Annotated in this window: 46 protein-coding genes and 1 other RNA gene; 23 read left to right on the forward strand and 24 right to left on the reverse strand. The window is 65.0% G+C overall.

Annotation, left to right across the window (positions count from 1 at the left end; genetic code table 11):
• Nucleotides 1–169 precede the first annotated feature (169 nt).
• Genes FJ386_02780 through FJ386_02790 form a run of 3 tightly spaced genes read left to right on the forward strand, consistent with a single transcriptional unit; the run spans nt 170 to nt 3,907 of the window.
• The gene (locus FJ386_02780) at nt 170–1,492 is read left to right on the forward strand and encodes an efflux RND transporter periplasmic adaptor subunit (GenBank protein ID MBM3875628.1); all 1,323 of its coding nucleotides are present in this window, start codon (nt 170–172) and stop codon (nt 1,490–1,492) included.
• Entirely contained in the window at nt 1,489–2,847 is a 1,359-nt protein-coding gene (locus FJ386_02785) for a TolC family protein (protein MBM3875629.1), read from the forward strand. Before FJ386_02780 ends, FJ386_02785 begins: the two co-directional genes overlap by 4 nt.
• Nucleotides 2,848–2,884: 37 nt before the next feature.
• A complete protein-coding gene (locus FJ386_02790; GenBank protein ID MBM3875630.1) occupies nt 2,885–3,907 on the forward strand; it encodes a radical SAM/Cys-rich domain protein in 1,023 nt (340 codons plus the stop codon).
• Here the strand turns inward: FJ386_02790 and FJ386_02795 are convergent.
• Together FJ386_02795 and FJ386_02800 are read right to left on the reverse strand one after the other, a co-directional pair.
• Nucleotides 3,870–4,376, reverse strand: a complete 507-nt coding sequence (locus FJ386_02795) for a hypothetical protein (protein MBM3875631.1) — start codon at nt 4,374–4,376, stop codon at nt 3,870–3,872. The genes FJ386_02790 and FJ386_02795 overlap by 38 nt on opposite strands.
• 25 nt (nt 4,377–4,401) lie before the next feature.
• Nucleotides 4,402–4,776, reverse strand: a complete 375-nt coding sequence (locus FJ386_02800; GenBank protein MBM3875632.1) for a sulfurtransferase — start codon at nt 4,774–4,776, stop codon at nt 4,402–4,404.
• 123 nt (nt 4,777–4,899) lie between these two features.
• Between FJ386_02800 and FJ386_02805 the strand changes: the two genes are divergently transcribed.
• The 3 genes from FJ386_02805 (at nt 4,900) to lipA (ending at nt 6,504) form a co-directional block, all read left to right on the forward strand.
• On the forward strand, nt 4,900–5,262 hold the full coding sequence (locus FJ386_02805; GenBank protein ID MBM3875633.1) for a cupin domain-containing protein: 363 nt from the start codon (nt 4,900–4,902) through the stop codon (nt 5,260–5,262).
• Nucleotides 5,259–5,510, forward strand: coding sequence for a glutaredoxin family protein (locus tag FJ386_02810; GenBank protein ID MBM3875634.1), 252 nt, complete (start codon nt 5,259–5,261; stop codon nt 5,508–5,510). The genes FJ386_02805 and FJ386_02810 overlap by 4 nt, the downstream gene beginning before the upstream one ends.
• Nucleotides 5,511–5,610: 100 nt before the next feature.
• Nucleotides 5,611–6,504 carry a lipoyl synthase gene (lipA, locus tag FJ386_02815; GenBank protein MBM3875635.1) on the forward strand — a complete coding sequence of 298 codons (894 nt, stop codon included), beginning with the start codon at nt 5,611–5,613 and terminating at the stop codon, nt 6,502–6,504.
• A gap of 1 nt (nt 6,505) precedes the next feature.
• On the opposite strand, the gene FJ386_02820 is transcribed toward lipA, so the two are convergent.
• The 7 genes from FJ386_02820 to FJ386_02850 form a co-directional block, all read right to left on the reverse strand.
• The gene (locus FJ386_02820) at nt 6,506–7,162 is read right to left on the reverse strand and encodes a hypothetical protein (protein MBM3875636.1); all 657 of its coding nucleotides are present in this window, start codon (nt 7,160–7,162) and stop codon (nt 6,506–6,508) included.
• Between the two features lie 87 nt (nt 7,163–7,249).
• The gene (locus FJ386_02825; protein MBM3875637.1) at nt 7,250–7,801 is read right to left on the reverse strand and encodes an NAD(P)H-dependent oxidoreductase; all 552 of its coding nucleotides are present in this window, start codon (nt 7,799–7,801) and stop codon (nt 7,250–7,252) included.
• 123 nt (nt 7,802–7,924) lie between these two features.
• Entirely contained in the window at nt 7,925–10,189 is a 2,265-nt protein-coding gene (locus FJ386_02830; protein ID MBM3875638.1) for a hypothetical protein, read from the reverse strand.
• 106 nt (nt 10,190–10,295) lie between these two features.
• The gene (locus FJ386_02835; protein ID MBM3875639.1) at nt 10,296–11,222 is read right to left on the reverse strand and encodes a transglutaminase domain-containing protein; all 927 of its coding nucleotides are present in this window, start codon (nt 11,220–11,222) and stop codon (nt 10,296–10,298) included.
• Nucleotides 11,223–11,282: 60 nt separating this feature from the next.
• Nucleotides 11,283–12,782 (reverse strand): sulfatase, encoded by a 1,500-nt coding sequence (locus FJ386_02840; protein MBM3875640.1) that lies wholly within the window; start codon nt 12,780–12,782, stop codon nt 11,283–11,285.
• A gap of 68 nt (nt 12,783–12,850) precedes the next feature.
• Nucleotides 12,851–13,834, reverse strand: a complete 984-nt coding sequence (locus FJ386_02845; protein MBM3875641.1) for a M23 family metallopeptidase — start codon at nt 13,832–13,834, stop codon at nt 12,851–12,853.
• A 62-nt stretch (nt 13,835–13,896) separates the two neighbouring features.
• Entirely contained in the window at nt 13,897–14,406 is a 510-nt protein-coding gene (locus tag FJ386_02850) for a hypothetical protein (GenBank protein MBM3875642.1), read from the reverse strand.
• A gap of 1,452 nt (nt 14,407–15,858) precedes the next feature.
• On the opposite strand from FJ386_02850, the gene rnpB reads away from it, so the two are divergent.
• The 4 genes from rnpB to FJ386_02870 all read left to right on the forward strand — a co-directional run bounded on the left by rnpB (nt 15,859) and on the right by FJ386_02870 (nt 21,852).
• Nucleotides 15,859–16,266, forward strand: an RNA gene (gene rnpB / locus FJ386_02855) — RNase P RNA component class A.
• A gap of 91 nt (nt 16,267–16,357) precedes the next feature.
• Nucleotides 16,358–17,848, forward strand: a complete 1,491-nt coding sequence (locus FJ386_02860; GenBank protein MBM3875643.1) for a DUF1080 domain-containing protein — start codon at nt 16,358–16,360, stop codon at nt 17,846–17,848.
• Nucleotides 17,849–18,033: 185 nt separating this feature from the next.
• Nucleotides 18,034–19,773 carry a CocE/NonD family hydrolase gene (locus FJ386_02865; protein ID MBM3875644.1) on the forward strand — a complete coding sequence of 580 codons (1,740 nt, stop codon included), beginning with the start codon at nt 18,034–18,036 and terminating at the stop codon, nt 19,771–19,773.
• A 564-nt stretch (nt 19,774–20,337) separates the two neighbouring features.
• A complete protein-coding gene (locus FJ386_02870; GenBank protein MBM3875645.1) occupies nt 20,338–21,852 on the forward strand; it encodes a TolC family protein in 1,515 nt (504 codons plus the stop codon).
• Between the two features lie 19 nt (nt 21,853–21,871).
• On the opposite strand, the gene FJ386_02875 is transcribed toward FJ386_02870, so the two are convergent.
• The 3 genes from FJ386_02875 to FJ386_02885 form a co-directional block, all read right to left on the reverse strand.
• Nucleotides 21,872–22,330, reverse strand: coding sequence for a PaaI family thioesterase (locus tag FJ386_02875; protein ID MBM3875646.1), 459 nt, complete (start codon nt 22,328–22,330; stop codon nt 21,872–21,874).
• A gap of 99 nt (nt 22,331–22,429) precedes the next feature.
• Nucleotides 22,430–23,341, reverse strand: a complete 912-nt coding sequence (locus FJ386_02880) for a hypothetical protein (GenBank protein MBM3875647.1) — start codon at nt 23,339–23,341, stop codon at nt 22,430–22,432.
• Nucleotides 23,342–23,410: 69 nt separating this feature from the next.
• On the reverse strand, nt 23,411–24,370 hold the full coding sequence (locus FJ386_02885) for a DUF1559 domain-containing protein (GenBank protein MBM3875648.1): 960 nt from the start codon (nt 24,368–24,370) through the stop codon (nt 23,411–23,413).
• A gap of 926 nt (nt 24,371–25,296) precedes the next feature.
• On the opposite strand from FJ386_02885, the gene FJ386_02890 reads away from it, so the two are divergent.
• Nucleotides 25,297–28,800, forward strand: coding sequence for a pyruvate carboxylase (locus tag FJ386_02890; GenBank protein ID MBM3875649.1), 3,504 nt, complete (start codon nt 25,297–25,299; stop codon nt 28,798–28,800).
• 110 nt (nt 28,801–28,910) lie between these two features.
• Here FJ386_02890 and FJ386_02895 read toward each other — a convergent pair whose 3' ends face one another.
• Both FJ386_02895 and FJ386_02900 read right to left on the reverse strand, forming a co-directional pair.
• Nucleotides 28,911–29,213, reverse strand: a complete 303-nt coding sequence (locus tag FJ386_02895; GenBank protein ID MBM3875650.1) for an HPr family phosphocarrier protein — start codon at nt 29,211–29,213, stop codon at nt 28,911–28,913.
• A 61-nt stretch (nt 29,214–29,274) separates the two neighbouring features.
• The gene (locus FJ386_02900; GenBank protein MBM3875651.1) at nt 29,275–30,210 is read right to left on the reverse strand and encodes a glycerophosphodiester phosphodiesterase; all 936 of its coding nucleotides are present in this window, start codon (nt 30,208–30,210) and stop codon (nt 29,275–29,277) included.
• A gap of 142 nt (nt 30,211–30,352) precedes the next feature.
• Between FJ386_02900 and xylA the strand changes: the two genes are divergently transcribed.
• Complete coding sequence (gene xylA, locus FJ386_02905; GenBank protein MBM3875652.1) at nt 30,353–31,660, forward strand: xylose isomerase; 1,308 nt, start codon at nt 30,353–30,355, stop codon at nt 31,658–31,660.
• A gap of 91 nt (nt 31,661–31,751) precedes the next feature.
• On the forward strand, nt 31,752–33,122 hold the full coding sequence (locus FJ386_02910; GenBank protein MBM3875653.1) for a cytochrome c: 1,371 nt from the start codon (nt 31,752–31,754) through the stop codon (nt 33,120–33,122).
• On the opposite strand, the gene FJ386_02915 is transcribed toward FJ386_02910, so the two are convergent.
• Both FJ386_02915 and FJ386_02920 read right to left on the reverse strand, forming a co-directional pair.
• Nucleotides 33,119–34,549 (reverse strand): adenosylhomocysteinase, encoded by a 1,431-nt coding sequence (locus FJ386_02915; protein MBM3875654.1) that lies wholly within the window; start codon nt 34,547–34,549, stop codon nt 33,119–33,121. The genes FJ386_02910 and FJ386_02915 overlap by 4 nt on opposite strands.
• 96 nt (nt 34,550–34,645) lie before the next feature.
• Nucleotides 34,646–35,830 (reverse strand): methionine adenosyltransferase, encoded by a 1,185-nt coding sequence (locus FJ386_02920; GenBank protein MBM3875655.1) that lies wholly within the window; start codon nt 35,828–35,830, stop codon nt 34,646–34,648.
• Nucleotides 35,831–35,964: 134 nt separating this feature from the next.
• Between FJ386_02920 and FJ386_02925 the strand changes: the two genes are divergently transcribed.
• On the forward strand, nt 35,965–36,312 hold the full coding sequence (locus FJ386_02925; GenBank protein MBM3875656.1) for a hypothetical protein: 348 nt from the start codon (nt 35,965–35,967) through the stop codon (nt 36,310–36,312).
• Between the two features lie 6 nt (nt 36,313–36,318).
• Here the strand turns inward: FJ386_02925 and FJ386_02930 are convergent, their stop codons facing one another.
• Nucleotides 36,319–38,988 carry a glucosidase gene (locus tag FJ386_02930; protein MBM3875657.1) on the reverse strand — a complete coding sequence of 890 codons (2,670 nt, stop codon included), beginning with the start codon at nt 38,986–38,988 and terminating at the stop codon, nt 36,319–36,321.
• Nucleotides 38,989–39,072: 84 nt separating this feature from the next.
• On the opposite strand from FJ386_02930, the gene FJ386_02935 reads away from it, so the two are divergent.
• Nucleotides 39,073–39,558: a YajQ family cyclic di-GMP-binding protein gene (locus FJ386_02935; protein MBM3875658.1), complete on the forward strand. Its 486-nt coding sequence runs from the start codon at nt 39,073–39,075 to the stop codon at nt 39,556–39,558.
• 51 nt (nt 39,559–39,609) lie between these two features.
• On the forward strand, nt 39,610–43,980 hold the full coding sequence (locus tag FJ386_02940; protein ID MBM3875659.1) for an amylo-alpha-1,6-glucosidase: 4,371 nt from the start codon (nt 39,610–39,612) through the stop codon (nt 43,978–43,980).
• On the opposite strand, the gene dacB is transcribed toward FJ386_02940, so the two are convergent.
• Entirely contained in the window at nt 43,961–45,625 is a 1,665-nt protein-coding gene (gene dacB, locus FJ386_02945; GenBank protein MBM3875660.1) for a D-alanyl-D-alanine carboxypeptidase/D-alanyl-D-alanine-endopeptidase, read from the reverse strand. The two genes, FJ386_02940 and dacB, sit on opposite strands and share 20 nt — an antisense overlap.
• On the opposite strand from dacB, the gene FJ386_02950 reads away from it, so the two are divergent.
• A complete protein-coding gene (locus tag FJ386_02950) occupies nt 45,600–46,097 on the forward strand; it encodes a tetratricopeptide repeat protein (protein ID MBM3875661.1) in 498 nt (165 codons plus the stop codon). The genes dacB and FJ386_02950 overlap by 26 nt on opposite strands.
• On the opposite strand, the gene FJ386_02955 is transcribed toward FJ386_02950, so the two are convergent.
• Together FJ386_02955 and lpdA are read right to left on the reverse strand one after the other, a co-directional pair.
• A complete protein-coding gene (locus FJ386_02955; protein ID MBM3875662.1) occupies nt 46,071–47,303 on the reverse strand; it encodes an RsmB/NOP family class I SAM-dependent RNA methyltransferase in 1,233 nt (410 codons plus the stop codon). The genes FJ386_02950 and FJ386_02955 overlap by 27 nt on opposite strands.
• 36 nt (nt 47,304–47,339) lie before the next feature.
• Nucleotides 47,340–48,761: a dihydrolipoyl dehydrogenase gene (gene lpdA, locus FJ386_02960; protein ID MBM3875663.1), complete on the reverse strand. Its 1,422-nt coding sequence runs from the start codon at nt 48,759–48,761 to the stop codon at nt 47,340–47,342.
• Here lpdA and FJ386_02965 point away from each other — a divergent pair.
• The 3 genes from FJ386_02965 (at nt 48,698) to FJ386_02975 (ending at nt 50,578) form a co-directional block, all read left to right on the forward strand.
• The gene (locus tag FJ386_02965) at nt 48,698–49,534 is read left to right on the forward strand and encodes a lipoate--protein ligase family protein (GenBank protein ID MBM3875664.1); all 837 of its coding nucleotides are present in this window, start codon (nt 48,698–48,700) and stop codon (nt 49,532–49,534) included. The genes lpdA and FJ386_02965 overlap by 64 nt on opposite strands.
• 120 nt (nt 49,535–49,654) lie before the next feature.
• Nucleotides 49,655–49,996: an ApaG domain gene (locus FJ386_02970; GenBank protein MBM3875665.1), complete on the forward strand. Its 342-nt coding sequence runs from the start codon at nt 49,655–49,657 to the stop codon at nt 49,994–49,996.
• A 51-nt stretch (nt 49,997–50,047) separates the two neighbouring features.
• Complete coding sequence (locus FJ386_02975) at nt 50,048–50,578, forward strand: hypothetical protein (protein MBM3875666.1); 531 nt, start codon at nt 50,048–50,050, stop codon at nt 50,576–50,578.
• Between the two features lie 24 nt (nt 50,579–50,602).
• Here the strand turns inward: FJ386_02975 and FJ386_02980 are convergent, their stop codons facing one another.
• Nucleotides 50,603–51,634: a sugar phosphate isomerase/epimerase gene (locus tag FJ386_02980; protein MBM3875667.1), complete on the reverse strand. Its 1,032-nt coding sequence runs from the start codon at nt 51,632–51,634 to the stop codon at nt 50,603–50,605.
• A gap of 169 nt (nt 51,635–51,803) precedes the next feature.
• Here FJ386_02980 and FJ386_02985 point away from each other — a divergent pair, with 169 nt between their 5' ends.
• The 3 genes from FJ386_02985 (at nt 51,804) to FJ386_02995 (ending at nt 53,900) form a co-directional block, all read left to right on the forward strand.
• Nucleotides 51,804–52,196: a hypothetical protein gene (locus tag FJ386_02985; protein MBM3875668.1), complete on the forward strand. Its 393-nt coding sequence runs from the start codon at nt 51,804–51,806 to the stop codon at nt 52,194–52,196.
• Between the two features lie 430 nt (nt 52,197–52,626).
• Complete coding sequence (locus tag FJ386_02990) at nt 52,627–52,902, forward strand: hypothetical protein (protein ID MBM3875669.1); 276 nt, start codon at nt 52,627–52,629, stop codon at nt 52,900–52,902.
• A 17-nt stretch (nt 52,903–52,919) separates the two neighbouring features.
• On the forward strand, nt 52,920–53,900 hold the full coding sequence (locus FJ386_02995) for a prepilin-type N-terminal cleavage/methylation domain-containing protein (GenBank protein ID MBM3875670.1): 981 nt from the start codon (nt 52,920–52,922) through the stop codon (nt 53,898–53,900).
• A 66-nt stretch (nt 53,901–53,966) separates the two neighbouring features.
• Here FJ386_02995 and FJ386_03000 read toward each other — a convergent pair whose 3' ends face one another.
• The 3 genes from FJ386_03000 to FJ386_03010 all read right to left on the reverse strand — a co-directional run bounded on the left by FJ386_03000 (nt 53,967) and on the right by FJ386_03010 (nt 57,589).
• Nucleotides 53,967–54,848, reverse strand: coding sequence for an HAD family hydrolase (locus FJ386_03000; protein ID MBM3875671.1), 882 nt, complete (start codon nt 54,846–54,848; stop codon nt 53,967–53,969).
• 306 nt (nt 54,849–55,154) lie between these two features.
• Nucleotides 55,155–56,300 carry a deoxyguanosinetriphosphate triphosphohydrolase gene (locus tag FJ386_03005; GenBank protein ID MBM3875672.1) on the reverse strand — a complete coding sequence of 382 codons (1,146 nt, stop codon included), beginning with the start codon at nt 56,298–56,300 and terminating at the stop codon, nt 55,155–55,157.
• Between the two features lie 53 nt (nt 56,301–56,353).
• Nucleotides 56,354–57,589 carry a 4-hydroxy-3-methylbut-2-enyl diphosphate reductase gene (locus FJ386_03010; protein ID MBM3875673.1) on the reverse strand — a complete coding sequence of 412 codons (1,236 nt, stop codon included), beginning with the start codon at nt 57,587–57,589 and terminating at the stop codon, nt 56,354–56,356.
• Between the last annotated feature and the right edge of the window lie 82 nt (nt 57,590–57,671).

The raw sequence follows: 57,671 nt of genomic DNA on the forward strand, positions 1-57,671 counted from the left end.
CACTCGGCCGCGCCGTCATCGGCGGGCTCGCCGCCGCGACGCTCGCGACACTCTTTGCGCTGCCGTCCGTCTTCGCCGTGGTGATGACCGGCAAGCACACCCGCTCCGCCAGCCTCGACCCGGATGATGCAGGCAGTCCACAATTCTCGCAGCCGAACCCATAAAACCTATGCGACTCATACGACCAGTTTTGGGACTCGCGTTTGCCGCGGCCGCGGCGGCTTCCGCCCACGCGCAATACGCTCCCGCCGGTGGCGGCACGCCCTCCTCATCAGCGCTTCGGGTGGTCACGCCGACGCGCGGTGACGTGCATCGCTTCGTCACACAGCCCGGCACGGTGCGGCCGTCCCAGCAGGCGACGCTTTACGCGAAGGTTCCCGGCTACTTGAAGTCCATCGCCGTGGACAAGGGCGATTCCGTCAAGACAGGCTCGCCACTCGCCGAGATTGAGATGCCCGAGCTCGTCGCCGACCTCGCGAAGGCTCGCGCAGATTTGGCGAAGGCCGAGGCGGACGCGGCGAAGGCCCGTGCCGATGCCGCGAAGACGGCCGCCGACGTCGGCAAGGCAAACGCCGAACTCACGCGCATGCGGGCCGACATCCCGCGCGCGAAGGCCGAGCTTGACCTTGCCGCGCTTGATCAGCGGCGCACGGAGGACGCCAACAAGAAAGCGCCCGACCTCGTCGTGCCGCAGCAGGTGGATACAGCAAAGGCGCGCCACGATCAGGCTATCGCCAGCCATGCCGCGGCGCAGGCGGCTGCCGCCGCGGCGCAAGCCACGGTGAGCGCCGCGCAAGCTTTGCAAAACGCCGCCGTGCTCGCGGCTGATGCGCAAGTCGCTGCGGTCGCGGCGGCGAAGGCAAACATGGCGCGCTACGAAACGATGCTTGGCTTCACGCGCATCACCGCGCCATTCGAGGGCATCGTGACTGCGCGACTCGTGGACCCGGGCGCATTCATTCCCGCTGCGACCGGGGGCAGTCCCGCGCAAACCGCCGCGTTGCTTGTGCTGATGGATTTCCGGACGGTGCGCGTGCAAGTGATGCTGCCGGAGACCGAGGCGCCGCTTGCGTCGCCAGGCCAGCCGGTGCGTGTGAGCGTGGAAGGACTGCCGGGGCGCACGTTCGAGGGCACGGTGACGCGCCACAGCTACGCGCTCGACGAGGCGACTCGCACGATGCTTGTCGAAGCCGAGCTGCCGAACCCGAAGCTCGAGTTGCGGCCGGGGATGTATGCCATTGTGCGCGTGGGCGTGCAGAAGCACGCGAACGTGATGCTCGTCCCGAGCGACGCGCTGGTGATGGAGCGCGCAACCTCGTTCGTATTTCTCAACGAGGGCGGCAAGGCGCGCAAGACGCCGGTGAAGATTGGTTTCAATGACGGCGTGAATGTCGAGATCGTCTCGGGGCTTGCGGAGTCGGCGAAGGTGATCACCGCAGGGAAGACGGTGTTGGTGGATGGACAACCGGTCAACACGGGGGCCGGGAAGTGAAGTGTTCAGGTTTCAGAGACCGGCATTCCGTGGCGGTTGCGCTGTGGATCGGCGCGGGGGTCGTGGTCGCGGGCGCTCAGCAGTCGAACCACGCGGCCGCACCGCATCCCATCGACCTGCCGACCGTGCTCCGGCTTGCTGGCGCGCAGAACATTGACGTGCAGATCGCGCGCGAAAAGCTGGCCGAGGCGCGCGCGAACCGGGACATCGCGCAAGACCAGTTCCTGCCGTGGCTGAACGCGGGTTTCGGCTACCGCAGGCACGACGGACGGTTGCAGGACGTGACGGGCAATGTCTTCAACGCCAGCAAGCAGGCTTACACATTCGGCGGCACGCTCACGGCACAAGTGGACATTGGCGACGCCTACTACAAGTCGCTCGCCGCAAAGCAACTTGTGAATGCCGCGGACCACGCGCTGGCCGCGCAACGGCAGGACAGCATCGCGCTCGCAGCGGCGGGCTATTTCGACCTTGTGCGCGCGCAGGCCGGTGCGGGCGTCGCGCGTGAGGCGCTGGGCATCGCGGAGGATTATGCGGGGCAACTCGGGCGCGCCGTTGACGCTGGCATCGCGTTCAAGGGCGATGCGCTTCGGGCGCAAGTGCAGGCCGGCCGAAACGTGCTCGCGCTGCGCTCGGCCGAGGAACAACGACAACTCGCAGCCGCGCGGCTTGCGCAGACGCTTCGGCTCGAACCAGTCACGCCGCTGGTCGCCCGCGATGCCGACCTCGCACCGATGTCGCTGATCGCGACAAATGCCGCGCTCGACACCCTCGTGGCGCAGGCGCTCGCGCAGCGCCCCGAACTCAAGCAAACCAAGTCGCTCACGCGCGCCGCGAAGGACGCGCACGAGGGCGCGGTGAAGGGCCCGCTCGTCCCGACACTCGGGGCACACGTGTTCCTCGGCGGGCTCGGCGGCGGGCGGAACGGCTCACTGGGACAGTTCGGCGGCTCGGAAGATTTCTTCGTCGGCCTGAGCTGGCGCATTGGACCCGGCGGGCTTTTTGACGAAGCGCGCCGCAAAGCCGCGTCGTCGCGCGTGAACTCGGCGCTGCTCGGCGAGGAGAAAGTCCGCGACGACGTGGTGCGGCAGGTCGTCGAGGCAAACTCGAGGTTTCACTCGTTGCGGGACCAGCTTGCCGTGGCGCGTGGAGCCTTGCAGGCCGCGGAGGAAACGCTGCGACTCACGCGCGCCCGGAAGGAATTCGCCGTCGGCGCCGTGCTGGAGATGATCGAAGCGGAGCGCGACCTCACGCGCACGCGGCAGGACCTCATCGGCATCGCTGCGGAGTTCAACAAGGCGCAATACGCCGTGCAGCGGGCCATCGGCGGGCTCGGCGCGGACGAGAAGAAGTAGCCGCAGACCGGCGCTCGTGTATCGTGGTCGCCGATCCATGAACCGCTTCGACCAGCAGCTTGGCAGGCACGGCCTCGCCTTGCGCCGGGCGGCACTGCACACGCTCCAAGTCAACCTCGGCCGCAAGTGCAACCAGGCTTGCCGCCATTGCCACGTGGACGCGGCGCCGTGGCGCACGGAGATGATGGACGAGGGGACGGCGCGGCGCATTGGCGAGTGGATTCGCGATCATCGGCCGGCGGTTGTGGACATCACGGGCGGCGCGCCGGAGCTGAGCGAGCACTTTCGCTACTGCGTTGAGACGGCGCGGGCGGCGGGCGCGCGCGTGATCGACCGGTGCAATCTCACGATCATTGAGGAGCCGGGGTTCGGCTGGCTGCCGGACTATCTCGCCGCGCAAGCAGTCGGAGTGATTGCGTCACTGCCGTGCTATCTGGCCGAGAATGTCAGCAAACAGCGAGGGAATGGGGTCTTCGAGAAGAGCATCAGCGCGTTGCGAAAGCTCAACGCCGCGGGCTACGGGACGCGGCTGACGCTAAACCTCGTTTACAACCCGCTCGGCCCCACGCTGCCGCCGCCGCAGGCGGCACTGGAGGCGGATTACAAGGACGCGCTGCTGCGCGATCACGGCGTCGTGTTCAATCACCTCTTCACGATGACGAACCAGCCCATCGCGCGCTTCGCGGATGACTTGCGGAAGCAGGACCGATGGGACGAATACCTCGAACTGCTCGCAAACAGCTTCAACCCGGCGACCGTGGACGGATTGATGTGCCGGAACACCTTGAGCGTCGGCTGGCGCGGGGAACTTTACGATTGCGACTTCAATCAAATGCTCGAGATGCAGCTCCGCAATCCCGCGCCGGAGTCGGGACTGTTCCTGTGGGACGTGATCCCCGCTCAACTCGACGGCGCGGCGATCCAGACGGGCTCGCACTGTCTCGCTTGCACCGCAGGCTGCGGAAGCAGCTGCACCGGCGCGCTGGAAACGACTGATGCCGCTGCAGGGAGCAAAATCCGTGCTACTTCGCAACCGGAGGCGCGGGCTTCGGCAGCTTGATCTCGAAGCGGAGTTGCTTCACCGGTTGGCGCCTGGAGCCTTGCGCCGGCTGATATGCGAGCGTGCCCGGAAGGGTCGCAGGGAGGAGGACATTGGGGCTGAGGAGCAGTGGAATCTGGATGGAGAAGTTGTCCTCGTAATACAATGCAGTGACCGGTTGGGCGATTCCCGGGACCTGAACCTGCCTTGACACCCCGGTCGAAAAGTTCGCCGGCAAAATGCGGATGGCAGCGGGCGCGTTGAGCGCAATCTGTGTTGCGATGTCCTGCCGGATCACGGGCCGGTTGTTGGGCACGGACCAGCCCTTCTCCACTTTGAAGTTCAACACCGCGACGCAGTTGCTGCCGGGCCGCACGTCACCTACGAAGACCACGCTCTCGAGCGCAACCGGTTCGCCCGGTTTCTTGCCCTGAGCGAGCGCCGCGTGAGAAAGCGAGAGAATCAGCGCAAGTTGGAGGAGGCGTTTCATGGATTCCTGAGGGACAGACGAGCGCTTACGTACCGCCCTTCAACGGCCATCCCGCGGCGGCGAGCGCCTTGTAGCCGCCGATGAGGGACGAGACATTCCGGTAGCCCATGTTTTGTGCGGCATCGCACGCGAGCGCAGAGCGGAAGCCGCCGCCGCAATACATGATGATCTCGGTCGCGCAGTCCGGGAATCGCCGCTCAAGATCGCGTTCGAGAACGCCCTTGCCCAGGTATTGCGCGCCGGCGGCGTGGGCGGCAGTCCACTCGCTTTCCTCGCGCACGTCGAGCAGCACTGCAGCGGGATTGTGGTCGAGGATGGAGCGAGCGTCGTCGAGGGTGATCTCGCGGATGCGGGACTTTGCGTCATCCACGAGGCGCAGGAAGGCGGGCGAGTGGTCCATGCGGGCAGTGTATCAACGCCGGCGCCCGCGACAAGGCGGGAGACTCGAGTCCGGCGATCGTCCCGGTTTTTCGGAAAGGATTCAGCTTGAGGGCGAGCGCGGGCGTTGGATACTTCGTCCGCGATGGATGTGACGCCACTCGACGCGGTGCCTGCCTTCACGACGAAGGACGGCTCCGAGATTCGCGAACTGCTCGCCCACCGCAATTCCGCCATTCGCAACCAGTCGCTGGCCGAGGCGCGTGTGCCGGTGGGCGGCAGCACGCTGGAGCACTACCACCCGAAGGCGGAGGAGATCTACTTCATCACACACGGCACGGGCCGGATGCGTATCGAGAGTGAACAGCGCGACGTGCGCGCGGGCGACGCCATCGCCATCCCGCCGGGCCGGAAGCACAAGCTTTGGAACCTCGGCGCAGAGACGCTTCGCCTGCTCTGCTGCTGCGCGCCGGGATACGAGCACAGTGATACGATCATCACGGAATGATACCTACCTCCATCCGACTCTTCATCAAACCCTACTGAGGCTGGTGCACCCGGGCCATGGATTGGCTCGACCAGCGCGGGGTCAGCTACGATGTGATCGATGTCATCGCGGATGGCAGGGCCTACGATGAGATGGTCCGGCTTTCGGGCCAATCGCTCGCGCCCGTCATCGAGGTGGATGGCAAGGTGCTGGGTGACTTCGGCCCTCCCGAGTTGGCGGCGTGGTGGAAGAAGGAAGGCTTCGAGTGACCGCCTTCTCATCACATCTTGATCTTCATTGCCCGGCCGGATTGGAGAGGGCAGGGGAAGGATCAGGGCCAAGGTTGCGATCAGGACTGCGACGAAGAGAATGACAGCGACTCTTGAATCCCCGCCACCGGCAAGACAGCGGTTGCCGGGTTGGTTGCGCCTGCCTTTGCCGACGAGCGATTCGTTCGGGCGCACGCGCCATCTGCTCGCCGAATTGCGACTGCACACGGTCTGCGAGAGTGCGAAGTGTCCAAACCACTGGGAGTGCTGGAGTCGGGGCACGGCCACGTTCATGATCGCCGGCGACCGCTGCACGCGGGCGTGTGGGTTTTGCGCGGTCACGACAGCGAAGCCCCTTGCTCTCGAAGCCGACGAACCGGCGCGCGTGGCCGAGGCTACGAGTCGGATGGGCTTGAAGCACGTTGTCATCACGGCGGTCGCACGCGACGACCTCGCCGACGGCGGCGCGGATCACTTTGCAAAGACGATTGGCGCCGTTCGCCAGGCGTGTCCCGGCATTGTGGTTGAGGTGCTCACTCCGGATTTCAATGACTGCGACGCCGCCATCGACGCGGTGCTTGCCGCTGCGCCGGACATCTTCAACCACAATCTCGAGACGGTGCGGCGGCTCACACCCGCGGTGCGGCACCGTGCGACCTACGAGCGCTCATTGCGTGTCCTCGCGAAGGTCAAAGCTCGCCAATCGCGTGGGGTCACCAAATCCGGGCTGATGCTCGGACTCGGGGAGACAGTTGAGGAAGTTCGGGTCGCGATGAAAGACCTGCGTGAAGCGGGTTGCGACCTGCTCACGCTCGGCCAGTATTTGCAGCCGACGGTGAAGCACCTGCCCGTCGTGGAGTTTGTCCCGCCGGAGAAGTTCGATGAGCTGCGAGCAGTGGCCGTCTCGATGGGCTTTGTTCACGTGGCGAGCGGGCCGCTGGTGCGCAGCTCGTATCACGCGGACCATTTCCGCCCCGCGGCGAAGGAGCGGTGAGTCACCACCGCGAGCCGGGGAGCATCTTGCCGCCAGATTTTGCTCCGCCTCGGTGCTGGACCTTCCACCAACTGAACGAGCCGTAAGCCACGAACAGAAAGAAGAGCAGCCCCAGCACGGCGGCAACCCATTTCATCACGCGGGCTTGCCGCAGGATTTTGTCGTTTTCCTCCTTGGATGCCGCGCGGAAGAGCGCCATTTCCTGGCCGGGGGTCATCGTGGCCACAAGCTCATCCTTGAGCTTGAGCGTGCTCCACGGAAGGTCGGCTGCGCCGAACGCGGCGGAGAATCGCTTGCGGCCTTCGTCATCCGGGGCGTCGAACCCAACGCCCCGCCAGAACTGGGTTTTCTCGAGTGTCCAGAGGCGGGTAAGCCCCCGGTTGCGGGCGACGGTGTGCACCCGTTCCCACAGCATCGGCCGGAGTTCATCCGCCTGGCCGAAGTCCAGAAAAGTCTCGCTGTGCAGGCAGCCTTGGGTGCCGTTGACGCTGAGGCCGATGGAGCCCACGAGTTTCCCGGTGCCATCAAATGCGGCTTGAAACTCGGTGACCCGTTTCTCCAAGTCGGTCTCGGGCAACTGCTCTGCGCGCCACAACGCGCGGAGTGGCGGAATGTCGTCAATGGTCGCGCGTCGCGCGGTGAATGCCGGCGGATTCACAAGCAAAAGAGTAGCAAGCAGGGCAGGGAAGTTGAATCGGAAATCCGGGATGAGCCGGCCGAAGAAAACGAGTCGGGCTCAAGGCAATCACCGGAGTGGCACGCCCTTCACGCGCTCGACGAACTCAACGAATCCTGCGGCCTGCCTTTGCAGGCGGCCTGCGAGTTCGGGGTCTCTCAACGCGCCGTGGTCGTCGAGCAGCGAGCCGATTCCCGGCAGGAAGACTCGCTCAGGGAAAGTGATGGCGTTGCGATATCCGAAGATTTGCTGCAACTGCTCGACGGGTCTCAGGGCGCCGAACATGCCGGCGGAGACTCCCGTGAAACAGACCGGCCGGCGCTCGAAACTCTCAGGGAACTTGAGCATGTCGATGAAGTATTTGAGCACGCCAGGAAAGGAGCCGTTGTATTCGGGCGTCACGACGTGCAGGCCGGCGGATCGAAGAACCGCGTCCGCGAACGGTGCGAAGCTGTCGGGTTTCACAGCGTAGGAGGATGCGGCGAAAATCTCGGGCGGGAGTTGCGCAAGGTCGAGGACGTGACAGGGAGCGCGCAGCGCAGCGTAGCTCGATTCGAGGTGACGCACGATGTGGCGCGTGTTGCTGCCGGGGCGGTTGGTTCCGGAGAGGAGTAGGATCATGGGGAAAGTCAGTGTGTGGGCTTCAGTGTTCCGTGGTCGGTGCCGGTTCCTGCCTTGAGTGGGTCCATCCGGTTGCTGGACGATTGTGATGCTTCATACAGGAACCTGACCGCTGGGTGCTGCCTACCTAGCCGCGGGCATCGCCGCGATCCAATCGCGGATGAGTTTGACGGCGGCATCGTCGACGATGGACGAAGCGAGCGGCGGCATGCGGCCGGGGCCGAGTGTCGAGATTCGATGAAGCAGCACGGATTGCCCCGGGCTTCCGGGCGAAATGATCCGCGCATCCGGGATCGAAAACTTGTCGTGCAAAGGTTCGACGCCGACGGCACGGACGGCATCAGGCTTGGTGTTGATGTGGAGGCTGATGGCGGCGTTGCCGCCGCCGGCGTCCACATGGCAATGAGCGCAGTTTGAATGCAGGTAGGACCGGGCGCGGGCCTCGAGCGGTTGCGTTGCGTCGTGGGGGTCAGCAAGCCTCGCATACTTGTCTGGCGATTTTGGCAGTTTCTCGGTGAACTTTTCCGGTGGCACGGGTTCGCCGTCCCCTGGTTTGCGTTGGGGTTGGCGAATCTTGAAAAGTCCGATGTGTTCCATCGCGCGGAGTTGATTGTCGCGTGTCCCGTCGTAATCGTGCTGGCGGTTCATCTGGTGGGTGTTCAACCCGAGGACGAATTGCGCGGCGCGCGAGTGGCAAACCATGCACTCGGCGCGGCTCGGAAGGTGCCACGACTGACGACGAATGCCTCCCGGCGCGGCGGGGTCGCGAATCGTGTAGGTGCGGTCCGCGCCCGACGCGGCGACGAGGTCTGCGTCGGTTTGGGCGGCATTCCACGCATAGGTGTATCCGACCCACTCGTTTTGCTGGAAAACGAGGAGCCGCGTCTCGATGCGCCGGCGCGATGCGGGATTGCCCGTTTCGACTTCGAGCGAAAATGTCTTCACAAGGACGGCAGCCTCGGGGAATTTCCACGCGCCATTCTCGGTAAACTCGATGTGCTCCAAACCCGGAAGTGCGATGAACCGGTCCTTGTGCGTGTCGTCGGACCAGAGCGGAGAGTTGACGGAGTATGGGATCAGCGCGGGTTGGGGCGTGTGAGAGGGGACATCCGCGAAGAGCCCGGTGTCGCCCAGTTTGCGCGGGAACACCGTCCTCGTCCTGGGCGGCGGATTGGGCTCCAGTTCGTAGAGCGCCCCGCCGTAATCCGCATACAGGATTTCGCCCCGGTGGCCTTGTGCGAAGGCGAGCGGCTGGTGTGGCGTGTCAGCGATTTCACGATGCCACGTGATCTTGCCGCCTGAGTATCGGGCCGCCCAAATCTTGCCGGTTCCATAATCGCCGTAAATGTAGGCGCCCCGGAGATCTTTGAAGCGGTCGCCGGTGTAAACGGTGCCGCCCGTGATGCTGCGTGCCTCGGAGTGCGGGTGTTCGATGGAGGGCTTGCTGATGGGCACGGGCCCACGTGCGCGGAGCGGGTGGAAGGGATGCGAGCCTTCCATCACGCTCCAGCCGTAATTCGCGCCGCGCTTCACCACGTAGACCATTTCCCACAAGTCCTGCCCGATGTCGCCGACCCACAGGTCGCCCGTCTTCCGATCGAACGAGAGCCGCCACGGGTTGCGGAAGCCGAACGCCCAAAGCTCGGGGCGCGCGAGCGGGATGTGTAGGAAAGGGTTGTCCTGCGGCACCGAGTAGCCACGGCCGGCGTCGGGCTTGTCCACATTGATGCGCAACACGCCCGACGCGATGTCGCGAAGGTCCTGGCCCGTGTCGAGGCCGTCCGAATCGCTCGTGCCATCGCCCGCCGAGATGTAAAGCATGCCGTCGGGGCCAAAGTCCATCTCGCCACCGTTGTGCCCGTTGGAGAGCCACTCGATGATGACCGTCTCGCTCGCGGGGTCGCAACGCGCCGGCGAACCGGAAACCGTGTATCGAAGAATGCGGTCATGCTTTGCTTTGGCCGAGCGAGGGCCGTTCGCGAAGACGTAGACGAAGCGGTTCGTCGCGAAGCCCGGATGGAACCGCAAGGAATACGTTTCATGATCGGCAATCTCGTGGAAGAGATTCGTGCCCGGCCCGGTGGCGTTACTGCCGAAGGCGAGTGTGCGGCCATTCTGTTCAACGACGAGCAAGCGGTTTGAGGCTGGTTCCGCCGTCACATAAACCGGGTGGTTGAACGAGAGACTCGGGAAGGCGCGCTTCGCCCGGAAAGGCAGCGGCGGCTCCGGGGAGCCGATGACTCGCGAGGTGGTGAGCGGGATGCGGCGTGTCAGTCCGAACGGACGCTCGGACGTGTCCGCGGGGAGAGCCGCGCTGGACATCGCGAGCCACGAGAGCAGCAGGGCAATTCGCCCGCGGCGCGCGATGGCTCGCTCACTTCGTGACATGCGCCGACGCTACAACGCCGGATGCGATGCCGACAATGCTGTTCAGGGAATGGAATCGACGGGTTGAGAAGGCGAGGGCTGCCCGGTTCTCAAAATCAGTGGTCGTTCACGACTGCGTGAGCTTGACGGCAATCGAACGCTGGCCGGGGTCTTCGAACTGGGGCTTGGGCGGGGTTCCACGACGACGATCGAGCATGCGTTGACTGAAGAGCGCGGCGGTTGCAGCCGCCAGGACGGCCGATGCGCCGAGGAAGAAATTCAGCGTAAAACCAGGAAAGTCACCCTTCATCCTCAGCGCGGACCATTCGAAGAGGAGGATGTAGCCCGTCAGCGCGAGCACGGCAACGAGGCAAAAGGCGCCCTTGTGGCGGCAGGGGTGAAACATCAAGCCGGCGGCAACGAAGATAATGATGAGCGACCGCAGGGCCGGAAATGCGCTGAGTTGGGCGACCATGTCCATCCATGTCGAGAAACCTGGAAGCGAAACCACGACCTTGTTGCCTTCGCGGCGGAGGTTCTTCTCGCGGTGCGGGCCCATGAGTTCGTCCTCGCCGACGCTGACCCAGACGTGGTTGACGTTGGCAACCAGCATGGCGTTGGTGAAGCCGCGCGAGCGCAGGATGCTCGCGGCGAGGACAGCGCGCCCGTCGCAGTCTTCGCGCTTGCGCTCCCAAACGTCCGCGGCGGTCGGCCAGTAATCGGCGTTCAGCCAGTTATACCAGTCGTATTGATACTTGATGTTCTTGTAAACGAACCGCTCGACGGCTTGGAGTTCCTGTTTCGGCGTCGCATTCGTCGGCAGCAGCTTGTTGATCTCGGCGTTGATCTCCACCAGCGCCGGGAGATTCGTCGTAATGAGCGCGTCGTGATTCTTGAAGTTGCCGATGTGCCGGAGGAACAGCACGGGATTCGGGAACAGGACGAATCCGAGGACGAGGATGAAAAGGAGGGCCTTGATGACGAACCGCGCGGGGAAGGAGGAATCCGCGAGCGTGTTCCACAACGAGTGACGGGCGTCGCGGCGGGGTTTCATCGTGGGCCTGTTCGTCCGCAGGCAGCATGAGCGGAGCCATCGCACGCGGTGGAATCGCGGCTATTCATAATTGTATTTCACGATCCACGGGTCACTGGTGCGCCGCTGGAAAGCTTCAAGCCTTGCACTCAATTCAGCCTGCACTTTCGCCAGTTTGGGATCGCCGGCCAGATTTCGCGACTCGGTGGGATCTGCTTTGAGGTCATACAACTCGTAGCGTTGACGGTGGAGGAAGTCCGCGGTGCGGCGCGGGCCGAACATTGAGTCGCTGCGCTTGAGCACGCCCTGCCATGTCGCGGACGCGTAGATATCGGATGCGAACGGGAACGGGAGCTGGTGCGCGAGGTTCAGAATGAGCTTGTAGTCGCGCGTCCGCACGACGCGCATCGGGTAATACATGGTGATCTCGTGGAAAGTGTGCGATGCGTAGACTTCATCCCAGCCGGCTGGGTTCGCTTGCGAGAGCGCGGGCAGAAACGATCGCCCGTGGAATCTGTAGATTGAGTCCTCGGCTTGCTTCTTCTTCGCGGCCGCCTTCGGGGCGCCGGTCTTGGGCGCGCCGCCACTGAATTCGGGTTCGCCCTGAACCAGCCGGCCCTTCACTTCTTTCACACCGGCGATGTCGAGGATGGTCGGCGTGAGGTCCACCCACGAGACCATCGCGTTGCAAACCTTTCCGCGCGGGTGGTCGGGGCTCCGGACGATGAGCGGCAGGCGGGAGCCCGGGTCGTAAAGCGTGGTCTTCGAACCGGGGAAAGCCATGCCATTGTCGCCGGTGAAGATGACGACGGTGTTGTCGAGTTGGCCAGCGTCCTTCAACAAGGCCAGCAAGCGCCCGAGCCCCTGGTCGAGGCGCGAGATCGCCTGGTAGTATTGCGCGATCTCTGCTCGCGTCTCGGCGTTGTCAGGGAGATACGGCGGGACCGTGACTTCCGCCGGGTCATAACGAATCTCGGTGATTCCTTCGTAGGGCTGGTTATTCCCGAAGGCATCCGGTTTCAGCGGGTCGCCCGGCATGGTGCCGCCTCCGCGGTGCGGATCCGACGTGCAGAAGTAGAGGAAGAAGGGCTTGTCCCCCCTCGCGATGAAATCGCGGCAGTTTTCGGCCATTCGGACTGTGTTGCGGTTCCCTCCCGCCGCGGGAATGACGGTTTCGAATCGGAACACGTCGTCCGGAGCTACGTGAAACTTGCCGGTGCGAGCGGTGCGATATCCATTCTCGGCCATCACGACCGGCAAACTGCGCACGGAACTGAAGGCTGCGAAGTGATGAAAGCTGTGCTGGTGACCGAACTGACCGTTGGCATGGTTGTGCAAGCCGCTCAAGATCACGGACCGGCTCGCGCTGCAACTGGCTGTCGTGCAAAACGCGTGGTCGAAGCGCACCCCGTCCGCTGCGAGTCGGTCGATGTGGGGTGTTTTGATCGTCTTGTTGCCGTAGCAACCGGCGTCCAGACTCATGTCGTCCACCACGAAAAGGACGACATTCCGCTGCGCGCTCGTGGCGGCCAGCGCGAGCATTGGCAGTCCGAGCGCGAGTGCCAGCAGGCGAGATCTCATGGCGCGAATGTGGTGTCGGCGTTGCGGTCGAGGCAAGTGGAAACCTGAGTCGTCATGCCTCTGGCGGATCAATACGCGAGCAGTTCGAGCAAGCGCGTTCCATTCGCGGTCAATTCCCAGCGGCCGCCCTGCTTGGCGACGAGCGTTCGCGCGGGGTTGGCGCGCTGCTCAGCTTCATTCACCGAGAGCAGCTGGAACTTCTCCTTGCGCGTGAGTTCAGACGGGGCGCGGGGCGTGAGCTGGAATGGAACCCCGTTGAAGTTCAGCCGCAACTCGTAGCCGGCGATGCCTTCCGCCTCCGCGGCGGCGTTGCGCCTGACCAGCGGGTAGAAGCGCTGCGCCCACGCGAGATCGCGCTTGAGCATGATCACGCGGCAAAGTTCCGTCTGGTTCCGGAGGAATCGGACCAGGCTGAAACTCGGTCCCTCGGCGCGCTGGGCAAGCAGAATGGCCCGCGGGTCCAAGCCGAGGAGATTCTGCCCGTTGAAGCGGCCGTGATCGTTCTGCTGGCCGGGCAAAGCGTGGTCGTGCCACTCCGCAAACCGTTCGCTGGCAAGCAAGTTAATCTCAAAGTGAAGGTGCGCGCGCTCGCGTGTGATCGGGGTTTTGGTGTTCGTCGTGCGCCCCATCACGCCGATCGCATCGCCTGATTTCACGCCTGACCCAGGCTTCAAATCCCCACGGACGGACTTCAAGTGCGCGTAAAGCGAGAGAACCTCGATCCCCTCCATTGGATGCCGGAGCACCACGTAGTTGCCGTAATTGGAAAGTCCCGGCTTGCGATTCACGTAGGCGACGGATCCATCGGCTGTCGCGAGGACGGCATCCATCGGTTCGCCTTGCTTGTCTCGTTGAACGGCTCGGATGTCGAGTCCCTCGTGCAACTGCATGCCTTCGCTTCGCACGCAACCAAACGTGCCGCTGCGCCAGTCCTTTCCCGGGGTCGGCACGAAATACTCGTCCTCGCCCCCCGCCTTGAAGATTGCGCGATTGGCCGTGGGCAAGCTGAAGGGTTGCGCATGCGTCACCAGCGGGGCGAAGCACGCCACCATGAGTGGCAGGACGCGACAGGCACGCGGGCCGATCGATCGAATCCAAGTCGGGGAACCGCCTGTCACTTGTTCTTGTTCGCGAGATTGTTCACGCCCTTCACTATCCAATCCAATTCCTCGGGTGTCGCGTCGGGGACAAACACGATCACGCCGTCACTGATCCGCCGGTTCAGTCGCGGCGCGCCGAGCCACCGGCCTTCCTTCCAACGCGCGGCGATGCCGATGCGTTTGCCCCTCTGCGAAACCGAAAGGCTGTCGAGCAGCCACGCACCCTGCGTGTTGAGGATGAGCTTCAACGCCAGCCCCTCATCCGACTGCAGGACCTCCGCCGCGGCGATGTGCGCCTCATTCAACACGGGCAGTTTGTCGAGGTTCACGGTGATGGGATTGTCGCGGTAGACCGAGACCGGTTGCGTGCGCGCCGGATCAACTTCCATCGTCTCGACGTAGATGCGGACCAGCGCCGCCTCTTTTCCCCGACCCTTCTTCGGGGGGGTCGGCGATGGGGCTTTCGCGGTCTTCGACACCAGCGGGTCATCCGGCGTCATGCACGCCGCGCCGGCCATGGCCACGCACAGAAGAAATGAGTTGAAGGGGGTGAAAGCACTCTTCATATTCGCGCCCGCAAAAGTTCCGAGACATCAACGCAACTATGGGCCGCCAATACAACAAAATTGAAAAGCGCGCACGCCGCCGGGCTTACCTCAAGCGCCGCAAGCTGCGCGAGAAGGCGGCCAAACTCGCGAACGCCGCGAAACGCGCGGCGGCCAAGTCTGCGGCCCCGGCTGCCTGACGGCCCGCCCACCCCGCGGAACCCTCACGCGGGACTCCTCGGCAGCATTCCAGCACATCTCGCAAGCCTGCATCGGCAGTGCCGGCAACAGCGGAAGCTTCACGCCGGCTTGCAACCTCGACGCGCAGCGGCGCGCTCGCAGAACTTATTCACCGCGAGATTGCACCGCTTGAATGGCCTTTGGTATGCACACGTAGGAATGTGCCTCAGCTTGTCTTTACCGGCATTGTCGCGCCACGCCGGCTCTTGCCGAACCACCATTCGGTGAACAACTGGTGCATAAGAATCCGTTGTCGGATGAGCGAACCCTGATACACTCATCGCAGTTCATTGAAAGAACCGGGACGGAAGGCGGCGGACGAAAGAATGTCGCCGGAAGTTCCGAAGATAATCCCAGGCAACTGGGGAAAGAGCGGGTCAGGCTGGTTGGCCCGTTTCCTCGGAAGTGCTGGCCGCAAGGTCGGCGTGGACGAGGCAGGATTCACCAGTCCCTCTGGCGGCGTTCGCGCGTCGTCAGCGATGCGAACAGGGACTTGGCGGTTAGGGGCGATTAGAAACCGCGCCGAACCGGGTCAAGTAAGGCGGGTTGGTTTCGGACCCGCTTGAATCGCAGTCACCTAGAGGGTGTTTGGCTGCTACTGTGTGCCAGCACGGGGCAGGCGACTCTGGCGGTCTCCGTGAGGGGGCCAGCCCAACGAAAAACGCTGAAAGGCGTCACAAAGGGAGCGCACGCACCGGGAAGGTCACGGGGTCTTGGCAGGACTCGTGAAAACCTTCCGCAACGCCGGCGATGCTACAAACGGCACCGCTGGCCTGAGAGCGAAAAGGCAGCCTGAAAGTTAAGAGGCGAGACCCGTGGCACGGGGCAAACGCGCCGCCAAAAGCGGTGGCGGTCCCCGCGCTAAGTGGTCAAGACGCGGACAATGATTCGCAGACGTGTCTTGGCCTGGTTCGCAGGCCGGTGGCGCAACCATCAGCCCAAGCGAGCTGAAAAGCCTCACTTGAATTCGAGTGGCCACAAGGCGCTCGACGGCCCTGCTACGAGGCCGATGACTCCGCTTGCCGTGGAGAATAGCGTCGGGAAGCCGGCAGCCCCTGTGGCGCCTAATGTCGGCATGGGAAAGAGAGAGTGGCGAACTCCCATCCCCCACTTTGTCCCCGTCGGGCCGCAAGGTCCGGCGGGGACGATTGTTTTGACGGGCCTCCGTTCTGTGCTAGTTTCGCCCCGGTTCCGGAAGGGCGGAGAACCGCTCCGGCGCGAGCCGGGGAGGAAAGTCCGAACACCCCAGGGCGCGATGCCGCGTAACTCCGACTCTGTCGCGAGATACACGCGGGCGGCCCGCCGCGAGGCGTGCCGACGGACAGTGCCGCAGAAAATCAAACCGCCAGCGATTCCGGTCCGCCGGGAAGCGGGCAAGGGTGAAAAGGTGCGGTAAGAGCGCACCGCTCCAAGCGCAAGCGCGGAGGCACGGCAAACCCCATCGGGTGCAAGGCCAAATAGGGGACTGCGACGCGGCCCGCGTCGAGTCGCGCGAGAGTGCGGCCGGTCCCGGGTATTGGCCGCTCAGACAAATGGTTCTCTCCGCCGCGGCGCGAGTCTCGGCGCAGACAGAATTCGGCTTACAGCCCTTCCGGAGCCGTGACCGGCTTGCCATTGCGTGACGGAGCAGTTCGATCCCGCGCCCGCTCGCAACTTGCGGATTCAGCGACGGTTGGGCATCCTCGCCCCGATGAAACCCCAGTTCGAACTGCCCGGCGACCGTCGCACTCTACGTAACACTCAAACTCGCCGCCATTTCCTCCAACTCACTACCACCGCCGGCTTTGGAGTCGCGCTCGCACCGGCGCCCTTCGCCCGTGCCGCGCTTGCGCCGGAATCGCTGTTCAAGATCTCACTCGCACAGTGGTCGTTCAACAAGTCGCTCCGCGCGGGCAAGTTGAGAAACCTCGACTTCCCGCAGCTCGCCCGGCGCCACTTCGGCATCGAGGCGGTCGAGTTCGTCGACCAATTCTTTGCCGACAAGCCGCGCGACGTCGCCTATCTCAAGGACCTGCGCTCGCGCGCCGACGGCGAGGGCGTGACTTGCCACCTCATCATGCTCGACACCAACGGCCCGCTCGGCGCGTCGGACAAGGCGAAACGCGAGAAAGCCGTCGAAGCGACGTTCGGTTGGATTGACGCAGCCAAGACGCTTGGCTGCCGTTCCGTGCGCGTCAACGCCTACGGCGACGGCACGGCGGACGAGATCAAGGCCCGCGTGGCCGAGAGCTGCGCGCGGCTCGCGGACTTCGCGGCGCAGCGCAAGATGGACGTCGGGATCGAGAATCACGGCGGCAACTCCTCCGACCCGGTGTGGCTCACGAGCGTCATGCGCGAAGTGAACAAGCCGAACTTCGGCACGTTGCCGGACTTTGGCAACTTCCCGGCACAGGTGAACCGCTATGACGCTGTTGAGATGTTCATGCCGTGGGCCAAGGCCGTCAGCGCCAAGACGATGAAGTTCACGCCCGACGGCGCGTGCGAGGAGACAGATTATTACAAGATGATGCGCATCGTCCGCGACGGCGGATGGACGAGCTGGGTCGGCATCGAGACCGGCGCTGCGAACGCCGAGGGCGAGGCGCAGTCTGTGCGGCTCACGCGCGACCTGTTGCTCAAGGTGCGGGCGGCGCAGGCGCGCTGCGAGCCGCTCTTCAACGGCCGCGACCTCGACGGTTGGGAGCGCATCGAGGGCGGCGAGTGGGACGTGCAGGACGGCGTGCTCACGGGCCGCAACGGGCGTGGCTGGACGACCAATCCCGAAAAGTCCGGCTCGTGGCTCAGCACGAGGAAGCAATACGGCGACTTCCGGCTGGAGTTTCAGTTTACCGTCAACCAGCGGGGCAACAGCGGCGTGATGTTCCGGTCGGCGCGTGAGAAAAACCCGTCCTTCACCGGCTACGAGATGCAGATTTACGACGCACCCGGCCGGCCGCCGACAAAGGGCGGTCCCGGCTCGCTCTACGACGTGGTCGCGCCGACGAAGAACGTCATCCGCACGGCGGGCCAGTGGAACTACGCGACCATCTTCGCGCGCGGGCCGAAGATTGTCGTGGAGCTGAACGGCGAACGCATCATCGAGACGGAGTCGGCGCGCTCGTTGCGCGGCTACATCGGCCTGCAAGCCCACGACGACAGGTCCGTGGTGAAGTTCAAAAACGTGCGGCTGGAAGAACTGTGAGCGCGCACACGCTGTGCGTGTCTGCGCAGGACCGGGCCCTTGCGGCGTGCGCGCCTTTCGTCCACCCTCGGCGCGTGAAAACTCCGCTGCGGGCCTTCATCGGTGCGTTGCTGCTTGCGGCCGTCCTTCCCGCCGCCGGGCAGCGCGCGTTCGACCCTTCACAGCACTTCACCGCCATTCACGCGATGGTGCCGGCGCGCGACGGCGTGCGCCTCAACACGGACATCTTCTCGCCCAAAGACGCCGCCGGCCCGATGCCGTTTCTCATCACGCGCACGCCTTACGGGCTGCGCAACGACACGAACGGCTTCGCCCTCACGCTGCGTGGCGCGTATCGCGAACTGGTGGACGAGGGGTTCATCTTTGTTTTCCAGGACATTCGCGGGCGCCACAAGTCGGAGGGTGAGTTCGAGATGCTGCGGCCGCCCCGCGACCAGCGTGACGCAAAGGCGATTGACGAGGGCACGGATACTTACGACACGATCGAGTGGCTGCTCAAGAACGTCCCCGGCAACAACGGCCGCGCGGGCATGCTCGGCATTTCGTATCCGGGCTGGCTCGTGACGATGGGGATCATCGAGCCGCATCCGGCGCTCAAGGCCGCGTCGCCCCAGGCGCCCGTGGCCGACATGTTCCTCGGCGACGATTTTCACCACAACGGCGCGTTCCGCCTGAGCTACGGCTTCGAGTATGCGGCACTGCTGGAGACGGGCCGCACGAACTACTCGTTCAAGTTCGACAAGGCCGACACTTACGAATGGTATCTCGCGCTCGGGCCGCTGAAGAACGCCAACGCGAAATACTTCAAGGGCTCGCTTCCGACGTGGAACAACTACGTGGCGCATCCGAACTACGACGCATTCTGGCAGCGCCAGGCCGCGTGGCAGCACTTGCGCGAGCCGAAGGTCGCCACGCTCACCGTCGCGGGCTGGTGGGATCAGGAGGATTTCTACGGGCCGCTCAAGACTTACTCGTCGCTGGAAAAGCGCGACTCGAATAACGTCAACCGCATCGTCATCGGCCCGTGGAAGCACGGGAGCTGGAGCGGCGGCGGGTCATCGCTCGGGCCGCTGCAATTTGGAAGCGACACGGCGCGGTATTTCCGCAAGGACGTGCAGGCGCCGTTCTTCGCCGCGCTGCTCAAGGACAAGGGGCCGCACGGTTTGCCCGAGGCGCTCACGTTCCAGACCGGCGCGAACGAGTGGAAACGCTACGACGCGTGGCCGCCGAAGAAGGGCTTCACCGAGCGCAAACTCTACTTTCGCGAGGGCGGCAGGCTGTCGTTCGATGCGCCGGCGAGCGGGAGCGACAAGGAGTTCGACACTTACATCTCCGACCCGGCGCGGCCGGTGCCGTATCGCACGCGGCCCATCGAGCCGACTTACGGCCCGGGCTCGCGCTGGAGCGAGTGGCTGCTCGAAAACCAGCGGCACGTCCACAACCGTCCCGACGTGATGAGCTACGTGAGCGACCCGCTTGCAGAGGACACGGTCATCGCCGGCGAGGCCGTCGCGCACTTGTTTGCCGCGACGAGCGGCACGGACAGCGACTGGATCGTGAAGTTGATCGACGTGTTCCCCGACGACCATCCGCGGCCCGAGATGCAGGGATATCAACTCATGGTGGCGAACGAAGTCTTCAGGGGGCGATTCCGCAAGAGCTTCGAGAAGCCCGAGCCGCTGCGGCCAAACGTGCCGGCAGAATTCACGTGGAGCCTGCTCGCGCTGAACCACAGCTTTCAGAAAGGCCATCGCCTCATGGTGCAGGTGCAGAGCACGTGGTTCCCCCTGATTGACCGCAACCCGCAGAAATACGTGAAGAACATCTTCGAAGCGGACGAGAAAGATTTCACGCCCGCGACGCAGCGGATTTATCGCTCACGAAAGCTGCCCTCGCACATCGCGGTGAGTGTGGAGGTGAAGTAGAGCAACGCCGAAACTCCGCGGTGAAGCAGGAGTGGAATGCGGTTCGACCCGCCCCAGGCCGTCGCACGCCTTTATAGAATCGGAGGCCGGCGCTTCCCGCGGAGGTGTCCTGAATCTCCACCGCGCCGTTGTTGAGGAGGATGCCGTTGGTCACGCGGCTCCACGGGCCGGCGTGGGCGCTTGGGGAAGCGGCCCACCAAGCTTCAAGTTGCGCGCGCCGTTCACGTGGAGCACCTGCACGGAGACGACCGCGCGCGGATGCTGCCAGGGTGATCGCGCACCCGGCGCGGAGTTGAAGAGTTTCATGAGCCGTGCTGGTCGGGGTGGAGCTTCGGTGTGATCCAGCGAGGCAAGCTGCAGGCAAATGCCGCGTGAGGCCGCGACACACGGCCTCAAAAACACTACCGGCACGACGTGGAACGCGCGCCATGAGCTGCCGGCGACCGGAGACCGTTCATCGCATCGCTACGGCCAGCTTCGCAGGCTGGGTTTTCAGCCTCCCCTTTCGCGGCGGCAGTGCCTTGGGTGCAACCCGTGCAAGCGACGAGTGTTTGACGTGTCCGCATGAATCCTTCAACCTCCCGGCCCATGCAACTCCGAGACCTGCTGGCGACGGCGGTGCTTTGCCTGCCAATCGGCGCGGCGGCGCAGACGAGTGCCAACGTGCGTCCGCTTTCGCTCGACCAGTGCATCGAGCAGGCTCTTCAGAAGAACCTGAGCATCCAGATCGACCGCATCGGGCCGGAGATCGCGACCTTCAACCTCGAAAGCTCTCTGGGCTCGACCTACGACCCGGTGGCGAGCTTCAGCCTCAGCGAGCGCTTCAGTTCCAGTCCCGGCCGTGTCGATGCCGCGACGGCGCTGCGCAGCCCGCCGAGCGAGAATTACACCGACATCTGGACGCCGAGCATCCGTGGCACGCTCCCGAGCGGCACCGTGCTGACGCTTTCCGGCAACCTCACGCGCTCCAGCGGCACGAGTTTTCCGCTGGGCTTCCAATACGTGGACAGCGCGTCCCTCTCGCTCACGCAGCCGTTGCTCAAGAATTCGTGGATCGATGCCAACCGGCTGAACATCCGGCTCAACCGGAAGAACATCACGATCTCCGAGCTGTCGTTGCGGTTGACGCTGATCAGCACCGTCAACGCCGTGCAGCAGGCCTACTACGACCTCACCTTCGCGGTCGAGAACATCAAGGTGCAGGAGGCGTCGCTTGCGCTCGCGGAGAAACTGCTTGCCGAAAACAAGAAGCGCGTGGAACTCGGCGCCATGGCCCCGCTCGACGAGAAACAGGCCGAGTCGCAGGTGGCCGCGCGCAAGGCGGACCTGCTCACCGCGTTGCGCGAGGTGGACGCGACGCAGAACCGGCTTCGCAACCTGCTCACGGATGACTACCCGGCGTGGAGCAGCGTGCGCATCCAGCCCACCGACACCCTGATGGCCCTGCCGCAGACATTCAATGTGCTGGAGAGCTGGCAATCCGGGATGGCCAACCGGCCCGAGGTGCTCCAGGCGCGGCTGGACGTCGAGAAGCAGAACATTTCGCTGAGCTACAGTTACAACCAGTTGTTTCCCTCGCTCGACCTCACCGCGAGCTACGGGCACAACGGCGTCGGTCCGACGCTCTCCGGCGCGCTCAACGACATTCAGGGCGGCATGTTCCAGTCCTATTCCTACGGGGTCGTGCTCAGCTTCCCGCTCAGCAATCGAGATGCAAAGAGCCGCTACGCATCGGGAAAGGCGAACGTGGCGCAATCGCTGCTTCGCCTGAAAAAGCAGGAGCAGGACGTGGTCGTGCAGATTGACGACGCCGTGAAGTCCGCGCAAACGAGCTACGACAAGATCGACGCCACACGCCTTGCGCGCGTGTATGCGGAGATCGCGCTCGAGGCCGAGCAAAAGAAACTCGAGAGCGGCAAGAGCACGAGCTTCGTCGTTCTCCAACTCCAGCGCGACCTCACCGCCGCGCGTTCGGCCGAAATCCGCGCGCAGGCGGACTACAACAAGGCGGTTGCCGCTTTGCGACAGGCCGAGGGCACCACGCTCTCGAAGGCGAAAATCAAGGTGGGCGCAAAGTAGTTTCTGGCGGTTGAACCGCTCAGCGGAACGCACGGAAGTCTCCGATCAACTCCGTTCGCATTTCGGCCTCCACGTCGGGTTTCATCGGAAGATACTTCCCAGTAGCACTCGCCAGCAGCGCGCCCGACTCATCGCGAACTTCGCCCCGGGCTTCGAACAGCCGGCCACGCCCATCCGACACGAGTTCGGCGGTTGCAACCACGGGCTTACCCGGTTGCGCCGTCGCCGAGAAACGCACAGTCATCTCGGCACAGTAGGCGAAGCGTTTCGTCTGCACACCGCACGCCCACACCATGATTTCGTCGAGCAGCGTCGCGAGGATGCCGCCGTGGACCGTCTGCTTGAACCCGATGTGCTCCGCGCGCGGCGTGAACTGCGTGCGCACCACGCGCCCATCCGTCTCGAACTTCAGCCCGAGCCCAAGCGGATTCGCCTCGCCGCAGACGAAGCATGAGAGCGTGTGAGGGAGTGTTTGCATCGCGCAGGTTGCTGCGCGGCCGGTTCGAGAGTCGAGATTGAAGTGGCACCGCCGTTCGCTTCGAGCCGATGCTTGATACGGCCCGCCGCCGACTTCTGCTTACTTCCCGGCTTTGGAGCGGGAGGAAGAATCACCGCTTCCCGTCAACGGGTTCTCGATGCCTTCGCGTCTCGCAACCTCGGGCGCAATGCCCCACAGCGCGGTCGCAGATGCCACTCGGACGACTTCTTCGCTGGAACGAACGGTCTTGAGCAACTCAGGGGTTGCGGGCGCTGCGAGCGGCCCAAAGTCGCGCAGTCCCGTGATGGCACCGATCCGGACGTCTGTCGTCGCGTGATCGAGCAACCGCAGAAGGGCTGGAACGACGCGGTCGGCATCTGCGCCGATTTTCCCGAGCGCGCCCGCTGCGGCGATGATGGTGGGAGCGTTAGTGGATCCCAATGCGTTCAACAAAACTGGAAGGGCGGGCGCGTCCGAAGGCCGGAGCGACAGGATCGCGCTCGAAGCGGCCGCCCGGATGCGAGGTTGATCCGATGACACTGCTTGCACGACAGCCGTGACACCGTCGGGGCCCAGGCGCACCATCGCCATCGAGGCCACGGGCGCGTTTTCGGGAGATGCGAGCACGGGCAAGAGCAACGGGAGTGCAGCCGACGCGTTCGTCCCGAGCGCGCTGAAGGCGCCAACAGCGTAGGACCTTCGTGTGGCGGGGAGAGTGTCCGCCAAACTTGGGAGAGAGTGAGGAGCCAGATTGTTGGGTGTTTTTGTCGGACCCGGAACCGCTCCGGCCTTGGATTCGAGGAGGGCGACAAGTGTTGGAAATGCGTTTGTGCCCGAACGACGCAGTTGGTCAAGCGCACGATTCTTCCGCAGCTCATCAGTGGAATTCAGATCCTTGAGAATCTCACCGATGGGCCTTCCCTCCAGGCTCAGTTCGCTTTGGCTCGGACGGCAGGCGGCGAGGCAGAGGAGAAGCGAGAGGAGCGAAAGAGGTAGCCGGCGCATGTTCATGGGGCGTGCGCAAGTCACACCACTTGCGTGAAACTGTCAACTCGGCACGCGGTTCGGCGGGGCAGGGGACTAATCACCGGGGAGCACGGTCCACATCCCGCTCTGGTTGGTGATGTTCTGGTTGATCCGGCCCAGAGTCTCCTCGCGTTTGAGAATCTGCACATGGCCGTCGAGGAACATGTAGTTGAAGCGGCCATTGTGATACCGGTAGAACTCGGCATCACGTGCGGTGGGGAAGACGTTTTGAAAGCTCGAGTTCGAAGTCTCGCACGGACTGTTTGCGTAGCCATCACCAACGATGTTGGAGTTCTGGATTCGTTCGGTCAGGGCAATCGTGCCGCTCTGGTCCCCAAGCGTGGACAAGCGAAAGTTTTCCACGCCCTGCGGGTTGGCGCCTGCGTTTGCTGGCGTGGTCGTTGGCCAGTTGATTCCAGGCCGCAAGATCGTCGCCCCAAATGTGTTGTCCCAATTCAGGCCGATGCCGCACGGATTGCCCGGGCCGGGAGGCCAGTCGGCGGCTTGCGGACCTACGCCGTTGAAAATCCACGCCTGCATTCGGTGCTTCGGCATTGTGTAGCTTCGGCGCGCAGGAACGGCGGGGTCCGTGGCGAAAACCGCGATGACCTCGACTTTGTCCGTCGGGCATCGCAGCATTTTGGGCACCTTGCGACCCGGGGTAAACTCGTCGTTGAATTCTAGCGTCGTCATGTCCACCGCAAGGTAGCGAGCGATAAGGTCGTCCCAAGTCCATTCCGAATAGCCCTTGGGATGCCCACCGACGAGTGCAAGCGAGGAATAGGGAAACTTGTCATCCATGTCGCTGACGTAAAGGTGTATGGCCAGGCCCATCTGCCGCAAGTTTCCCTGACAGACGGCGGCTTGCCCCTTGGCCTTGGCCTTGGCCAGCGCCGGCAGCAGCATCCCCGCCAGAATTGCTATGATCGCAATGACGACGAGGAGTTCGATGAGGGTGAACCCGTCCCGACGAACGGATTCCATTCTCGGATTGGAGGTCATGGTGTCGTTCATTGGAGAATCGTGGATTGTGAGCACTGGTCTGGATGCAATCGCTATTGTTTCGAAAGCTTCACTTCCTTCGTGTTTTCATCGATGACGTATTGATAACCCGCAGGCGGCGGAGGGACGCTGCGGACGAGTCCGGCAGCCGCGAGGGCGTTGATGGAGTCGGGCAACAACCCAAACTTCTGCTGAAACGCCTCCACAGCACGTGTCAGTGCTGGCAAGTCAATGGGCTGTTGGGGCGCGGGAGCCTTGCGTGGCTGGCTCGAACTCGACGATGGGGCGCTACCGCCATCGCCCCCTCCCCGGCCTCGAGGGGCCGCATTCGGACTATCGCTCACCGGTTTCGGTTGCGATGCGCCCAAAGAAGTTGGCGGCGGGACGTAGGTGAGTGTCTTGTTTCCCTTTGGTTCCTTCGGCGTGGAAGACTGCGTGGGCACCGCCTCCGGTTGGCTCGAAGGTGCCGCCGAGGTCACGGCGGACGCTGGTGGAGCCGCAAGCGCAGGCTTTGCCGCCAGTTCAGGAGCCGGCGCAGGAGCCGGCGGCTTCCGGCACGAAATTGACACGGCGCAACCAAGCGAACAAATGAAGGCTGCAATGCGCATCGAATAATGGGTTGGTTGACCGATTACTACTAAGGGAGGTTCCTCGGGTCAAACTCATTCCTTCAGTGCAAGCGAATTCGCGCCGCTGCGGCCAAGGCACAAGCGCGCGTAGGGCAGCGGCTTCCTTCGCCGATGTTCGGCGCGCGGCGCAGCCGAGTCGAGACCGGTGCCCTGCGCGAGGATGGACGCGCGCGCTGCCCGGGATTGACGCGTGGAGGGATCCTGCCACGAGTCGGCCGGTGAATCGACCGCCGCACCCGCGGGCTGCGCGAATCCGCGACGACTTCTCTTTGCATCCCGCGCACCCTGTTCTATAACCCTCCGGCCAACATGAGTTCCGGCAGACCTGTCACCGAAGCTGCGGCCCTCGCCGCGACCGCGTTCACGCCGCCGCGGCCCAGGAAGCTTCTCGTCGCCAACCGCAGCGAGATCGCCATCCGCATTTTCCGCGCCGCCACGGAGCTCGGCTTGCAGACGGTCGCCATCTATGCGCAGGAAGACCGTCTCGGCATCCATCGCTTCAAGGCGGACGAAGCCTACCAGGTCGGCGCGGGCAAGGGCCCCGTCGGCGCGTATCTCGACATCGAGGGCATCGTCGCGCTCGCCAAGGAACGCGGCGTGGACCTCATCCATCCCGGTTACGGGTTCCTCTCCGAGAACGCGGACTTCGCCGACGCGTGCGCGAAGGCTGGCATCACCTTCGTCGGACCGCGGCCCGAGTTGCTCCGGCTCATGGGCGACAAGACGGCCGCGCGCGGGCTCGCCAAGACAATCGGCGTGCCCACGTTGCCGGGCACCGAGGAGCCGGTCGAGGACCGCGACGAGGCGCTGCGCATCGCGAAGGAGATCGGCTTCCCGCTCATCATCAAAGCCGCGTTCGGCGGCGGCGGGCGCGGGATGCGCGTGGTGCACAAGGCCGCCGACCTCGCGGACCTGCTCGACGAGGCGCGCGGCGAAGCGGGCCGCGCGTTCGGCAATCCCGCCGTCTTCCTCGAGAGATACATCCCGCGCGCCAAGCACATCGAGGTGCAGATCCTCGGCGACCGCCACGGCAACGTGCTCCACCTCCACGAGCGCGACTGCTCCGTGCAGCGCCGTCACCAAAAGGTCGTCGAGATCGCGCCGAGCATCGGGCTCGATGATCATGTGCGCCGCGAGTTGTGCCTCGCCGCCGTCCGCATGGCGAAGGAAGTCCGCTACGACAACGCGGGCACCATCGAGTTCCTGTTCGACCTCGACCGCAACGAATGGTTCTTCATCGAGATGAACCCGCGCATCCAGGTCGAGCACACGGTCACCGAGGTCATCACGGGCATTGACCTCGTGCGTTCGCAGATTCTCGTCGCTCAAAACCACGCGCTGCACGGCACAGAACTCGACCTCCCGCCACAGGAGGACGTGCCGCGGATGGGCTTCGCCGTGCAATGCCGCGTCACGACCGAGGACCCGGAGAACAAGTTCACGCCCGACTACGGCAAGATTCTCACCTATCGGTCGGCGGCGGGCTTCGGCATCCGTCTCGACGGGGGCATGGGCGACTCGGGCAGCCTCATCACGCCGTTCTACGATTCGCTGCTCGTGAAGATCACCGCCTCGGGGCGCTCGTTCCCGATCGCGTTGCAGCGCATGGACCGCGCGCTGCGCGAGTTCCGCATCCGCGGCGTCAAGACCAACATCCCGTTCCTCGAAAACGTCATCGCGAACGACGCCTTCCGCACCGGCGCCGCGACGACCGCGCTGCTGGACACCACGCCCGCGCTGTTCACGTTCAAGGTCCGCCGCGACCGCGCCACGCGCCTGCTCAACTTCCTCGGCAACGTCATCGTCAACGGCAACCCGCACGCGAAAGGCTGCAAGCCCGGCGGCCCGCTGCCCGCCGCGCGGCCGCCAGAGTGGGACCACAAGCAGCCGCCACCCGACGGCACGCGCGACCTGTTGCGCAAGCTCGGCGCGCGGAAGTTCGCCGAGTGGACGCGCGAGCAGAAGCGCCTGCTCGTCACCGACACCACGTTCCGCGACGCGCACCAGTCGCTGCTCGCCACGCGCGTGCGCAGCTTCGACATGCTCGCCGCCTCGGACGCCATCGCGCGGCGCACGCCGGGATTGTTTTCGCTGGAGATGTGGGGCGGCGCGACGTTCGACACCGCGATGCGCTTCCTGCACGAGGACCCATGGGAGCGCCTGCGCCAGTTGCGCGCGCGCATCCCGAACATCTGCTTCCAGATGCTCTTCCGCGGCAGCAACGCCGTCGGCTACTCGAACTATCCCGACAACGTCGTCGCCGGTTTCGTGAAGCACGCGGCCGCATCCGGCATTGATATCTTCCGCATCTTCGACTCGCTCAACTACACGCCCAACCTCCGGGTCGCGATGGAGGCCGTACAGGAAACGCACGCCGTCTGCGAAGCCGCCGTCTGCTACACCGGCGACATCCTCGACCCCAGGCGCGACAAGTATCCGCTCAAGTATTACGTCAACCTCGCGCGCGAACTCGGGAAGATGGGGGCGCACATCATCGCCATCAAGGACATGGCGGGACTCTGCCGGCCTTACGCCGCCTACAAACTGGTCAAGGCGCTCCGCGAGGAAGTCGCGCTGCCCGTGCACTTCCACACGCACGACACCAGCGGCATCAACTCCGCGTCCATCCTGCGCGCGAGCGACGCGGGCGTGGACGTGGTGGACCTCGCGCTCGCCTCGATGAGCGGCAGCACGAGCCAGCCCAACTTGAACTCCACCGTCGCCGCGCTCCAGCGCACGCCGCGCGACACCCGGATCGACCTCGCCGCGCTCAACGAGTTCTCCGACTACTGGGACGAAGTGCGCGAGTTCTACAAACCCTTCGACACCGCGCCCCGCAGCGGCAGCGCCGAGGTGTATCTGCACGAGATGCCCGGCGGCCAATACACCAACCTCAAGGAACAGGCCGCGAGCATGGGCCTCGCGCACCGCTGGCACGAAATCGCCCGCACCTACGCCGAGGTCAACCAGCTCTTCGGCGACATCGTCAAGGTCACCCCCTCCTCCAAGGTCGTCGGCGACATGACCATGTTCCTCATCACCCGCGGCATCAAGCCCGCCGACGTGGTGAACCTCGAGCCCGGCTCCGTGCCGTTCCCGGCCAGCGTGATAGACATGATGCACGGCGGCCTCGGCCAGCCGATGGGCGGATGGCCCGAGCGCGTGCAGAAGGTCGTCCTCGGCAACAAACGCCCCCTTCACGGCCGCCCCGGCGAAGACCTCGCCCCGCTGAACTTGAAGAAGACCCGCGACGAACTCGGCGCAAAGCTCAAGCGCGACGCCACCGACGACGACCTTTACTCCCACCTCATGTATCCCGAAGTCTTCGCCGACTTCGCGAAAATCCAGCGCGACTACGGCGACGTGGGCCTCCTTCCCACGCCCGCCTTCTTCTACGGCCTCAAGCCCGGCGAGGAAGTCTCCGTGAACATCGAGCAGGGCAAGACCCTTTTCATCAAGCTCATCAACATCGGCGGGCCGGACAAGGACGGCACGCGCACGCTGACCTTCGAGCTCAACGGCATCTCGCGCGAGGCGGCCATCGCCGACAAGGCGGTGCAGCCCAAGGCCAAGGCCCGCGTGAAGGCCGACCCCGCCGACCCGCTGCACGTCGGCGCGCCCATGCCCGGCGTCATCACCTCGCTCGCCGTCGGCGTCGGCGCGAAGGTGGCGAAGGGCGACAAGCTGCTCACCCTCGAGGCGATGAAAATGCAGACCACCCTCTACGCCAACGCCGGCGGCGTGGTGGAAGAAATCGCCGCCCAAGTCGGCGACACCGTGGAGAGCAAGGACCTGCTCGTGCGGCTGCGGTAATCTCCGCTCCTTATCCTAATCCTACTCATGATCTTCATCCGCCTTCGCCGGATGAGATTAGGATTTCGATGAACATCTCGCTGAAGAGGAGCCGTGCGGCGCGCCGTCCCTCACTCTTCCTCGAACTTCCGAACGAAGAGCGCCTCGATCTCGCGCAGGGCGGGCTCGGCATCGGAGCCCTTGGCCTCGACCTGGAGCTTGCTGCCGGGGCCGGCGGCGAGCATGAGCAGGCCCATGATGCTCTTGCCGTTGACCTTCTCGCCGTCCTTCTCCACGAAGATGTCGCACTGGTAGCGGTTGGCGATCTTCACGAACATCGCCGCGGGCCGCGCGTGGATGCCGACCTTGTTGGCCACGACGACTTCCTTGATGGCGATGACTTCGGTGTTGGCGGTTCGCTTCGTCGCGCTCATGTCTCGCGCCGGATGATGGGTCAAGCCGGAATGACTGCAAAGGATTTTTCGACTCAAGCCGCTAGGGTCGTGGCAATCCCAACTGCTCGCGCAGCCAGCCGGGGCGGTTGGTGGTGATGCCGTCCGCGCCGGCGTCGAGGAACTGTCGCGCGGTCGCCACGTCGTCAACCGTCCAGACGTAGAACTTCAGCCCGGCGGCGTGTGTCTTGCGGACCCACGAGGCGTCGGCCGGGCCTTTGTAGCTGATGTTGATGCCGTCGAGCTTGGCGCCCTTCGCGCGCGCGATGAGTTCGTCGAGCACCGGCGTCCACGCCTTCGTGGCCTTGTCCTGCTTGAAGCTGGAGAGGAAGAGGACGGGGATGTCCGGCCACAGCGCCCTGGCTTGCGCGCAGACGTCGAACTTGAAGCTGATGATGACGAGTTGCGCGTGCGGGGTGCCGGCGGATTTGAGCACGCGTCCGAGTTCGGGCAGCGCTTCGACGCCGCACTTGATCTCGATGACGAGCCGTCGGCCGCGCGGGAGGATCGCGAGCGTTTCCTCGAGTGTCGGGAGTTTTTCGCCCTTCCACCGCGGGTCCTTCCACGAGCCGGCGTCGAGGGCGCGCAAGTCGGCAAGGGAGGTCTTGGACGCGACCTTCGCGACGCCGGTGGTGCGCTTGGTGTCTTCGTCGTGAAGGCAGATGATGCGGCCGTCTTGAGTGAGCCAGATGTCGAGCTCGACGGCGTCGGCGTGCTGCTCCCAGCCGAGCTTGAACGCGGCGAGCGTGTTCTCCGGGGCGTCGTGCGACGCGCCGCGGTGCGCGATGATGTCCGCGCCGGCGGCGGCGAGCGCCAGGCCCAGGAACAAGACAAGGAGAGACCGGTGCAAAATGTGCAGCGTCGAGGCTGCACCCCGACTGACCGTGCCAGATCCCTCGGAAAGTCCGGTCAAAGGCCGGACACTACGCCGACGCAAGATGGACTTTGCAGGGGTCTCAAGGAGTGGCAGTGGGTTCATGTTCGCGCGAGCGTGCATGGCAGCGGGGCGGCATTCAAGCTTGCCGCACGGTGGCGTTTCCACTAGCAATCCCGTCGCTCGGCGCCCGCGCGTCGGACCCTTGCAACCCGGTAACAATCCAACTCCGCACCCCAGCACCGCCATGCCCGCATTCCCCGACATCGGCCGCATCCAATACGAAGGTCCCGCCTCGAAGAATCCGCTCGCCTACAAGTGGTATGACGCCACCGAGGTCATCGAGGGCAGGACGATGGCCGAGCACCTGCGCTTCTCCGTGGTGTATTGGCACACGATGCGCGGCGGCGGCGCGGACATGTTCGGCGGGCCGACCGCGCAGCGCGCGTGGAACTATGGCGAATGCACCACCGCGCAGGCGCAGCACCGGGCGAGGTGCTTCTTCGAGTTCGTCGGGAAACTCGGCGCGCCTTACTACGCCTTCCACGACCGGGACGTGGCTTCGCACGGCAAGACGCTGCGCGAGTCGAACAAAAACCTCGACGCCGTCGTGAAGGTGATGAAGCAGGAGCAGAAGCGCACCGGCATCAAGCTGCTTTGGGGCACGGCGCAACTGTTCGTCCACCCGCGCTACATGCACGGCGCGGCGACGAGTTGCAACGCGGACGTGTTCGCCTACGCCGCCGCGCAGGTGAAGAAGGCGCTCGAAGTCACGCACGAACTCGGAGGCGAAGGCTACACCTTCTGGGGCGGACGCGAAGGCTACTCGACGCTCTGGAACACGGACATGAAGCGGGAGCTCGAGCATCTCGCCAAGTTCCTCCACATGGCCGTGGCCTACAAAAAGGAAATCGGCTTCAAGGGCCAGTTCTACATCGAGCCGAAGCCCAAGGAACCCACCAAGCACCAATACGACTCCGACGCCGCCGCGTGCCTGAACTTCCTCCGCGAATACGACCTGATGGGGCACCTCAAGCTGAACCTGGAGACCAACCACGCCACGCTCGCCGGCCACTCCATGCAGCACGAGCTGGAAGTCGCGGGCGCGGCGGGCGCGCTGGGCAGCATTGATGCGAACACCGGCGATTTGATGCTCGGTTGGGACACCGACCAATTCCCGACCGACATTTACCTCACCACGCAGTGCATGTTGAGCATCCTGAAATACGGCGGCTTCAGCACCGGCGGCGTGAACTTCGATGCCAAGGTCCGCCGCGAGAGCTTCGAGCCCGTGGACCTCTTCCACGCGCACATCGGTGGCATGGACGCCTTCGCTCGCGGCCTGAAAATCGCCGCCGCCATCCGCGCCGACGGCCGCCTCGACGCCTTCGTGAAGAACCGCTACCGCACCTGGGACAGCGGCATCGGCCGCGAGATCGAGAAGGGGAGGGCGAACTTCAAGTCCCTGGAAAAATACACGCTCGCCCGCGGCGAACCTGCGAACGAAAGCGGCCGGCAGGAGTTTCTCGAGAACTTGATCAACGAGTTCATCTGAGGCGGCAGTGCCCCGCACGCAGCGGTGGATCGCCGAGGCTCGATTTGAGTCTTTCTACAGCAACACACGTTCATCTAAGCTAGCGTTCGACATGACATCCAAGTCCAGACGCGCCGGATTGCTTCTTAGTGCGATGCTCGCGCTGCAGACTGCGGGCGCGGGCCGGGTCGCAGGCGCGGAGGCGGTGACTTACTTCGGGGATGTGGAAAGGATATTCCGCAATCATTGCGTGGAATGCCACCGGGTCGGCGGCAACGCGCCGTTCGCGCTCGTGTCGTTCGAGGACGTGCGGCGGAAGGCGAAGACCATTCGCGAAGTGGTCGAGAAGCGCATCATGCCGCCGTGGGGTGCGAGTCCGCAGCACGGGGCCTTTGTCAATGACCCGTCGCTCACGGCCAAGGACATCGCCAAGCTGGGGCGTTGGATCGAGGGTGGCATGGAGCGCGGCGATGCGGCGCGCGCCCTGCCGCCGCCGCCGCCGGGGGCCGAATGGCAGATCGGGACACCCGACGTGATCTTTGAGACTGAACCGGTCGAAGTCCCCGGCGAAGGACCGGTGCCGTATCGATACGTGCGCCTGCCGACCAACCTGCGTGAAGACCGGTGGGTCGAGGCGACTCAAATCCTCTCCACATCGCCGGAGATCGTTCATCACGTTCTTGTCTTCATTGAAAGGGCGGCACCACCCGCGCCGGGCGTGACCCGGCCATGGACACCTCCATTTGACCCGACCCGCCTGCTCGAAGGTTCTGAACCCGGCGAGGCATGGAAATGGATCGCCAAGTTTCAAGACCACCTAAAGGACTTGCAAGTGGGCGGCGGCGGCGGCCTCAATGGCAGCTTTGCTACTTCGCTCTCCGGTGGTCGTGGCATGAACTTCCCGCCAGGTCGCGCCAAGCTCCTTCCCGCCGGAGCCACCCTGACGTTTCAGATTCATTACACGCCCGTCGGGACGAAGCGTGAATCCAAGACGCGCATCGGCCTGCGCTTCGCCAAGGCCCCGCCGCGCGAGCCGTTGGATTCCCGTTCACTGGCCACGGTCGCCTTCACGATCCCGCCCGGCGCGAAGTCGCACGAGGTCAAGGCTACAAAAGTCCTGCCGCGCGACGCGTTGCTCGTTTCATTGCGTCCGCACATGCACCTTCGCGGGAAATCCTTCCGCTTCATCGCCGAGCAACCGGACGGGCGGGAGGAAATCCTGCTCGATGTTCCGAAGTGGAATTTCGAGTGGCAGGTCGAATACATCCTCGCCAAACCGAAGCTGCTGCCGCGCGGCACGCGACTGCGCGCCCACGCCACTTACGACAACAGCTCAGGGAACCCGGCCAACCCGGACCCGACGAAGGAGGTTTTCTTTGGACTCCAGAGCCACGAGGAAATGATGATCGGCTACTACGAAGTCGTGTGGGGACCGGACCCGCGGGCCGCGTCTGCCAAAGGCGCGGTGCGCCCTGCGCCCTAGTAGCGGTAGTGCTCCGGCTTGTAGGGACCTTCGACCGGCACGCCGAGGTAGTCGGCCTGTTTCTTGGTGAGCTTCGTCAGCTTCACGCCGATGCGCTCGAGGTGCAGGCGGGCGACTTCTTCGTCGAGATGCTTGGGCAGGCGATACACGCCGACTTTGTTCGTGTCGTGGTTCTTCCACAGGTCCAATTGCGCGAGGCATTGGTTGGTGAAGCTGTTGCTCATCACGAAGCTCGGATGGCCGGTGGCGCAGCCGAGATTCACTAGACGGCCTTCGGCGAGCAGATAAATCGTGCGGCCGTTCGGCAGCGCGTATTTGTCATACTGCGGCTTCACGTTGATGCGCTTCACGCCTTTCAACGTGTTGAGCTTGTCCACCTGAATCTCGTTGTCGAAGTGGCCGATGTTACACACGATCGCCTGGTCCTTCATCTTGAGGATGTGATCGAGCGTGATGACGTCGCAATTGCCGGTGGTCGTCACGTAGATGTCGCCCGTGCCGAGCGTGTCTTCGAGCGTGGTGACTTCGAAACCTTCCATCGCGGCTTGCAGCGCGTTGATGGGGTCAATCTCGGTGACGATGACGCGCGCGCCGAATCCGCGGAGCGAATGCGCGCTGCCCTTGCCGACGTCGCCGTAGCCGCAGACGACCGCGACCTTGCCGGCGATCATCACGTCGGTGGCGCGCTTGATGCCGTCCGCAAGCGATTCGCGGCAGCCGTAGAGGTTGTCGAACTTGGACTTGGTGACGGAGTCGTTGACGTTGATGGCGGGCACGAGAAGCTTGCCCTGCTCCAACATCTGGTAAAGGCGATGCACGCCGGTGGTCGTTTCTTCGGAAACGCCTTTCCAGTCTTTCACGACTTCGTGCCAGAAACCGTGGCGTTCCTTTGCGACGCGCTTGAGCAGCGCCTTGATGACGGCGACTTCGTGGTTGTCGCTCGGCGTGTTGACCCAGGTGTCGCCGTTTTCGAGTTCGTAGCCTTTGTGGATGAGCAGCGTGGCGTCGCCGCCATCGTCCACGATGAGTTGCGGGCCTTTATTGCCGGGATGCGTCAGCGCGGCGAGGGTGAAGTTCCAATACTCTTCGAGCGTTTCGCCCTTGTGCGCGAACACGGGCGTGCCGGCTTTGGCGATCGCGGCGGCGGCATGGTCTTGCGTGCTAAAAATGTTGCAACTGGCCCAGCGCACGGACGCGCCGAGTTCCTTCAGCGTCTCGATGAGAATCGCCGTCTCGATGGTCATGTGCAGCGAACCGGTGATGCGCACGCCGTTAAGCGGCTTCTGCGGGCCGTATTTCTTGCGAATGGCCATGAGGCCGGGCATCTCGTGCTCGCAAACTTCGATGGTTTTGCGGCCCCACTCGGCGAGCGAGACGTCACGGACGGAGTAATCCGGGGCGGCTGGCGCGATGGGAGAAGAACTCATATCGGTCGTGGTTGCGGGTTTCGTGCGCGGGCGGGGGGCGGTGAGTGTGGGCATGGTTCGTAATGAGTAACGAGTGATGCGTAAAAGGTGAGGCGACTACTTTACAGCTCGCTTCAAGGCCGCAGCCTTGTCATGGCGCTCCCACGTGATGCTGGCGAGGTCGTCGACCTTGCCGAAATGGCCGTAGTTGGTGGTCTTGCCGTAGATCGGGCGCAGCAGGTTGAGTTGCTTCACGATGTCCGCGGGCTTGAAGCTGAACACGGCGCACACGGCCTTCTCGATCTGCTCGTCCGTCAGGCCACTCTGCGCGGTGCCGAAGGTGTTGATGCACACGCTGACCGGTTCGGGATGGCCGATGGCGTAGGCGAACTGAATCTCCGCGCTCGTCGCGAGGCCCGCGGCGACGATGTTCTTCGCCACGTAACGGCCCATGTAGGCCGCGCTGCGGTCCACCTTGCTCGGGTCCTTGCCGCTGAAGGCGCCGCCGCCGTGCCGCCCCATGCCGCCGTAGCTGTCCACGATGATCTTGCGGCCGGTCAAACCGGTGTCTCCCTGCGGCCCGCCGACGACGAACCGGCCCGTCGGGTTGATGAGGAACTGCGTGCGCTTCGTGAGCAGGCGCTTCGGCAGCGTCTTCGTGATGACCGCGTCGATGCAGAATTCCTTGATCGTCCTGTGCTTCACGTCCGCGCTGTGTTGCGTGGAGATGACCACGTTGGTGATCTCGACGGGTTGATCGTTCACGTAGCGGACGGACACCTGCGATTTCGCATCGGGCCGGAGCCACTTCACCGCGCCGGCCTTGCGCAACCGCGTCAGCTCGCGGCCGAGCTGGTGGGCGAACATGATCGGCGCGGGCATCAACTCCGGCGTCTCGTTGCACGCGTAGCCGAACATCAACCCCTGGTCGCCTGCGCCCTGCTCGGCGTGCGCCTTGCCCTCGGCGGCCTTCGCGTCCACGCCCTGCGCGATGTCGGGCGACTGCGACGTGACGGCGTTCATGATGAGCACCTTGTCGGCGTGGAAGACGTCGTCGTCGTGCGTGTAGCCGATGCCGCGGATGGCGTCGCGGGCGATCTGGTTGAAGTCCAGCTTGGCCTTCGTGGTGATCTCGCCGCCGACGACGACGAGGTTGGACTTCGCGTAAGTCTCGCACGCCACGCGGCTGAATTTGTCCTGCGCGAGGCAGGCGTCCAGCACGGCGTCGGAGATCGTGTCGCAAACCTTGTCCGGGTGGCCTTCGCCGACCGATTCCGAGGAGAAAATGTAGTTTTTGCTCATTCAGTTGAGGGTGGGCGATGAAGGGGCGCGGGCCGCGACGACAAACACCGTGCGAAGATACGGACGGCAAGGGGAGCGTCAACGTTGAATTGGCCGCAGGAAAGAGTTGAAACGCGCCACACCCACGGGGTTTGATGGCGCGCGGCAACCGGCAGGCAGGGAGCAGTCCCGGCCGCCGCCGCGCCGAACCAATGACACCGGACCACATCCTCTGGACTTACATCGTGCTGCTCATCGCGGGCGGGTTGGTGGGCTGGCTCAAGGCTGGCAGCAAGGCGTCCATCATCGCGTCGGTTGCGTGCGCCGTGCCGCTCGTGCTCGGGCTGCTCCTCAAGTGGCCCAACGCCATCATGGCCGCGCTGCTCGGCGTGCTCGCCCTGTTCTTCGCGGTGCGGACGATGAAGTCCAGGAAGTTGATGCCCTCGGGGCTGATGCTCCTCCTCACGCTCGTCACGCTCCTCCTCCGGTCGGTGCTGAAGTAGCGGGTGCTACTTCCTCCACTCATCAATCAGGCAGGCGACGAGGGCGGTCCATCCGGTCTGGTGCGAGGCGCCCAAGCCCGCTCCGGTGTCGGCGTGGAAGTATTCGTAGAAGAGCAGGTGGTCGCGCCAGTGCGGGTCGTCCTGGAACTTCTTGGCGCGGCCGAACACGGGGCGGCGTCCGCCGGCGTCGCGGGTGAACAGGCGGAGCATCCGCTCGGCGAAGCCGCGGGCCATCTCGTCGAGGTTGATCGGGGCGTCGCCGGGGCAGCCTTCGATCTCGAACTTGCCGCGGTAGGCTTTGCTCAACTTGCGCAGGGACTCGATCATCATGAAGCTGGTGGGGAACCAGATGGGGCCGCGCCAGTTGGAGTTGCCGCCCTTGAGCTTCACCACGGATTCGCCGGGTTCGTAGCCGATCCATTTGTGGCCGAAGTGAAACGGCTTCTCCTCGTGGACGCGTGAGAGGCTGCGCAGGCCGAAGTCGCCGCGGAATTCGCCGGGGTTCCACACGGCGCGCAGGAGCCGCGCGAGCTGTTCGGGCTTCATCACGGCGAGCACGTGCACGGTGTCGCCGTTGTCCTCGATGGTCGTGACGCATTTCTCGACGAGGTCGGCGCGGTGGGTGAGGAACCAGTGGAGGTTGTTGCGGAAGTCGTGGAAGGGTTGGATCCATTTTTCCTCGAGCCGCTCGATGGCGAACATGGGGATGAGGCCGACGAGCGAGCGCACGCGGAACTTGTCGTGGGTGCCGTCGGGATGGCTGAGCACGTCGTAGAAGAAACCGTCCTCCTCGTCCCACAACTGGTAGCCGCGCCTGCCCATGCGCTTCATCGCGGAGCCGACATAGACGAAGTGCTCGAAGAATTTCGTGGCGAGGGATTCATAGACCTTGTTCTCGCGCGCGAGTTCGAGCGCGATGCGCATCATGTTCTGGCAGAACATCCCCATCCAGCCGGAGCCGTCGGCCTGCTGCAGCACGGTGCCGTCGGGGAGTTTCTCGCTGCGGTCCACCACGGTGATGTTGTCGAGGCCGAGGAAGCCGCCCTCGAAGACGTTGTTGCCGTCGGCGTCCACCTTGTTGACCCACCACGTGAAGTTGACGAGGAGCTTGTGGAAGCAGCGCTCCAGCCACGCGCGGTCGGCCTTGCCGCTGCGGATGCGGTCCATGTTGAAGACGCGCCACACGGCCCACGCGTGGACGGGCGGGTTCATGTCGCCGAATTCCCATTCGTAGGCGGGGATCTGCCCGCTTGGGTGCTGGAACTGCTCGAAGAGGAGCAGCCAGAGCTGGTGCTTGGCAAACTCCGGGTCCACCAGCGCGCACGGGACGGCCTGGAACGCGAGATCCCACGCGGCGAACCACGGATACTCCCACTTGTCGGGCATCGAGAGGATGCGCCGCGAGTTGAGGTGCTGCCAGTGGGCGTTGCGGACGTGCTTGCGCGACTCCGGCGGCGGCCACGCGGGGTTGTCGCCGTGAAGCCACTCATGGACGTCGAAGAGGTAAATCTGCTTGCTCCACATCAACCCCGCGAGCGCCTGCCGCTGGATGCGCCGCTCGTCCTCGGTGGCTTTCGCGGGATGCACGGCGGCGAAGAACTCGTCCGCCTCGGCCTCGCGCGCGGCGAAGATGGCGTCCACATCGAGCGGCGCGGCGGGTTTCTGGTCGGTCAGGCGGAAGCACATCGTCACTGAACCACCGGCAGGGATGACCTGCTCGTAGTGAACACACGCCTTGGTGCCGGTGCGCTCCGGGTTCACGCAGGCTTCGCCGTGGATGACGTGGCGGTGAAACGCGTCCTTGGTGAACTCGCTGCGGCTCTGCACGCCGGGTCCGAAGACGCGCGCGGCGTTCGTCTCGTTGTTCGTAAAGAGCGGCGTGCCACCCGGCGGCGCGTGAAAGAAGCGCCCGCCCACGCGATACTCGAACGAGAGATTCCGGAGCGTGCGGCAGCCGGAGTCGTCGGCGCGCAGCGTGAGGTGCTTCTTGCGCGACTTCTCCAGCGAGATGACGGGCTCGTTGCGCGGCTCGGCGAACCAGGCCCAGCGGTTGCGGAACCACAGGTGCGGCAGCACGTGCAGCGGCGCGGCATCGGGCCCGCGGTTGTGCGCGGTGATGCGGATGCAGAGGTCTTCCGGCGACGCCTTCGCGAACTCGACGAACACGTCGAAGTAGCGGTCTTCGTCGAACACGCCGGTATCGAGCAGCTCGAACTCGGGCTCGGCCGGCCCGCGCCGCCGGTTCTCCTCGATGAGCCGCGCGTAGGGGAACTCCGCCTGCGGATACTTGTAGAGCATGCGCATGTAGGAGTGCGTCGGCGTCGAGTCGAGGTGGAAGTAATACTCCTTCACGTCCTCGCCGTGGTTGCCCTCGTGCGGCGTGAGGCCGAAGAAACGCTCCTTGAGGATCGGGTCGCGGCCGTTCCACAACGCGAGGCCGAAGCACAGGATCTGGTAGCGGTCGCACACGCCGGCGATGGCGTCCTCGCCCCAGCGGTAGGCCTTCGAGCGGGCGAGGTCGTGCGGGAGGAAGTTCCACGCGTCGCCGTCGGCGCTGTAATCCTCGCGCACCGTGCCCCACGAGCGGTCGCTCACATACGGACCCCACCGGCGCCACGGATGCACGGGGCCGGTCCGCGCTTCGTGCAGGCGCTGATGTTCACGCGTCTCGCTCATGCGGCGGGGGATGCTGGTCCAACCGCGCGTCATGCGCCGAGCTTTTTCTTTCCCGCGCGCCGCCGGTTCCGCTACGGTTCCGCCATGCCGTCATTCGACATCGTCTCCGAAGTGAACTCGATGGAGATTGAGAACGCCGTGAACCAGGCGAAGAAGGAGCTGGCGAACCGCTTCGACTTCAAGGGCAGCACCGCCGCAATCGCGCTGGAGAAAAACGACATCAAGCTCTCGGCCGAGACGGACTTCCGCGTGCGCTCGATGGTCGAGATGGTGCGCACGCGGCTTGCCAAGCGCGGCGTGAGCCCGAAGAACATTGACGAGGGCAAGCCGGACATCTCGCCGCTCGGCCACGCGCGGCAGGTCATGAAGATCAAGCAGGGCATCGCGCCTGATGCGGCCAAGCAGATCGCGCAGTTCGTCCGCGACACCAAGCTCAAGGTCAGCGCCGCCATCGAGGGCGAGAAACTCCGCGTCACCGGCAAGAGCCGCGACGACCTGCAAGCCGTCATCGCCGCCGTGCGCACGAAGGAATTCCCCGTGGCCCTCAGCTTTGTGAACTTTCGGGATTGAGCCAATGAAGCGCGCGGGATTCGAGATCGAGGGCAACCGGATTCCCCATCCATGTCGCCTCTCTCGATGACCCCGCCGCCCGGCGGGCGCCTGCTGCGCTTCGTCGGCGACACGGTGCGGTTCGCGCTGCGGCCGGCGTCGTCGCAGCAATCGCCCGGGCGCGGCTGGTCCGCGCGACTCCGCACCGACCTTGGGCGCGCGGACCTCGTGCGCCGTGAAATCGTTGACGCGAACTTCAAGAAAATCCCGCTTGCGGGCGCGTGCTGGCGCGACGTGCCGATGCGCTGGGCCGACGGCGCGTGGTCGCTCGAACTGACGCTCGCCGAAGTCGGCTGGTTCAAGGCCAAGGCTTACGCGCTCGACCCGCGCGGCTGGCAGCACTGGCCCGACGGCCCCGACGCAGGCGTCACCGTTCATCCCGACTGGAGCCGCAGCGCGAACACCATCTACTGCGCGTTCGCGCGCATGTTCGGCGCGGGCAAAACCGCCGCGACCGCGTGGGACGATGAGCGCGAGGCTGAGTTCAAGAAACTCGATGCGCAGGGGTTCACGGTCATCCCGCCCTCCGGCACGTTGCGGGACCTCGCGCGCGAGCTGCCGCACATCTTCGGCACGCTCGGCTGCCGGATTCTCCATCTGCTGCCGGTCAATCCCACGCCCACGACGATGGCGAAGTTCGGCAGGTTCGGCAGTCCCTACGCGGCGCTCGACCTCACGGGCATTGACCCCGCGCTCGTCGAGTTCGACAGGCGCACGACGGCCACCGGGCAGTTCCGCGAACTCGCCGACGGCGTTCACGAGCGCGGCGGACGGCTCTTCCTCGACATCGTGATCAACCACACCGGCTGGGGCTCGCGCGTGCAGGAGGCGCATCCCGAATGGTTCCTGCGCGATGCGAAGGGGAGCTTCGTTTCGCCCGGCGCATGGGGCGTCACGTGGGAAGACCTTACCGAACTCGAGCACGTCCACCCCGGTTTGTGGGTCGAGCTTGCCGATGTCTTCCTCACGTGGTGCCGGCGCGGCGTGGATGGCTTCCGTTGCGACGCCGGCTACAAGGTCCCCATGCCTGCGTGGCAGTTCATCACCGCGCGCGTGCGGCAGGAATTCCCCGACACGGTATTCTTGCTCGAAGGGCTCGGCGGCGGGTGGGCCGAGACCGAATCGCTTCTCACCGACGGCGGCATGCAGTGGGCCTACAGCGAACTGTTCCAGGAAAACACAGCGCTTCAAGTGCAGGGCTACCTCGACCACGCGCTCAAGCAATCCTCGCGCGTCGGGGTGCTTGTCCACTACAGCGAGACGCACGACAACGCACGCCTCGCCGCGAAGGGCCGCGCGTGGTCGCTCTTCCGCAACCGCCTCAGCGCTCTCACGAGCGTCAGCGGCGGCTACGGCTTCACGTGTGGCGTGGAGTGGCTCGCGACGGAGAAAGTTCGCGTCCACGGCAGCACCGGCATGAACTGGGGCGCGACCGACAACATCACCGCGGAACTCGCCGCGCTGACTGCGCTGCTCGCGGAACACCCGTGCTTTCTCGATGGCGCGCGGCTCACTCGCGTGAGCCCGGCCGGCTCGCCGGTCTTCGGCCTTGTCCGGCAGTCCGCCGACAACAAGGACGTCGTGCTCGTGCTCGCGAACACGGACGCAGACAAGCCGCACCCCGTCACCCTCGACCTGCGCGACGCAGGTTTTCCCGGCAGCGCCGGCCTCGGTGCGCGACGGCTCACCGATTTGCTCGGCCAGGTCGCGCCGCGCCCGCAGTCCACCGGCGACGGCCATTTCACGTTCACCGTCGCTCCGCTCGAATGCCACTGCCTCGCTCTGGACCCGATGCCGCTCGGCCTCACCGGTTCCGCTTACCGCCGCGCCCGCGCGCAGGCCGCGTGGGGACTCGCCGCGCTCGCGCGGGCGATGCCCGCCGAGAGCATCGGCACATTTGACTGGCGGCAAGTGGCCGCCGTCGTGGACCGCTCGGCCGCCGACTGGCTGGCTTCAGTCAGCCTGGGAAAACCCGGCGCTTCCGCGGCAGGCTACGCCCCGGTTGTCACGTGGCGCGCATCCGATCGATCGCGGGTGCTGCTCGTGCCGCCTCATCACTGGCTGCTTGTCGAGGCCACCGTGAGCTTCCGGGCGACGCTCCTCCGTGGCGACAAGCCCGAGCACGCCGCCTCCATCGCCACCGCCGCCGGACACGTCGCCAGCTTCGGCCCGTCCGACTTTGCCGGTGATGCCGAGTTGCGCGTGCAACCATTCGGCGGAACGTCGCAGGCAACGGGCGGCGCGATTCGATACCTCGCCTCCGCGCCGGCCATTCCGCAATCCGCGATCCGCAATCCGCAATCGTCACTTGTTCTCCTCACCAACGGCCGCGGCGGCATGGCGCGCCTGTGCGTGGATCCCGGCAACATCCACTCCAAATACGACTGCGTGCTCGGCGCAAACCTGAACGCGTCCGTGCCCGTGGACCGCCATGTCTTCGTAAAGCGCCTGCGTCTGTGGTGCAACGCAGACGGCTTCATCACGCCCTTGAACGGCGGGAACCTGGTCGCGTTCGAAGCCGGCCCTCGATCCCGGTGGCAGTTCGTGGCAAATGCCGGTGACGGCCGTGCGGCTGGCATCGAGCTCAGCGTCGAGATGTTGAACCAGCGGAACACCGTCGTGGTGCGTCTCGCCCGCACCGGTGTGCCCGGGGGACTCGGCCGCGAACTGCCCGCGAGCGCCGACGTGCGGCTGACGGCGCGTTTCGACATCGAGGACCGCAACTTCCACTGGGAGACGAAACGCAACAGCGCCGCGGAGCATCACTTCTCGAGCCGCTGCCAGGTCGAACATCGCACCGGCGCGCACGAGCACACGAGGGTGCTGCTGGCGGGCGAAGTCCCCTCCGCGTCCGCGGCCGATGCGCCCATCGCCAGCGGCTTCAGCTTCACGCCGGCGCGTGACCGGCAATTGCGCATCACGGCCAACGCCGGCGTGTATCACGCCGCGCCCGAATGGAGCGAAGGCATTCCGCACCCGGTCGAAGGGTCGCGCGGCATGGCGGCGGGCGGCGATGCGTGGAGCCCGGGCTGGTTTGAACTGCCGCTGGCACCGGGGCGGCCCATCACAATCCTCGTCACCGCGGAGGCTGAGGAACAGGTGACCGATTCGCCTTTCGAACGGGCGTTGGGCACGGTGAGATCCGATCCGGGCGTATCAACCTTTGAGCGCACCCTCATCGACGCCGCGAGCGCGTTCGTGGTGCGGCGCGGTGACGGCAAGACGGTCATTGCGGGCTATCCGTGGTTCCTCGACTGGGGACGCGACACGCTCATCGCCGCGCGCGGCCTGCTCGCGGGCAGATTCACCGGAGAGGTGCGGGACATCCTGCTCACGTTCGCGCGGTTCGAGGCGAACGGCACGCTGCCCAACGCCATCTATGGCGACAACGCCAGCAACCGCGACACCGTGGACGCGCCTCTGTGGTTCGCGCTCGCGTGCGAGGAATTCGCGGCGTCGGAACCGGCATTCCTCACAGCGGTGGTGGATTCGCGCGGGCGCGCCCTCGCGGACGTGCTTCGCAGCATCGCGGAGAATTACCTGCGCGGCACGCCGAACGGCATTCGCGTGGACGCGGAGTCCGCACTCGTGTGGAGCCCGGGCCACTTCACGTGGATGGACACAAACTTCCCCGCGGGCACGCCGCGCGAAGGCTACGCGGTGGAGATTCAGGCGCTGTGGATCCGGTTGCTCCGGTTGCTCGACCGGCTCGGATCGAAGCCCGCAGAGGAGCCGTGGACGGAACTTGCCGCGCGCGCGGAACGCTCGCTGACCGAACACTTCTGGCTCGATGAAGAGGGCTGGTTTGCGGACGTGCTCATCGGCAAGGCTGGCGTTCCTGCGAAGTCCGCCGTGCGCGACCCCGCGCTGCGAAGCAACATGCTCTTCACCGTCAGCCTCGGATTCGTCACGGGCGAACGCGCCCGGCGCTGTGTCGCGGCTGCGGCGCGCCACCTCATTGTGCCCGGCGCGCTGCGTTCGCTCGCGCCGCTGCCCGTGTCGCCACCGCTCGAGATCCGCGCGGGAGACGGCCGCTTGCTCAACGACCCGGCCAATCCATATTGGGGCCGCTACGAGGGCGACGAGGACACGCGCCGCAAGCCCGCGTATCACAACGGGACGGCGTGGTGCTGGACGTTCCCCACGTTTTGCGAGGCACTCGCTTGCGCATACGATGGTTCGCCCGAGGCCGTTGCCGCCGCGCGGGCGTATCTCGGCAGCGTGGACCGCCTGCTCGCGGAAGGCTGCCTCGGTCACCTGCCCGAAATCTGCGACGGCGACGCGCCGCACGCCCAACGCGGCTGCGACGCGCAGGCGTGGAGCGTGACGGAAGCGCTGAGGGTGTGGCGGATGTTGAACGCGGCTACTCCGCCCGCCCGTTGAATCCTGCGAGCATCGCCACGATCGCGTCCACTTCGTTGCGGCCGGAGGACTTCGGATCGGGATTCGAGTAGGCGTTGAGCATGATGCTGAAGACGAGTCGCTCGCGCGCGGCGCTGGTCACGTAGCCGGAGATCGTGTTCACGAAGGCGAGCGTGCCGGTCTTGGCGAGCGCGTTCTTCTCGGCGGGCGTGCCCTTCAATCGCGAGCGAAGCGTGCCGTCCACTCCGGCAATGGGCAGCGAGTCGCGGAAGACTTGCGCGTGCCGGTGCCGGGCCATGTGCTGAAGCAGCTGCACGGTGGCGTTCGGTGTCACGAGCGCCGTGCGCGACAGACCCGAGCCTTCCTGCAAGTGAACGTCGTCGGGCCGGATGCCGGCCTCGGTGAGAAACTTCTGCAACTCGGCCAGTCCGAGGGAACCCGTGTTGCGAGCGGCTTGTGACGCCGTGCGCGACCTTTCGCCGACTTGCAGGAGCAACAGGTGCGCGTAGAGGTTTTGCGAGGGCTTCATCATCTTCGGCAGCATCTCGGACAACGGCCGCGAGTCGACGGCCGCAACCTCGACGAGCTTTGCCGTGTCGGGCGGCGAGGCGGGTCGGTCGAGCCAGTTCACGGAACGCACCTTGCCGTGGACCGGGATGCCGCGCTTCGCCAGCGCGTCGCGCAGTTGGGTGACGAACCAGAGCGCGGGATTGTGGACGGCCACGGCATCGGTGACACCGGCGTCTTTCAGCGGCACCGAGCCGGTGATGTGGACGCGGTTCTCGCCGACGGGCCGGTAGATGTCCACGCGGCGCGCGCCGTTGGTTGCGACGGTCGCGACGTGGCTGATGAAATTGAGGAAGGCGGTCGCGGGCTTCACGACGAGCTGCGCCGGGTCGCCGATGGTCGCGCCGGGCTTGAAGAGGAGGTCCACGACGTTGTCCTCGTGCGTGAGCGCGGAGACCTCGGCGCCGTAGTAGTATTGGAGGTCGTCCCACGTCCAGCCGTCGCCGAGGGGCGGACCGCGGAAGTAACTCTCGTCACCCACGAGGTCGCCGGCGAGGCGCTTGATCCCCGCGGCGGCGAGGGCGTTGATGAGTGGTTCGAGCGACTTCGAGTCATCGCCGCCGTTGAAGCGCGACGCCATCGAGGGGTCGCCGCGTCCGAAGATGACGAGGTCACCCGCGATCGTGCCGTTCGCATCCGGGCGCGACGCGGCGAAGCACGAGGTGCGGATGCGGCAGTCCGGGCCGAGCCGGTCAAGCGCGAGCGCGCCGGAGTAGAGCTTGGCGTTGCTGGCGGGCTTGAGCAGCTTGTGGGCGTCGCGCTCGAACAGGACTTTGCCGGAGTCGAGCGAGACGACCTTGATGCCGAGCGAGGCGGCGGCGAAGCGCGGTTCGGTCACGTGGGCGGCGAGTCGCCGCTGGAGCACCTCAAGCGAGTCGGGCGCGCGGAGGGCCGGGGCTTGCGGCTGCTGCGCGGCGCCGGCGAACACGGTGAGGCTCAAGAAGAGCAGGGCGGGTGAGGCGTTCATGCAGCGTGGCGATTTAGCCACGGCAGGCAGCGGCGTGTCGAGGCTGTGAGGGCTCGTGCGTAAGAATCTTTTTGCCAAGGGAGCACTGCGACTTGAGGATTGCGGTGTGGAAGTCATCGGCCCTCCGGACATTCATCATCTGAACGCTGCGGCTGGCTGGCTCGGCCTGGGCGCGCCCGCGGATGCCGCGGAGGAACTCGACCGCATCCACCCGGGGTTGCAGGGTCATCCCGACGTGCTGGCGGTGCGCTGGCAGTTGTTCGCCACGCAGAAGCGGTGGGAGGAGGCGTTGCAGGTCGCGCGCAATCTCGTGGACGCAAGCCCGATGTCCTCGTGCGGCTGGGTGGACCAGAGTTTTGCCCTGCACGAGTTGCGGCGCACGGCGGAGGCGCGGGAGAAGCTGATGCTCGTCTCGGAGCGTTTTCACGATGTGCTCGTGATTCCTTACAACCTCGCGTGTTATTGCTGCCAGCTGGGAGATGAGTCGGAGGCGCGCGCGTGGTTGCACCGGGCGGTGCAGGTCGGCGGCCGCGACGAAGTGCGGACGATGGCGCTCGCGGACCCGGACCTGGAGCCACTATGGGGCTGGATCCGGAAGTGGTGACGGCGGCGGTTCGTCCTGCGTCGGGGCAACAGGTTCCGCAGCTTTTGGCTCTGCGTCCGCCGCCGGATCATCATGGGACTTTCGGCGCCATGCGGTGACGAACATGGCGTTGCCGCCGGTGTCCTTCGGCCAAAGCGTCCATCGCGGGGAGGGCGGGGCGATCTCGATGAAAGGGTTGGGCAACGGCAGCGGCTCGAACTCCGGGTGTGCCTGCTCGAACGCGTCGCATATGGCCTTGGTTTCGTCGCGCGTGATGGTGCACACCGCGTAGATGAGTTTGCCCCCGGGCTTCACCGTAGGGGCGGCGTGCCGGAGAAGCTTCGATTGCACGGCCGCCAGTTCGGCGACGTCGCCCGGTTTGCATGTCCAGCGCGCATGCGGATTCCGATGCCATGTGCCGAGGCCCGTGCAGGGCGCGTCGAGGAGCACGCCGTCGAATTGGGCCTTGGTAGGAAGCCTGGCGGAGCCGTCCCAAACTTCGGCGCGATAATTAAACGCCTGCGCGCGAGCGGCGCGCGTTTTCAGCGAGTCGAGACGCCAAGGCGCGCGATCGGAAGCCCAGATGAGCCCCTGATTCTGCATCAGGCTGGCGAGATGGAGGGTCTTCCCGCCTTCACCGGCGCAGGCGTCCCACCACGTCTCGCCGGGTTTGGGTTCACACATCACGCTCACGGCTTGGGAGGCGATGTCCTGGATTTCGAACTCCCCCGCCTCAAATTCCGGGCGGGCGTAGAGATCTTTGTTGCCGAAGTATTCCACCGCGTCCGGCAACGCCCGGATGCGCGCGGACTTGGCGTCGATGAGTGTCTTGATGAGCCGGCGAGCCGTGCCCGCGCGCGCGCGGAGCCACAGGCGCGGTTCCCTCTGGATGGCGCGCAGCCAGTCCGGCCTGAATTCAACGTGAGCCGCGACCCACTTGGGCATCGCCTTCTTCGCGAGGACCTCGGCCGAAAAGAGGAACTGGTTGCGGGAAAACTTCTCTGCAAACTCAAGGGCAACCTCCACCCGCGCCTCGATGGGAGCCTCGCGAGGCAGGAATCCCTTCCAGCGATAATAGGCGAAGACGGCACGGCTGATGACGCGGCGGTCGCCCTTGGTGATGACCTTGTCGGCCTTCAAGGCCTCGCGCAGGACGCCGTCGGTGGGCCGATCCTGGGATGAGCCGCGGATGACGTCGGCCGCGAAGTTGACGAGAAAGGGTTCCATGACCGTGGGTCGCGTCGAATTGCAAACTCGCGCGAATCAACCCGCGCGCTTCCTGGCGATGGTGTGAGTCGAGTGGCCCCAAAACGCCTCGGCGGATTCCATCAGCGTCTCCGACAGCGTCGGGTGCGGATGCACGCAGCGGCCGAGGTCGCGAGCCGTGGCACCCATCTCAACGGCGAGGACGCCCTCGGCGATCAGTTCGCCCGCGCCGTGCCCGGCAATGCCGACGCCGAGCACCCGCTGGGTCTTCGGTTCGAGAATCAGTTTGGTCAAGCCATCGGGGCGATCCATCGCCTGCGCGCGACCGCTGGCACCCCACTGGAATCGGGTCACTTCGACCGCGATGCCGCGCTGCGCGGCCTCGGCTTCGGTCAGGCCGCACCACGCAACTTCCGGGTCCGTGAACACGACCGCCGGGATCACGGGTGCGCGAGTCGGAGCCGGGGGAGGACCGGTGAGGCATTCGACTGCGACTCGCGCTTCATGCGCGGCCTTGTGCGCGAGGAGGACGCCGCCCGCGGCGTCGCCGATGGCGAAGATGTTTGGGCTGGAAGTCCGCTGGCTGGCATCGACTGAGATGAACCGATTGGCGTCGGTCGTGACGCCCGCGGCTTCGAGTCCGATGTCATTCGTGTTTGGCGCCCGGCCGACCGCCACAAGCACGCGTTCGTAGCGTTCCTCGGTTGGCTTGCCGTCAAACTCCATTGCCACACGGATTGTGTCAGACTCCACCGTGAGTGATGTGACGCGCGCCTTGAGGCGCACTTCCTGGAGGTGCTTCCGTGCCCACGAGAGGACCAGCCGCGAGAGGTCGGCGTCCGCCCCGCCGAGAATGGAGCCGAGCGCCTCGGCGACCACGATGCGCGAGCCGAGCAGGGCGAACACGGTGGCCAGTTCCATGCCAATGTAACCGCCGCCGATCACCAGCAACCGCGCTGGAATGTCAGGGACTTCCAGGGCTTCAGTCGAAGTCATCACGCGCGGACTCCCAATGTCGAAAAGGGCGGGCAGCGCGGGCCGGGAACCGGTCGCGATGATCGCGTGTTGAAAGCGGACGGTCTGCTCGCCCGATGCCGTCTGGACGACGATTGTCTGCGAACCGGTGAATCGTCCCGTGCCGGTGACGACCTGCACGCCGCGAGCCTTCGCGAGTTGCGCAATGCCTGCGCCGAGCTTCGTCAGCACGGATTCCTTCCAGGCACGGAGCCGCACAAGGTCCACTTGCGGCGCGCCGAAATTGATCCCGCGATGAGCCGACTCGCGCGCCGTCGTGATGGCATGCGTGGCGTGGAGCAGCGCCTTGGACGGAATGCACCCGGCGTTGAGGCACACGCCGCCCAGGCGCGGCGAGGACTCCACGATCACGACGCGCCGTCCGAGGTCCGCCGCGTGGAATGCCGCGGCGTAACCTCCCGGCCCGGCGCCGAGCACTGCGATTTCCGTTTGGATGGGGTCCATTGATGTTGCTCCCGACTGCGCGCGGCACTATACGGGGCGGGACTTGCGCCTCAATGAAATACCTCGACCTCACGCTGCCAACACCGGCTGAGAACCTCGCGTGCGACGAAGTCCTGCTCGAACTCTGCGAGCAATCGCCCCGGCTCGAAGTGCTCCGCGTCTGGGAGCCGGCGCAGGTCTTCGTCGTCCTCGGATGCGGGAACAAGGCTGCCGCGGAGGCCGACCTCCCGGCGTGTGGGCGCCTCGACGTGCCCGTGCTGCGCCGCTCGAGCGGCGGCGGCGCTGTCGTCCTGGGGCCGGGTTGTCTGAGTTTCGCCCTCGTCCTCCAATCGGAAGGCCATCGCCCACTGTCGCGGGTGACAACCACCGCTTCGTTCGTCCTCGACCGCACGCTCGCGGCGATCCGCCCGTTGCTCGCAGGCGCCGCTCATTGCCGGGGGACCGGCGATCTCGCAACGGGCGAGTTGAAATTCGCCGGCACGGCGCAGCGCCGGCTGCGACGGTGCGTGCTCGTTCACGGCGTGATGCTGCTGGGGTTCAAACTGCAACTGATGAATCAACTGCTGCGGCACCCATCGCGCGAGCCCGCATATCGGCGGGGCAGGGGACACCTGGATTTTGTCGCCAACGTCCCGATGGTGGCATCCGACGTGAAGCACGCGCTGCGGGCGGCTTGGGGCGCGGGCGGACAGTTCGGCGCGGTTCCCGGCGAGCGCATCCGCCAATCCGTCGCCGCGCGTTACGGGCGCGACGAGTGGAACTTCAGGCATTGACGGACTTTTCTTGGCGGCGCGGAGTGCCCGGGATACGCTGAGCCTGTGAGTCAACACGACGGATTCCACAAGCTCCCGGGCCTGCGCGTCACGGTGGACCGCATCGCCTACTCACCGCACATCCCCGGGCGGCCCGAGCAGCCGCATTGCTTCGTCTATTACATCAGCATCCACAACGATGCGGACATCGCGGTGACCATCAAGGCCCGCAAGTGGGTCGTGAAAGATGACGAAGGCGGCGTGCTCGTGGTGGAGGGCGACGGTGTGGTGGGGCAGACGCCAACCATCGAGCCGGGCAGCAAGTTCAGCTACCAGAGCCGCCATCTGCTCAAAGCCCAGACGGGCGAAGCCGAGGGCAGCTACATCGGCTTGGATGCGCTTGGCCGGCGAGTGCTCGTGCGCATTCCGCGATTCCGGATGACCGTCCCGCACGAGGCGAAGGGCGGGGCGCAGTGGGCGTGAGCCGCCTGACACGGTGTCGCACTCCGTCTGGCCCAATCACATCGATGCATCATGAAGACTGAGTCCCTCCACATCGGCATGAAAGTCCGGCACCCGGGTCACGGCGCGGGCACTGTCGTCGCCATCACAACGCAAGCCGCGACGATCTGCTTTGACTCGGGCGAACACACCATTGCGCCGGAAGCGAGCGGACTCGAGCCTGCTGAAGCGCAGGCCGGCGTCACGGGGCTGACGGTTCCGCTTGCTCAAGTCATCCGCGAGACGGTTGAAGCGCTCGCCACGAAGCTCGCCATCGAACGCCCGGGGGTCGTCGTCGAGCAACTCGGCGCGCGCTGGCGCGACGGCAAGTTTGTGCTGCACCCTTCCGACCCTTCGTTGGCGACCAAGGAAGTGCCGCTGGAGGTTTTCTTCCACAAGGTCGTGATGATGCGCAACCAGCTCCGCGTGATGGAGCAGAAGATCAACGCGCACCCCGGGTTGAGCGACGCCGACAAGGTGGACCTCCAGCAGCACCTGACCAAATGCTACGGCTCAATGACGACGTTCAACTTGCTGTTCAAGGAAAAGACGGATCAGTTTTGAACCGGGCGCAGTTCGTAGCCCGCGTCAGGCTTTTCTTCCCAGCATCCGATCGAGCGAATCACTCGTCTGCCAGATGAGCGCCTCCGGGTAGTGGATGTAGGGGTGGAAATACTCAAAGGTCACGAACCCGCGGTAGTTGAGCCGGTCGAGTTCGTCGATGACCGCGGGCCAGTTGGTCGTGCCGTCGAGCAAGGGGCGAAACGTCTCCAGCGAGTAGTCGGTGCCCTTCTTCGTGAATTCCTTGAAGTGGATGTTTTTCGTCCGCTTGCCGAGCACGGGGACCCAATGCTCCGCGTTTTGAAACATCGAGATGTTGCCGGTGTCGAAGTGCACGCGCACGCGTTCGTTGCCAAAGTGGTCCACGAACGCGTTCATCTCCATCGGCGTCATGAGGTAGCCGTTGAAGAAAATGTTCTCAATGTTCAGGAAGACCTTCTGGCGCGCGGCGGTCCGGGCGAGCTGGGCGATGGCTTCCTTTGCGCGCTGGTCGCAAATGTCGTTGCGCACAGGCTCGTGGTCGTTGCGCCACGGGATGTGCACGGCGCCGGGCACGACGAGGACGTTCTCGACTTCCATGTCGCTTGCGCACTGCGCGATCCTGCCGGCGAGTTCAAGGCCGCGCGCGCGTTTCGCCGGCTCGTTGCTCGTGAGCGGATACGGCCAAAAGAGAAACGAGCACAACCCGCTGATCTGGATGCCGATCTTGTCGGCGAGCTTCCGGATGGCGACGAACTCTTTCGTGCCGCCCTTCGGCGAGAGGTCGTTGTCGAGGTCGTAGTTTAGTTCGATGCCGTCGAAGCCCGCGTCCTTCGCGAGTTGCAGGCACTCCTGCAAGTTCATCCGCTCGGGGTAGGGAAAGGCCCAGAGGTTGATGGATTTCTTGATGTCGTAACGCTTGAGGGCGCCCCGGCGGATGTCGGGTTTCGCCGGAGCCGCGGCCTCGACAGGCGACATCCCGCAGGCGAGCGCCGACGCTCCCGCGGTGACGACCGCCGCCCGCATCGCGTCGCGTCGCGTGATGCAGGTTCGCGCCGTCGGCTCGAATGCGTTTGGCATCGGGATGGAAGGGCAGGGCATGGGGGCGGGACCGTTCGGGGTGTTCACAGTGCTGTGAATGCCACGAAGCGCTGCGGGTCGCAAGTTGGGAATGCCGTCCGCAAGCGGGTCTGCACCGGCGGTCGAAACCGGGCTTGGCAGCCGTGCCACGCCCTGCCAGTCTTGGGGCATGAAGATGTCATGGCTGTCAGCCGCGATGCTGGTCGGTGGCCTGTTCGCCGGATGCACGAAGAGAGAAGCAGCGCCTCCTGCGCCGCCGCTTCAGATCAAGGCCGCACCGCCCGTTGCAGCCCCCAAAGTGGAACCCGCCAGTATTCAACCGCCGACGCCGGCGCAACCCCCGCCCGAAGTTCCAGCGTCCCCGGCAAAAACCGAGGCGCCCTTCGACGCCAAGGCCGCCGCCCAGCAGCAGCAACAGTTCAACGACATCAACAAGATTCTGGCGGACTTGAGCTCGAGCGATCCCGCGGCGCAATCACGCGCGCGCGGAGCCATCCAGCGGCTCACCCCCGCGCAGCGCCAGGAATTTGAGAAGCTGCGAAAGCTCTACTTGGGGAAGTGATGTTTCAAACGAGGCCAACGGGCTGAGCAGGCAATCGGCGGCCTCGAAGTCGCTTCCGCGAGAGTTGAGTTTGAGAGGCGCCGTTCGAGGCGAAGCGGCTTTCGCGCCCGTGTGGCGTTGCCTGCGCCTTTGATTTGACAGGCCAAGCGGCATCTGGTCGACTGTCCTCACCCAGGAAACTGGAGAGTTGATCATGAGCGCTCGCGGACTTTGTCATGCAATGGCCCTTCTGGCTTTGGCCGGATGCAGCCGGGAGCCAAAGGCTCAAAGCACGAACCCTGCTGTCGTTGCGCCACCGCCGCCCGCCGTTCGACCGGTCACGGTGGCATCTCCAACTCCGCCTGCACCTTCAGGCGCTCCGGCGCCCGTTGGGGCGAATGCTCCCGGCGCTCCCTCCTCGCCGGCAGCGGTTCAGACCGGTGGGTTTGTCGTGGAACCGCAGAAGAAAACCTTTGTTGCCATCGGTTTGGGGTCGATGCGCCGCCCTCAAAAGGGCCCGACGCCTTCAGCCGAAGAATCGCTGGCGCTGTTGAACGATGCCCTCAAGGCTCACTTGGCCACCGGCAATCCGCTGCCGGCGAGGATTGAGGAACTTGTGAGTTCGGGTTTGATTCAAAGCGTCCCCAAGGCGCCGATTGGGAAGCGGTTCGAGATCGATGCCGCCTCGAAGGAAGTCCGGCTGACGAGCGCCGGTTCGGCGCCCTAACGAGATCAGGAGCAAACATGAAATCAAACACACGACCGCAGAACACTGGCGAATGCGCGAGGGCCGGTTTCACCCTGATCGAATTGCTGGTCGTGATCGCCATCATCGCGATTCTGGCTGCGATGCTGTTGCCGGCGCTTGCCGGAGCCAAAGAGCGCGCCAATGCCACCAAGTGCATGGCCAACCTGAAACAGGCCGCCCTCGCCAACCTCCTTTACGCCGAGGAAAACGACGACCGACTCACGTTTGGCGCCTGCCATTCCAGCGCGAACACGGCGTGGTCCTGGGATGACATGGTGGCCTCGTATCTGGGAGTGCGATACACGCAACAGGAGTTTGACAGCAACATCGCCACCAACGCGCCGGCCATGCTGGCGTGTCCGTCGGACAAAGTGCCTCGTTCCACAACGTGGACATCGCGCGGGGGCAAGGTGCGGACCTACGCGATGCCCATGCACAACATGCGGATCCTTGTCATCAACGGGGTGCAGTTTCCTTCTGCGGCCGATTGGCCGCCTGGAGCCAACAACACTTGCGGCATCGGGATCTATTGGGAGATCGGCGGCAACGGCTTCCCGGACCTCATCCGGCCGAACGTGAATTGGAACGCGGCCGACCCCAAGCCCACGACATCGCCCAAAGCCCAGCCCGCATACCGCCTCGGAACCCTTAACCGCCCCGACGACATCATCATGCTCACCGAACTCGTCTCAGCGGAGAACGTCGCCGGAAGCGCCTCGTCCCAGAATATCCCGGGCTACGGCCTGCTTGCGGCCACAAGTGTGGTGGACTCGCCGCTGGAACAACTCGACATCAACCAGCCCACGCCGACAATCGTCGGTTCCTACACGGGCCGCTACAAGTTTCACGCCAACGGAAAGTTCCAATACGTGATGCTCGATGGCCACGCGGAGCGGCAGTTGCCCGAGGACACACTTGGACGGAGCCGCGACATCCGGAGGCAGACCGGAAAGTGGACACCGACCGTGACGGACTGACGGTGCGTGGCCGGAGGTTGCCGCCCTCGGCCGTCCGCGGAGTGCGCGTTCCCCCCGGCGCGGTGCTCAAGCCCAGGCCGGATTCTCCGGCAGGCAGGCATCGAAATCCCGCACCAACTTCGCCTCGTAGTTTCCTGCGTAGGTGCCGTCGAAGAACCGGTCCAGCGCCTCGGCATGAAGCCGTTCCCACGATGCCTCCTCGGCGCCGGGGTTGATCGGAAAGAACAACGCGCCATTCTTCTTTGCCGCGTTGAAGTCGCCCGGCGCGTCGCCAATCATCAGCACCTTCGCGGGATCATACTTCCCGACCGCGGCGAACTTGATGTGCTCGGTCTTGGTGCCCATCTCCTGTCCCGCGATGATCCTCACGAACCCGCTCAACCCGTGCTCGGCCCACTCGCGTTCCAGCGCGGGCGTGGGCGTCTGCGAGATGCACATTGCATCCGCCTGCGACTGGATGCGCTGCAAACACTCGCGCACCAGCGGGAACGGCGGCACCCCGTGCACGATGTCCTCGATGGACCGGTTCACCGCGTCGCTCCAAACCTTGACCGGCGCCAGTCCGGCGTTGCCGCGCGCGACCTCGGCATTCAGCGTGGCGTTGCCGAGCTTCGATTCTCGGGCGATCCACTCGTCCAGCGCGGTCGTCGCGGCCACCGCCACACCGCGGGCCTTCACCTGGGGACGCTCGCGAAGCAGATTGAGCGCGCGCACGAGCGCGGGGAATCGGTTCGCCCCGCGTGTCTTCGAGTAAAGGTTCACAAAGTCCCAGCACTCGCGCGCATACTTGCTCACGGCCTGCAGCTTGAAGTGCTTCACAAACATCGGCGTGAAGCACTCCTTGTGCTTGATCTCCATGCTGTCGAAGATGCAGCCGTCGGAATCAATGCCGACGAAGTGGGCGTGACCCGGCTTGAAGTCGCGTAGGATTTGCGCGGGATCCGTCATCGAAGGGTCTCCGGTCTCGGACGTTCAGTTTCGATTGTTCCGGCGGTTCAACGCCGGCGAAGCGCCCGGAGTGTTTGCAAACGACCTGCGAGCGTCAAGTTGAAGTCTTCAACCGTGCGCGTCCATCGGTGCGCGGGAACCCGGTCCGAAGATTCGCCGGAGGGCGTTGCCCATGGATGGTTTCCACGACATCGGAGCAAGCGGCGCCCCGGTCGGCGCTCGACCTTGACGCCGGGCTTCGCCAGCGAGGGTGAAGGCCGGCGAGGCAGCGGGACGGACGGGGCGAGGCAGGGCAGGTTCGTCCGTTCAGGCGCCAAGCAGCCTCGCGTGTTCTTCCATCGCATAGCGGTCCGTCATGCCGGCGACGTAGTCGCAGACGACGCGGTGCAGGCCGTCCTTGCGGATGCGTTTGCGGGCTTGTTCGCCGAGTTCCGCGGGCCGCTTCAAGTAGGTGTGAAAGAGGTCTTCGAGCATCTTCACGGCGCGCACGTTGGGTTCGTGGACGACGGGGTTGAAGTAGAGGTTTTCGTAGAGATACTCGCGCAGGTCGAGGTTCAGCTTGCGGCGCTCGGCGCTGTATTGCACGAGCGGCCGCGGTTGAAGGCGCACATCGTCGGCGGAGTTCACGCCCACGGCGCGGAGGCGTTCCATGGTCGTGGCCACTACGTCGCTCACCTGCCTGTCAATCAGGCAGCGGATGATGAAGTAGCGGCGTGACTCGTCCGCGAGCGCGCCGTGGACGCGCCTGACCGCGCGGTCGGCGAGGGACCACAGCTTCACGTCGCCTCGAAGCTGCTTCTCGCTGAGCAGGTCGGACTCAAGCCCGTCGTCGAGGTCGTGGCTGTAGTAGGCGATTTCATCGGCGAGGTTGGCGACCTGCGCTTCGAGGGACGAGGACCTGGCCTCGAACCCCGGTCGTTGGCTCGGATGGTCGAAGGCGGTGTAGTGCTTCACGAGCCCTTCGCGCGCCTCCCACGTGAGGTTCAGCCCGCGAAAAGCGGGATATTTCTGCTCGAGTTCCTCGACGATGCGCAGGCTCTGCCGGTTGTGCTCGAAGCCGCCGTGGGACTTCATGAGCGTGTTGAGCGCCTGCTCGCCGGAGTGGCCGAAAGGCGAGTGTCCGAGGTCGTGCGCGAGCGCGATGGTCTCCGCCAGGTCCTCGTTGAGGCGCAGCGCACGCGCGATGTTGCGGGAGATCGCGGCGACTTCTATTGTGTGCGTGAGGCGAGTGCGGAGGTGGTCGCCGGTGCCGTTGAGGAAGACCTGCGTCTTGTATTCGAGCCGGCGGAAGGCGCGCGAGTGGATGACGCGGTCGCGGTCGCGCTGGTATTCAGTGCGCCACTCGGGCGGGGCTTCCTTGAACTTTCTCCCGCGCGTGTCGGAGCTGAACTGCGCGAAGGGCGCGAGCGTGCGGCGTTCGCGAAGTTCGAGTTCGGCGCCGGTGCAGGGCATGGAGGAGGGGAATGCGGAGTGCGGAACGGCTCGGATGCGCCTCATGGATGCGCTCAATTCGCCAGCACGTCCTGCACGGAGATTCCGCGCAGATCGAGCAGGCGCTTGATGGCGTCCTCGATGAGGTTGTTCGGGCAGCTCGCGCCGGCGGTGATGCCGATGGTGATGGGGCTGGAGGGCAGCCAGTGGCGCGTTTCCTCCTCGACGTGGGTGTGCTGGTTCCAATGCCGGATGAGCGCGGCGGATTCCATCTTGGCGGCGTTCTTGATGAAATACGTGGGGAGGACTTTCTCGCCCATCTCGGCGAGGTGTGATGTGTTCGACGAGTTGTAGCCGCCGATGACAAGCAGCAGGTCGAGTTTCTCGCGCAGGAGTTTGCCGAGCGCGTCCTGGCGGTCCTGCGTCGCGCCACAGATGGTGTCGAAGAAGCGGAAGTGGTCATTGATGCTCGCGGCGCCGTGCTTCTTCTCCATCGCCGAGCGAAAGCGCCGCTGCACTTCCTCCGTCTCGCCGCGGAGCATCGTGGTCTGGTTGGCGACGCCGACGGCGATGAGGTGCTCGTCCGGGTCGAAACCCGCCGAGTGAGCGCCTTTGAACTTTTCGAGGAACTCGGCCTTGTCGCCGCCGCGCAGGATGTAGTCGCAGACGTAGTCGGTTTCTTCGAGGTTGAACACGACGAGGTAGTGGCCGCTGCCGTAAGCCGTGGCCTGCGACGTGGTGGCCTTCGTCTCCTCGTGCTTCGCCTTGCCGTGGATGATGCTGGTGACGCTCTCCTTGGAGTATTGGCGGACGCGTTTCCACACGGACATCACGTCCCCGCAGGTGGTGTCCACGAGCAGGCAGCCCTTTTCCTCAAGCCGGCGTCGCGTGAGGACTTCGGTGCCGAACGCGGGGATGATCACCACGTCATCGCGCTGAAGCATGGCCATCTCCTCCTCGGTGGGCTTGTTGGAAATGGTGCGGATGCCGAGGTTGCGAATCTGGTCGTTGACCTCGGGGTTGTGGATGATTTCGCCGAGCAGGAAGATGGGCTTGTCCGCCGCGAAGGACTTGCGCGCGGCATAAGCGAGGTCAATCGCCCGCTCGACGCCGTAGCAGAAGCCGAATTCCTTCGCGAGCATGATGGTCAATCCCTCGGCGCGGATGACGTGTCCCTGCGCGCGGAGATGCTCGACGAGCTGGCTGCGGTAATGCGACTCGACCTGCGCCTGCACGGCGGTCATCACCTCCGGGCGGCGGAGGTTGATCTTCTGCGGTGGTGCGTGTCGGGGTGCGGCGAGCGTTGACATGACGAGGGTGAAGATAACAGCGCAAGGCGGAGCGTCGAGGCTTGATTGAGGGGATGGGGCGCCGGCGGTTGCTGCGAAGTTC

The sequence above is a fragment of the Verrucomicrobiota bacterium genome (assembly GCA_016871675.1).
Lineage (GTDB): Bacteria > Verrucomicrobiota > Verrucomicrobiia > Limisphaerales > VHCN01 > VHCN01.

Excerpts from the sequence above, each read along its gene's own strand:
- FJ386_02930 (MBM3875657.1), bottom strand. The coding sequence starts at position 38,988 with ATGAGCGAGACGCGTGAACATCAGCGCCTGCACGAAGCGCGGACCGGC.
- FJ386_02835 (MBM3875639.1), bottom strand. The coding sequence starts at position 11,222 with ATGAAACCCCGCCGCGACGCCCGTCACTCGTTGTGGAACACGCTCGCG.
- FJ386_02870 (MBM3875645.1), top strand. The coding sequence starts at position 20,338 with ATGAATCCTTCAACCTCCCGGCCCATGCAACTCCGAGACCTGCTGGCG.
- FJ386_02915 (MBM3875654.1), bottom strand. The coding sequence starts at position 34,549 with ATGAGTTCTTCTCCCATCGCGCCAGCCGCCCCGGATTACTCCGTCCGT.
- FJ386_02885 (MBM3875648.1), bottom strand. The coding sequence starts at position 24,370 with ATGAACGACACCATGACCTCCAATCCGAGAATGGAATCCGTTCGTCGG.
- FJ386_02845 (MBM3875641.1), bottom strand. The coding sequence starts at position 13,834 with ATGGTGGCGTGCTTCGCCCCGCTGGTGACGCATGCGCAACCCTTCAGC.
- FJ386_03010 (MBM3875673.1), bottom strand. The coding sequence starts at position 57,589 with ATGTCAACGCTCGCCGCACCCCGACACGCACCACCGCAGAAGATCAAC.
- FJ386_02910 (MBM3875653.1), top strand. The coding sequence starts at position 31,752 with ATGACATCCAAGTCCAGACGCGCCGGATTGCTTCTTAGTGCGATGCTC.
- FJ386_02900 (MBM3875651.1), bottom strand. The coding sequence starts at position 30,210 with ATGAACCCACTGCCACTCCTTGAGACCCCTGCAAAGTCCATCTTGCGT.
- FJ386_02980 (MBM3875667.1), bottom strand. The coding sequence starts at position 51,634 with ATGCCAAACGCATTCGAGCCGACGGCGCGAACCTGCATCACGCGACGC.
- FJ386_02865 (MBM3875644.1), top strand. The coding sequence starts at position 18,034 with ATGGTGCCGGCGCGCGACGGCGTGCGCCTCAACACGGACATCTTCTCG.
- lpdA (MBM3875663.1), bottom strand. The coding sequence starts at position 48,761 with ATGGACCCCATCCAAACGGAAATCGCAGTGCTCGGCGCCGGGCCGGGA.
- FJ386_02875 (MBM3875646.1), bottom strand. The coding sequence starts at position 22,330 with ATGCAAACACTCCCTCACACGCTCTCATGCTTCGTCTGCGGCGAGGCG.
- FJ386_02985 (MBM3875668.1), top strand. The coding sequence starts at position 51,804 with ATGAAGATGTCATGGCTGTCAGCCGCGATGCTGGTCGGTGGCCTGTTC.
- FJ386_02840 (MBM3875640.1), bottom strand. The coding sequence starts at position 12,782 with ATGAGATCTCGCCTGCTGGCACTCGCGCTCGGACTGCCAATGCTCGCG.
- FJ386_02940 (MBM3875659.1), top strand. The coding sequence starts at position 39,610 with ATGTCGCCTCTCTCGATGACCCCGCCGCCCGGCGGGCGCCTGCTGCGC.
- FJ386_02895 (MBM3875650.1), bottom strand. The coding sequence starts at position 29,213 with ATGAGCGCGACGAAGCGAACCGCCAACACCGAAGTCATCGCCATCAAG.
- dacB (MBM3875660.1), bottom strand. The coding sequence starts at position 45,625 with ATGTCCGGAGGGCCGATGACTTCCACACCGCAATCCTCAAGTCGCAGT.
- lipA (MBM3875635.1), top strand. The coding sequence starts at position 5,611 with ATGACAGCGACTCTTGAATCCCCGCCACCGGCAAGACAGCGGTTGCCG.
- FJ386_02880 (MBM3875647.1), bottom strand. The coding sequence starts at position 23,341 with ATGAACATGCGCCGGCTACCTCTTTCGCTCCTCTCGCTTCTCCTCTGC.
- FJ386_02825 (MBM3875637.1), bottom strand. The coding sequence starts at position 7,801 with ATGATCCTACTCCTCTCCGGAACCAACCGCCCCGGCAGCAACACGCGC.
- FJ386_02975 (MBM3875666.1), top strand. The coding sequence starts at position 50,048 with ATGAAGACTGAGTCCCTCCACATCGGCATGAAAGTCCGGCACCCGGGT.
- FJ386_03000 (MBM3875671.1), bottom strand. The coding sequence starts at position 54,848 with ATGACGGATCCCGCGCAAATCCTACGCGACTTCAAGCCGGGTCACGCC.
- FJ386_02995 (MBM3875670.1), top strand. The coding sequence starts at position 52,920 with ATGAAATCAAACACACGACCGCAGAACACTGGCGAATGCGCGAGGGCC.
- FJ386_02830 (MBM3875638.1), bottom strand. The coding sequence starts at position 10,189 with ATGTCACGAAGTGAGCGAGCCATCGCGCGCCGCGGGCGAATTGCCCTG.
- FJ386_02860 (MBM3875643.1), top strand. The coding sequence starts at position 16,358 with ATGAAACCCCAGTTCGAACTGCCCGGCGACCGTCGCACTCTACGTAAC.
- xylA (MBM3875652.1), top strand. The coding sequence starts at position 30,353 with ATGCCCGCATTCCCCGACATCGGCCGCATCCAATACGAAGGTCCCGCC.
- FJ386_02790 (MBM3875630.1), top strand. The coding sequence starts at position 2,885 with ATGAACCGCTTCGACCAGCAGCTTGGCAGGCACGGCCTCGCCTTGCGC.
- FJ386_02795 (MBM3875631.1), bottom strand. The coding sequence starts at position 4,376 with ATGAAACGCCTCCTCCAACTTGCGCTGATTCTCTCGCTTTCTCACGCG.
- FJ386_02965 (MBM3875664.1), top strand. The coding sequence starts at position 48,698 with ATGCCGCGGCGTAACCTCCCGGCCCGGCGCCGAGCACTGCGATTTCCG.
- FJ386_03005 (MBM3875672.1), bottom strand. The coding sequence starts at position 56,300 with ATGCCCTGCACCGGCGCCGAACTCGAACTTCGCGAACGCCGCACGCTC.
- FJ386_02780 (MBM3875628.1), top strand. The coding sequence starts at position 170 with ATGCGACTCATACGACCAGTTTTGGGACTCGCGTTTGCCGCGGCCGCG.
- FJ386_02890 (MBM3875649.1), top strand. The coding sequence starts at position 25,297 with ATGAGTTCCGGCAGACCTGTCACCGAAGCTGCGGCCCTCGCCGCGACC.
- FJ386_02805 (MBM3875633.1), top strand. The coding sequence starts at position 4,900 with ATGGATGTGACGCCACTCGACGCGGTGCCTGCCTTCACGACGAAGGAC.
- FJ386_02800 (MBM3875632.1), bottom strand. The coding sequence starts at position 4,776 with ATGGACCACTCGCCCGCCTTCCTGCGCCTCGTGGATGACGCAAAGTCC.
- FJ386_02925 (MBM3875656.1), top strand. The coding sequence starts at position 35,965 with ATGGCGCGCGGCAACCGGCAGGCAGGGAGCAGTCCCGGCCGCCGCCGC.
- FJ386_02955 (MBM3875662.1), bottom strand. The coding sequence starts at position 47,303 with ATGGAACCCTTTCTCGTCAACTTCGCGGCCGACGTCATCCGCGGCTCA.
- FJ386_02935 (MBM3875658.1), top strand. The coding sequence starts at position 39,073 with ATGCCGTCATTCGACATCGTCTCCGAAGTGAACTCGATGGAGATTGAG.
- FJ386_02920 (MBM3875655.1), bottom strand. The coding sequence starts at position 35,830 with ATGAGCAAAAACTACATTTTCTCCTCGGAATCGGTCGGCGAAGGCCAC.